General features: G+C 63.1%; 55 protein-coding genes (1 of these 55 only partly in view). 27 read left to right on the top strand and 28 right to left on the bottom strand.

The window, feature by feature from the left end; all coding sequences use genetic code 11:
- The 5 genes from lgt to L1069_RS15100 all read left to right on the top strand — a co-directional run.
- A protein-coding gene (gene lgt, locus L1069_RS15120) for a prolipoprotein diacylglyceryl transferase (RefSeq protein ID WP_237456213.1) crosses the window boundary here: on the top strand, nucleotides 1–889 show its 3' portion. The gene continues 11 nt to the left of window position 1, outside the view; 889 of the gene's 900 nt are visible here — the last part of the coding sequence; its start codon lies off the left edge, out of view; the stop codon is at nucleotides 887–889.
- Nucleotides 886–1953: an SAM-dependent methyltransferase gene (locus L1069_RS15115; protein WP_129370220.1), complete on the top strand. Its 1068-nt coding sequence runs from the start codon at nucleotides 886–888 to the stop codon at nucleotides 1951–1953. The genes lgt and L1069_RS15115 overlap by 4 nt, the downstream gene beginning before the upstream one ends.
- Nucleotides 1950–2705: a peptidoglycan editing factor PgeF gene (pgeF, locus tag L1069_RS15110; protein ID WP_129370219.1), complete on the top strand. Its 756-nt coding sequence runs from the start codon at nucleotides 1950–1952 to the stop codon at nucleotides 2703–2705. The genes L1069_RS15115 and pgeF overlap by 4 nt, the downstream gene beginning before the upstream one ends.
- A 286-nt stretch (nucleotides 2706–2991) precedes the next feature.
- Nucleotides 2992–3138, top strand: a complete 147-nt coding sequence (locus tag L1069_RS15105) for a hypothetical protein (RefSeq protein ID WP_164982704.1) — start codon at nucleotides 2992–2994, stop codon at nucleotides 3136–3138.
- 328 nt (nucleotides 3139–3466) lie between these two features.
- Nucleotides 3467–4246, top strand: coding sequence for a Hint domain-containing protein (locus tag L1069_RS15100; RefSeq protein ID WP_129370218.1), 780 nt, complete (start codon nucleotides 3467–3469; stop codon nucleotides 4244–4246).
- Nucleotides 4247–4338: 92 nt separating this feature from the next.
- Here the strand turns inward: L1069_RS15100 and L1069_RS15095 are convergent, their stop codons facing one another.
- Complete coding sequence (locus L1069_RS15095) at nucleotides 4339–4839, bottom strand: Lrp/AsnC family transcriptional regulator (RefSeq protein WP_027258143.1); 501 nt, start codon at nucleotides 4837–4839, stop codon at nucleotides 4339–4341.
- Nucleotides 4840–5079: 240 nt separating this feature from the next.
- Here L1069_RS15095 and trxB point away from each other — a divergent pair, with 240 nt between their 5' ends.
- The 5 genes from trxB to L1069_RS15070 all read left to right on the top strand — a co-directional run bounded on the left by trxB (nucleotide 5080) and on the right by L1069_RS15070 (nucleotide 11784).
- Entirely contained in the window at nucleotides 5080–6021 is a 942-nt protein-coding gene (trxB, locus tag L1069_RS15090) for a thioredoxin-disulfide reductase (RefSeq protein WP_129370217.1), read from the top strand.
- A 6-nt stretch (nucleotides 6022–6027) separates the two neighbouring features.
- Nucleotides 6028–6366: a ribonuclease E inhibitor RraB gene (locus L1069_RS15085; protein ID WP_237456212.1), complete on the top strand. Its 339-nt coding sequence runs from the start codon at nucleotides 6028–6030 to the stop codon at nucleotides 6364–6366.
- Between the two features lie 308 nt (nucleotides 6367–6674).
- Nucleotides 6675–7733: a Hint domain-containing protein gene (locus L1069_RS15080; protein WP_237456211.1), complete on the top strand. Its 1059-nt coding sequence runs from the start codon at nucleotides 6675–6677 to the stop codon at nucleotides 7731–7733.
- 75 nt (nucleotides 7734–7808) lie between these two features.
- Nucleotides 7809–9488 carry an adenylate/guanylate cyclase domain-containing protein gene (locus L1069_RS15075; protein WP_237456210.1) on the top strand — a complete coding sequence of 560 codons (1680 nt, stop codon included), beginning with the start codon at nucleotides 7809–7811 and terminating at the stop codon, nucleotides 9486–9488.
- 220 nt (nucleotides 9489–9708) lie between these two features.
- Complete coding sequence (locus tag L1069_RS15070; protein ID WP_129370213.1) at nucleotides 9709–11784, top strand: bifunctional sulfate adenylyltransferase/adenylylsulfate kinase; 2076 nt, start codon at nucleotides 9709–9711, stop codon at nucleotides 11782–11784.
- A 71-nt stretch (nucleotides 11785–11855) separates the two neighbouring features.
- Here the strand turns inward: L1069_RS15070 and L1069_RS15065 are convergent, their stop codons facing one another.
- The 5 genes from L1069_RS15065 to L1069_RS15045 form a co-directional block, all read right to left on the bottom strand.
- The gene (locus L1069_RS15065; RefSeq protein WP_237456209.1) at nucleotides 11856–13055 is read right to left on the bottom strand and encodes a 50S ribosomal protein L11 methyltransferase; all 1200 of its coding nucleotides are present in this window, start codon (nucleotides 13053–13055) and stop codon (nucleotides 11856–11858) included.
- A 215-nt stretch (nucleotides 13056–13270) separates the two neighbouring features.
- A complete protein-coding gene (locus tag L1069_RS15060; protein ID WP_129370211.1) occupies nucleotides 13271–14155 on the bottom strand; it encodes a PhzF family phenazine biosynthesis protein in 885 nt (294 codons plus the stop codon).
- On the bottom strand, nucleotides 14155–15297 hold the full coding sequence (locus L1069_RS15055) for a hypothetical protein (protein WP_237456208.1): 1143 nt from the start codon (nucleotides 15295–15297) through the stop codon (nucleotides 14155–14157). Before L1069_RS15055 ends, L1069_RS15060 begins: the two co-directional genes overlap by 1 nt.
- Nucleotides 15298–15412: 115 nt before the next feature.
- The gene (locus tag L1069_RS15050) at nucleotides 15413–15637 is read right to left on the bottom strand and encodes a DUF1150 family protein (RefSeq protein WP_129370209.1); all 225 of its coding nucleotides are present in this window, start codon (nucleotides 15635–15637) and stop codon (nucleotides 15413–15415) included.
- A 5-nt stretch (nucleotides 15638–15642) separates the two neighbouring features.
- A complete protein-coding gene (locus tag L1069_RS15045) occupies nucleotides 15643–16056 on the bottom strand; it encodes an Hsp20 family protein (RefSeq protein ID WP_205877370.1) in 414 nt (137 codons plus the stop codon).
- 181 nt (nucleotides 16057–16237) lie between these two features.
- Here L1069_RS15045 and L1069_RS15040 point away from each other — a divergent pair, with 181 nt between their 5' ends.
- Nucleotides 16238–16462: a YdcH family protein gene (locus L1069_RS15040; RefSeq protein ID WP_129370208.1), complete on the top strand. Its 225-nt coding sequence runs from the start codon at nucleotides 16238–16240 to the stop codon at nucleotides 16460–16462.
- 179 nt (nucleotides 16463–16641) lie between these two features.
- Here the strand turns inward: L1069_RS15040 and L1069_RS15035 are convergent, their stop codons facing one another.
- Entirely contained in the window at nucleotides 16642–18681 is a 2040-nt protein-coding gene (locus L1069_RS15035) for an NADH:flavin oxidoreductase (protein WP_237456207.1), read from the bottom strand.
- A gap of 237 nt (nucleotides 18682–18918) precedes the next feature.
- On the opposite strand from L1069_RS15035, the gene L1069_RS15030 reads away from it, so the two are divergent.
- Nucleotides 18919–20202, top strand: a complete 1284-nt coding sequence (locus tag L1069_RS15030; RefSeq protein ID WP_237456206.1) for a solute carrier family 23 protein — start codon at nucleotides 18919–18921, stop codon at nucleotides 20200–20202.
- A gap of 39 nt (nucleotides 20203–20241) precedes the next feature.
- Here L1069_RS15030 and L1069_RS15025 read toward each other — a convergent pair whose 3' ends face one another.
- The gene (locus L1069_RS15025; RefSeq protein WP_237456205.1) at nucleotides 20242–20556 is read right to left on the bottom strand and encodes a DUF1272 domain-containing protein; all 315 of its coding nucleotides are present in this window, start codon (nucleotides 20554–20556) and stop codon (nucleotides 20242–20244) included.
- A gap of 271 nt (nucleotides 20557–20827) precedes the next feature.
- Between L1069_RS15025 and purE the strand changes: the two genes are divergently transcribed.
- The gene (gene purE, locus L1069_RS15020) at nucleotides 20828–21316 is read left to right on the top strand and encodes a 5-(carboxyamino)imidazole ribonucleotide mutase (protein WP_237456204.1); all 489 of its coding nucleotides are present in this window, start codon (nucleotides 20828–20830) and stop codon (nucleotides 21314–21316) included.
- Complete coding sequence (locus L1069_RS15015) at nucleotides 21309–22385, top strand: 5-(carboxyamino)imidazole ribonucleotide synthase (protein WP_237456203.1); 1077 nt, start codon at nucleotides 21309–21311, stop codon at nucleotides 22383–22385. The genes purE and L1069_RS15015 overlap by 8 nt, the downstream gene beginning before the upstream one ends.
- Before the next feature lie 63 nt (nucleotides 22386–22448).
- On the opposite strand, the gene L1069_RS15010 is transcribed toward L1069_RS15015, so the two are convergent.
- From L1069_RS15010 to L1069_RS14965, 10 genes are all read right to left on the bottom strand, one after another.
- Nucleotides 22449–22949, bottom strand: coding sequence for an RNA ligase family protein (locus L1069_RS15010; protein ID WP_343328060.1), 501 nt, complete (start codon nucleotides 22947–22949; stop codon nucleotides 22449–22451).
- Between the two features lie 267 nt (nucleotides 22950–23216).
- The gene (locus L1069_RS15005) at nucleotides 23217–24365 is read right to left on the bottom strand and encodes an alpha-D-ribose 1-methylphosphonate 5-triphosphate diphosphatase (protein WP_237456202.1); all 1149 of its coding nucleotides are present in this window, start codon (nucleotides 24363–24365) and stop codon (nucleotides 23217–23219) included.
- A complete protein-coding gene (locus L1069_RS15000; RefSeq protein ID WP_237456201.1) occupies nucleotides 24362–25126 on the bottom strand; it encodes an alpha/beta hydrolase in 765 nt (254 codons plus the stop codon). The genes L1069_RS15005 and L1069_RS15000 overlap by 4 nt, the downstream gene beginning before the upstream one ends.
- A 52-nt stretch (nucleotides 25127–25178) precedes the next feature.
- Nucleotides 25179–26063: a DMT family transporter gene (locus L1069_RS14995; protein ID WP_237456200.1), complete on the bottom strand. Its 885-nt coding sequence runs from the start codon at nucleotides 26061–26063 to the stop codon at nucleotides 25179–25181.
- A 129-nt stretch (nucleotides 26064–26192) separates the two neighbouring features.
- Nucleotides 26193–26468, bottom strand: coding sequence for a hypothetical protein (locus L1069_RS14990; protein WP_237456199.1), 276 nt, complete (start codon nucleotides 26466–26468; stop codon nucleotides 26193–26195).
- 13 nt (nucleotides 26469–26481) lie between these two features.
- Nucleotides 26482–28221 (bottom strand): calcium-binding protein, encoded by a 1740-nt coding sequence (locus L1069_RS14985; RefSeq protein ID WP_237456198.1) that lies wholly within the window; start codon nucleotides 28219–28221, stop codon nucleotides 26482–26484.
- 163 nt (nucleotides 28222–28384) lie between these two features.
- Nucleotides 28385–30037, bottom strand: a complete 1653-nt coding sequence (groL, locus tag L1069_RS14980; RefSeq protein WP_129370197.1) for a chaperonin GroEL — start codon at nucleotides 30035–30037, stop codon at nucleotides 28385–28387.
- Between the two features lie 64 nt (nucleotides 30038–30101).
- A complete protein-coding gene (locus L1069_RS14975) occupies nucleotides 30102–30389 on the bottom strand; it encodes a co-chaperone GroES (RefSeq protein ID WP_027258120.1) in 288 nt (95 codons plus the stop codon).
- Between the two features lie 185 nt (nucleotides 30390–30574).
- The gene (locus L1069_RS14970; protein WP_237456197.1) at nucleotides 30575–31576 is read right to left on the bottom strand and encodes a 2-oxoglutarate and iron-dependent oxygenase domain-containing protein; all 1002 of its coding nucleotides are present in this window, start codon (nucleotides 31574–31576) and stop codon (nucleotides 30575–30577) included.
- Between the two features lie 156 nt (nucleotides 31577–31732).
- Nucleotides 31733–32425 (bottom strand): DUF2161 family putative PD-(D/E)XK-type phosphodiesterase, encoded by a 693-nt coding sequence (locus tag L1069_RS14965; RefSeq protein WP_237456225.1) that lies wholly within the window; start codon nucleotides 32423–32425, stop codon nucleotides 31733–31735.
- 148 nt (nucleotides 32426–32573) lie between these two features.
- On the opposite strand from L1069_RS14965, the gene L1069_RS14960 reads away from it, so the two are divergent.
- From L1069_RS14960 to L1069_RS14950, 3 genes are all read left to right on the top strand, one after another.
- Nucleotides 32574–33581 carry a TraB/GumN family protein gene (locus L1069_RS14960; protein ID WP_237456196.1) on the top strand — a complete coding sequence of 336 codons (1008 nt, stop codon included), beginning with the start codon at nucleotides 32574–32576 and terminating at the stop codon, nucleotides 33579–33581.
- A 41-nt stretch (nucleotides 33582–33622) separates the two neighbouring features.
- Complete coding sequence (locus L1069_RS14955) at nucleotides 33623–34603, top strand: TraB/GumN family protein (protein WP_237456195.1); 981 nt, start codon at nucleotides 33623–33625, stop codon at nucleotides 34601–34603.
- A gap of 104 nt (nucleotides 34604–34707) precedes the next feature.
- Complete coding sequence (locus L1069_RS14950; protein WP_237456194.1) at nucleotides 34708–35628, top strand: manganese-dependent inorganic pyrophosphatase; 921 nt, start codon at nucleotides 34708–34710, stop codon at nucleotides 35626–35628.
- 222 nt (nucleotides 35629–35850) lie between these two features.
- On the opposite strand, the gene L1069_RS14945 is transcribed toward L1069_RS14950, so the two are convergent.
- From L1069_RS14945 to L1069_RS14935, 3 genes are all read right to left on the bottom strand, one after another.
- Nucleotides 35851–37764 carry a methyl-accepting chemotaxis protein gene (locus L1069_RS14945; protein WP_129370192.1) on the bottom strand — a complete coding sequence of 638 codons (1914 nt, stop codon included), beginning with the start codon at nucleotides 37762–37764 and terminating at the stop codon, nucleotides 35851–35853.
- A gap of 67 nt (nucleotides 37765–37831) precedes the next feature.
- Entirely contained in the window at nucleotides 37832–38377 is a 546-nt protein-coding gene (locus L1069_RS14940) for a M48 family metalloprotease (RefSeq protein WP_237456193.1), read from the bottom strand.
- Nucleotides 38323–38505 carry a hypothetical protein gene (locus tag L1069_RS14935; RefSeq protein WP_237456192.1) on the bottom strand — a complete coding sequence of 61 codons (183 nt, stop codon included), beginning with the start codon at nucleotides 38503–38505 and terminating at the stop codon, nucleotides 38323–38325. Before L1069_RS14935 ends, L1069_RS14940 begins: the two co-directional genes overlap by 55 nt.
- A 220-nt stretch (nucleotides 38506–38725) precedes the next feature.
- Between L1069_RS14935 and L1069_RS14930 the strand changes: the two genes are divergently transcribed.
- The 5 genes from L1069_RS14930 (at nucleotide 38726) to L1069_RS14910 (ending at nucleotide 43603) form a co-directional block, all read left to right on the top strand.
- Entirely contained in the window at nucleotides 38726–39601 is an 876-nt protein-coding gene (locus tag L1069_RS14930) for a TIGR01459 family HAD-type hydrolase (protein WP_237456191.1), read from the top strand.
- A gap of 237 nt (nucleotides 39602–39838) precedes the next feature.
- On the top strand, nucleotides 39839–40282 hold the full coding sequence (locus tag L1069_RS14925; RefSeq protein ID WP_134830316.1) for a MaoC family dehydratase: 444 nt from the start codon (nucleotides 39839–39841) through the stop codon (nucleotides 40280–40282).
- An 802-nt stretch (nucleotides 40283–41084) separates the two neighbouring features.
- The gene (locus L1069_RS14920) at nucleotides 41085–42017 is read left to right on the top strand and encodes a bifunctional riboflavin kinase/FAD synthetase (RefSeq protein ID WP_237456190.1); all 933 of its coding nucleotides are present in this window, start codon (nucleotides 41085–41087) and stop codon (nucleotides 42015–42017) included.
- Entirely contained in the window at nucleotides 42014–42496 is a 483-nt protein-coding gene (locus L1069_RS14915) for a YcgN family cysteine cluster protein (protein ID WP_129370187.1), read from the top strand. Before L1069_RS14920 ends, L1069_RS14915 begins: the two co-directional genes overlap by 4 nt.
- 72 nt (nucleotides 42497–42568) lie before the next feature.
- Nucleotides 42569–43603 carry a beta-eliminating lyase-related protein gene (locus L1069_RS14910; RefSeq protein ID WP_134830318.1) on the top strand — a complete coding sequence of 345 codons (1035 nt, stop codon included), beginning with the start codon at nucleotides 42569–42571 and terminating at the stop codon, nucleotides 43601–43603.
- A gap of 24 nt (nucleotides 43604–43627) precedes the next feature.
- Here L1069_RS14910 and L1069_RS14905 read toward each other — a convergent pair whose 3' ends face one another.
- Complete coding sequence (locus L1069_RS14905; RefSeq protein WP_237456189.1) at nucleotides 43628–44458, bottom strand: LysR family transcriptional regulator; 831 nt, start codon at nucleotides 44456–44458, stop codon at nucleotides 43628–43630.
- 99 nt (nucleotides 44459–44557) lie between these two features.
- Here L1069_RS14905 and L1069_RS14900 point away from each other — a divergent pair, with 99 nt between their 5' ends.
- Entirely contained in the window at nucleotides 44558–44977 is a 420-nt protein-coding gene (locus L1069_RS14900) for a hypothetical protein (RefSeq protein WP_237456188.1), read from the top strand.
- Nucleotides 44978–45079: 102 nt separating this feature from the next.
- Here L1069_RS14900 and L1069_RS14895 read toward each other — a convergent pair whose 3' ends face one another.
- Both L1069_RS14895 and L1069_RS14890 read right to left on the bottom strand, forming a co-directional pair.
- Complete coding sequence (locus L1069_RS14895; RefSeq protein WP_237456224.1) at nucleotides 45080–45913, bottom strand: alpha/beta fold hydrolase; 834 nt, start codon at nucleotides 45911–45913, stop codon at nucleotides 45080–45082.
- 2 nt (nucleotides 45914–45915) lie between these two features.
- Entirely contained in the window at nucleotides 45916–46518 is a 603-nt protein-coding gene (locus L1069_RS14890) for a 2-hydroxychromene-2-carboxylate isomerase (RefSeq protein ID WP_237456187.1), read from the bottom strand.
- Nucleotides 46519–46625: 107 nt separating this feature from the next.
- Between L1069_RS14890 and L1069_RS14885 the strand changes: the two genes are divergently transcribed.
- Nucleotides 46626–47648 (top strand): ribose-phosphate pyrophosphokinase, encoded by a 1023-nt coding sequence (locus tag L1069_RS14885; RefSeq protein ID WP_237456186.1) that lies wholly within the window; start codon nucleotides 46626–46628, stop codon nucleotides 47646–47648.
- Nucleotides 47649–47704: 56 nt separating this feature from the next.
- On the opposite strand, the gene L1069_RS14880 is transcribed toward L1069_RS14885, so the two are convergent.
- Complete coding sequence (locus L1069_RS14880; RefSeq protein WP_237456185.1) at nucleotides 47705–48901, bottom strand: MFS transporter; 1197 nt, start codon at nucleotides 48899–48901, stop codon at nucleotides 47705–47707.
- 69 nt (nucleotides 48902–48970) lie between these two features.
- Here L1069_RS14880 and L1069_RS14875 point away from each other — a divergent pair, with 69 nt between their 5' ends.
- Nucleotides 48971–49372, top strand: coding sequence for a helix-turn-helix domain-containing protein (locus L1069_RS14875; protein WP_237456184.1), 402 nt, complete (start codon nucleotides 48971–48973; stop codon nucleotides 49370–49372).
- A gap of 9 nt (nucleotides 49373–49381) precedes the next feature.
- Here L1069_RS14875 and L1069_RS14870 read toward each other — a convergent pair whose 3' ends face one another.
- The gene (locus L1069_RS14870; protein ID WP_129370179.1) at nucleotides 49382–49732 is read right to left on the bottom strand and encodes an H-type lectin domain-containing protein; all 351 of its coding nucleotides are present in this window, start codon (nucleotides 49730–49732) and stop codon (nucleotides 49382–49384) included.
- A gap of 374 nt (nucleotides 49733–50106) precedes the next feature.
- On the opposite strand from L1069_RS14870, the gene nhaC reads away from it, so the two are divergent.
- A complete protein-coding gene (gene nhaC, locus L1069_RS14865; RefSeq protein WP_134831324.1) occupies nucleotides 50107–51537 on the top strand; it encodes a Na+/H+ antiporter NhaC in 1431 nt (476 codons plus the stop codon).
- Nucleotides 51538–51611: 74 nt separating this feature from the next.
- Nucleotides 51612–52634, top strand: a complete 1023-nt coding sequence (locus L1069_RS14860; RefSeq protein WP_237456183.1) for a GlxA family transcriptional regulator — start codon at nucleotides 51612–51614, stop codon at nucleotides 52632–52634.
- A 13-nt stretch (nucleotides 52635–52647) separates the two neighbouring features.
- Here the strand turns inward: L1069_RS14860 and L1069_RS14855 are convergent, their stop codons facing one another.
- Both L1069_RS14855 and L1069_RS14850 read right to left on the bottom strand, forming a co-directional pair.
- Entirely contained in the window at nucleotides 52648–53865 is a 1218-nt protein-coding gene (locus L1069_RS14855; protein WP_237456182.1) for a PAS domain-containing protein, read from the bottom strand.
- Between the two features lie 144 nt (nucleotides 53866–54009).
- Complete coding sequence (locus L1069_RS14850) at nucleotides 54010–55629, bottom strand: methyltransferase regulatory domain-containing protein (RefSeq protein ID WP_237456181.1); 1620 nt, start codon at nucleotides 55627–55629, stop codon at nucleotides 54010–54012.
- Nucleotides 55630–55932 lie beyond the last annotated feature (303 nt).

The raw sequence follows: 55932 nt of genomic DNA, 5'->3' as shown, positions 1-55932 counted from the left end.
GATCCAATTCCCCGACCTTTCGCCCGAGATTTTCTCGATCTCCCTCGGCTCATTTGAGTTCGCCCTGCGCTGGTATGCGCTGGCCTATATCACCGGGATCGTCATTGCCTGGCGGCTGGCTGTCGCGGCCCTGCGCCGTCCTGGGCTGTGGCCCGCGCAGCAGCCGCCGATGAAGCCGCAGCAGGTCGAGGATCTGCTGACCTGGATCATCCTCGGCGTGATCCTGGGCGGGCGCCTGGGTTTTGTGCTGTTCTACCAGCCCGCCTATTACCAGGCGCATCCGGCTGAGATCCTGAAGATCTGGCAGGGCGGCATGGCCTTTCACGGCGGCCTGCTCGGCGTGGTTCTGGCGACGCTGATCTATGCCGCGCGCCACAACATCCCGAAACTGCAGATCGCCGATCTGGTTGCCCATACCGTGGCACCGGGCCTGCTGCTGGGACGGCTGGCCAACTTCATCAATGCCGAGCTTTGGGGGCGCCCCACGGATCTGCCCTGGGGCGTCGCCTTTCCCGGCCCCGCCGCGCAGGACTGCGGCCAGGCGCTGGGTCAGCTTTGCGCCCGCCACCCTTCGCAGCTGTATGAGGCAGGGATGGAGGGGCTGATCCTCGGCGCCCTGCTCTTGTACCTCGCCTGGCGCCGCAATGCGTTTCACACCCCGGGCCGCCTGCTGGGCGTGTTCCTCGCGGGCTACGGCCTCGCCCGTTTCATAGTTGAGTTCTTCCGCCAGCCGGATGCGCAGTTCGTCTCTCCCGGCAATCCGCTGGGGTTGGCCTGGCATATCGACGGCTTCGGGATCACCCAGGGCCAGGCGCTGTCGCTGCCGATGATCGCCATCGGCCTCTGGTTCCTGCTGCGCGCCCGCCATGCCTCCCGGAGCCCGGCATGAGCCTGGCAGATCACCTTGCCGCCCGCATCCAGGCGGATGGCCCGATGTCTGTTGCCGCCTATATGGGGGAGTGCCTGCTGCACCCGCAGTATGGCTATTACACCACCCGTGACCCCTTGGGCGCCAAGGGAGACTTCACCACCGCGTCGGAAATCAGTCAGATGTACGGCGAACTGATCGGCCTCGCCCTGGCCCAATGCTGGCTTGACCAAGGCGCCCCGGCCCCCTTCACGCTTGCCGAACTGGGACCGGGCCGTGGCACCCTGATGGCGGACCTCTTGCGCGCCACCCGCGGCGTGCCGGGGTTCCATGCGGCGATGCAGATCAAACTGATCGAGGCCTCACCGAAACTGCGCAGCACCCAAGCCAGGACGCTGGAGGCATACGCCCCCGAATGGCTGAACTCTGCGGACGCCCTGCCGGACCAGCCGCTACTGCTGGTAGCCAACGAATTCTTTGACGCCCTGCCCATCCGCCAATTCATCCGCAGCGGCGATAACTGGAGCGAACGGCGCATCGGCCTGACAGACGGCAGGCTGGCCTTCGGCCTCAGCCCTGCCGCGCCGCAGCCCGCCCTGGATCACCGCCTGCAAGACACCCAGGAGGGCGATCTGGTTGAAATTTGCGACGCCGCCGCCCCCGTCACTCAGGCCATCGCATCCCGAATCGCTGCCCATGGCGGCGCGGCTCTGATCGTGGATTATGGCGACTGGCGCGCCCTTGGCGATACCCTGCAAGCCTTGCGCGCCCATAAACCCGCTGATCCGCTGCTGGCCCCCGGCGAGGCCGACCTGACCGCCCATGTGGATTTCGAGGCGCTGGCAATAGCCGCCAAAACCGCCGGTTGCGCCTATACTCGCCTCACCCCGCAGGGAGTGTTTCTGGAGCGTCTCGGCATCACTGACCGCGCCCGCGCCCTGGCCGCGCCGCTGCAGGGTGAGCCGCTGGACTCCCTGATCGCCGCACATCGGCGGTTGACGCACCCCGATGAAATGGGAAACCTGTTCAAAGTGCTCGGCCTCTATCCCTCGACGGCCGCTCCTTTGCCAGGATTGAACCCATGACGCTTGAAATTCTCACGTCCGATCTGCTTGGCCCGGTGCGGCACGGCTTTTTCACCCGCAGGGGCGGCGCCTCCTCGGGCATCTACCACGGGCTGAACTGCGGCCTGGGCTCCACCGATCAGCGCGAAGCAGTGCAGATCAACCGCGCCCGCGTGGCCGCCGCGATGGAGGTGCCGCCCGAGAACCTCAGCGCCGTGCATCAGGTCCACAGCGCCGATGTGCTGGTGGTCACAGAACCCTCGCAGGACCGCCCCCGCGCCGACGCCATGGTCACCAATATACCTGGTTTGGCGTTGTCGATACTGACCGCCGACTGCCAGCCGGTGCTGTTTTGCGACCCCGAGGCCGGCGTCATCGGCGCCGCCCATGCGGGCTGGCGCGGCACTCTGGACGGGGTGCTGGAGGCCACGCTGGAAGCAATGGAGGGCCTCGGCGCCCGGCGCGAGGACACGGCGGCAGTGATTGGCCCCGCGATCTCGCAGCGCGCCTATGAGGTCGGCCCTGAGTTCTTTGAAGATTTCGTGATGCAGGACGACGGCTACGCCCGGTTCTTTGCCAATGGCGAAGGCGGCCGCTACCTGTTCGACCTGCCGGGCCTGGGCTTGCACAAACTGCGCCAGGCCGGTGCAGGCATGGCCGAATGGACCCGTCACTGCACCTACTCCGAGCCTGAGAAATTCTACTCCTACCGCCGCGCGACCCACGCGAAAGAGGCCGACTACGGCCGCCTGATCTCCTGCATCAGGCTTTAAGGCTCCGTTAACCAGGGAAATTGTGGCGAGTTTTATTAAATTTCGCCGCATTCCTCACCTTCCGCTGCGGCATCCCCGCAGCAAGATGGTAATTTATTGTTCCTCTCCAGCACCTTAACCACAACTTCACCAGGCGGACTGATACCGTGCGCCGCTGCGGCGCACGGGTGAAATTGCCCGTATCCGGTCATATTCGCGGCGCAAAGGTTACCCATAAAAAGGTCAGAACAACACTAGCAGCAGCCCCGCATCCAGGCCGGCTGCCGGGCGAAGGACAGACCAGACCATGAAGATGAACAAGCGTTTTATTGCCTCCATCATCCGCTCCGCCAAGAGCGAGACCGTGACTCTGCCTTGGGCCGCCGCGCGCCGCCGCGATGGCCAGACTTGCAGCCAGCCCCGCAGCCGGGCCGCAAAGCAGAAACTGGGTTAACGCCGGGGACGGGTGCCCTGCCGGCGGCCTCCCCTGGCGCAAACGCGCCAGCCCGGCCAGCCGCCGTCAGGGCACCCAACCGGTCTAAGCAAACGCCGGCGGCCGCTTGACGCTTCCTTAGCCGAATCGTCTTAACTCCGCTCCGGCCTGCCGCCGGAACCCGCCCGCAACGGTGTCAGGACCGGCCTGATGTTAACCAGTTTGCTTCAGATTTTTTGACAATTAGAATTAAATCCCGCCATTTAGAGCACATACATAACGTTCAAGCACGTCTGTGTTGCCGGTGGGGGCCGATGCAAACGGGCAGTTTGAAAGGAAAGGTGGCAGCATGACCATCGCCCACTCGCTGCAGAAAGCTGCAGCCAATGCAATTGAAGCCAATGCGTTCCTGCAGGATCCGGCAGCGCTGCGCAGTGCAACCAAGCCGCAATTGCGGCGCTATGAGGTCAGCAGCCTCCTGCCCAGCGGTGCGATTTCCGAAACCCGCCACATTGCGCCTGCCCTGCCGCTGTTCGAAGACGCCTTTTGCGCATTTTCCCGCGGCTCATTGGTGGAAACCGCCAACGGCCCGGTTGCCATCGAAGACCTGTTGCCCGGCGATGACATCCTGACCAGCGGCGGCGGCAGCCAGCCGCTTGTCTGGATCGGCCACACCAGCATTCTGCCCGCACGCCCCGGAAGCCGCGGCCGCAGCCACCGCCTGACCAGTTTCATGGCCGACAGCCTGGGCCTGCAAAAACCGGCTTCCAGCCTTGTTGCCGGACCTGCGGCACGGCTGCTGCGCACCCCGCCGCACCTGCAGAGCGCGGACAGCGGACAGCTGCTGACCCCGGTTGCGGAGTTCCAGGACGGAATGAGCATCTTTGAAACCGCTCCGCCGACGCCGGTGGACATGTACCACCTCTGCCTGCCGCGTCACGCAGCAATCACCATCGGCGGGCTGGAATTTGAGACCTACCATCCGGGACCGGATGCGCTGAAACTGGCCAGTTACGCGATCAAGACACTGTTTCTGAACATGTTTGCCCATGCCGACAGCATCCGGGACTTTGGCCCGCTGGCTTATTCCAGGGCCGGCAGCAACAGATCCAGCCCGGCCGTTCTGTAAGCTGAAGGGGCGCCTGACGGCCCCGCAATACACAACAAAGCCGGGCACGCTGCTGCCCGGCTTTTCATGTCAAACCGCTGCGTGTTCGCACCTTATGCCTCGCGGGCCAGCCGCTCTTCCAGCACCTCAAAGGGCACACCCGGTTCATCCTTGGCGCCGCGGATCACCAGCGAGGTCTTGACGCTGGCCACATTCGGCGTGGTCAGCAGATCGCCGGTCAGGAAGCTTTGGAAGGTGCTGAGATCCGGTGAGACGCATTTCAGGATGAAATCCACCTCGCCGTTCAGCATGTGGCACTCGCGCACCAAGGGCCAGCTGCGGCATTTCTCCTCAAAGGCGCTCAGCTCCACCTCGGCCTGGCTTTCCAGCCCCACCATGGCAAAGACCTGCACCTCGAACCCCAGCTCGCGGGAATTCACATCGGCGTGGTAGCCGTGAATCAGACCGGCCTCCTCCAATGCGCGCACCCGGCGCAGACAGGGCGGCGCCGAAATGCCGACCCGCTTGGCCAGCTCCACATTGGTCATCCGCCCATCGGCCTGAAGCTCCGACAGAATCTTGCGATCAATCGGATCAAGGCGGGTTGTGACCATGTTCAAAGCTCCTGTGGAATTTGCGTTTCTTATAGCACCGCCGCCGGGCCGCGCAATAATGTTTCATCGTCGCGCAATATTCTTTGCACCCCAAAGGCGCAAGCCGCAATGCGCGCCTCCCCGGCAGATTTGCACCCCGCCGCATGCCAAGCCTTGGGGGTTTAAGCCCGCGGTCCCTGCCGCTATATGCAGTGTCTGACGGCGGCACGCCCGCCAGGCTGCATTACGTGGGGAACACACATGAGCGAGACGCGCCACACCAAGGTTCTGATCATCGGCTCCGGGCCTGCAGGCTATACCGCAGGGGTCTATGCCGCCCGTGCCATGCTGGAACCGGTTCTGGTTCAGGGCATTGAGCCCGGCGGCCAGCTGACCACCACCACCGAGGTCGAGAATTACCCCGGCTTCACCGAGGTGCAGGGCCCCGACCTGATGATCAAGATGCAGGAGCACGCCCAGGCGATGGGCTGCGAGGTCATCGGCGACTATATCACCTCGCTCGATACGTCCGCGCGCCCGTTTGTGGCCAAGGCCGACAGCGGCACAACCTTCACTGCCGATGCGGTGATCCTGGCGACAGGTGCCCGTGCCAAATGGCTGGGTCTGGAATCGGAAGAAAAATTCAAAGGTTTCGGCGTCTCCGCCTGCGCCACCTGCGACGGCTTTTTCTACCGCGGTCAGGAGATCGTGGTGATCGGCGGCGGCAACACCGCCGTGGAAGAGGCGCTGTTTCTGACCAATTTCGCCTCCAAGGTGACCCTGATCCACCGCCGCGACGAGCTGCGCGCAGAGAAGATCCTGATCGACCGCCTGATGAAGAACGACAAGATTGAACCGCTGTGGTTCCACACCCTGGAAGAGGTCGTGGGCACCGAAAACCCGCTGGGGGTTGAGGGCATCGTGGTCAAGAACGTGCAAACCGGCGAGTTAAAGGAAATTCCCTGCAAAGGCGTCTTTGTCGCCATCGGCCACGCCCCCGCCAATGAGCTGGTCAAGGACGTGCTGGAGCTGCACAACGGCGGCTATGTCCAGGTCAAACCCGGCTCGACCGAAACCTCGATTGCCGGCATCTTTGCCGCTGGCGACCTCACCGACCACAAGTACCGCCAGGCGGTCACTTCAGCCGGCATGGGCTGCATGGCAGCACTGGACGCCGAACGCTTCCTGGCTGAGCAGGAGTAGGCCCGGATGCCGCATGATTTCGAAACCCAGCGGGCCGGAACTGTTGCGGCGTTCAACGATCTGCGGGCCGAACACGGCCTGCCCGAGGCGGCGGACGTTGATTACTTCTTTGTCCCCGCCCGCGACGGCGCTGACTGGCAGCCCCTGGCCGAAGAACTCAGCCGCGAGGGCTACAGCTGCAGCTGGGTCAGCGCAGAGAACACCGAAGACGGCACCCCCTGCCTGATCACCACCCTGCCGGAGCAGATCATTTCCGCCACCGGCATCTGGATCGGCGAGGAAGTGGCCACCCGCGCTGCGCTGTCCCACGGGTTCGCACCGGACGGCTGGGGGCTGGAGGGCTGAGCCTGCCCGCGGAAGGCTGAAACTCAGCCAACCCGTTTAGCTTTACCTTTGGCCGGCAGTAAGGACCGCAGGCCCGGCGCGGCCATGCGGCGCGGCCGCCTGCGCCGGTTCGCCGCAGGCCATAATCAAGCAAACGAACCTCTGAAATGCATGACTAAAACAGCATTTCACACGTGACCGCACTTAGCCAAACAGGCATCGAAAAATTCATCTGCCTTTCTGCGGCGCCTTAACCCGGCATTAGACAAAACACCGCAAAACCCTCGCGAAAGCGACTGCACCTCAGATCGTTCTGCCGGGGGGCTGAAATGGCGATACGAACTTTAAGCGCGTTCAATGCGGACGCTTTTACCGTCGATGACGGCTCCCCCCATATGACGCCGGGCAGCTCGATCATCAACAATTCGGACACCCCCGTTGGCACGGTTTTCATCTATGATTCCAGCTACGCCATCGAACAGGTCACTCTCGACGACACTGCCGGCGATGCTGATACGATGGAGGATGACCAGTCAGGCGGCCATACCATCGTCGATGGCGGCTCCATGGTGGCCAGCGGCACCCCGGTCGAGGCCGAATCGCACCACTACGTGCAACAGCTTGATACCGGCGGCAATCCGTTCGGCCCGGTCATCACCATCACCGTGTTTTCCCGGAACGGCGTCACGCAGGATGTCTGGGGGTATTCCACCGATACCCCGCTGAAGGACGGCGCGCGGTACCAGAAAACCTCCGGCAGCAATACCGGCACCTCCCAATACGACAGCTTTGTGCCTTGTTTCGTGACCGGCACCGCCATCTGCACCGACCAGGGCCTGCGCCCGGTGGAACAGCTACGCCCCGGCGACCGGGTGCTGACCCGAGACAATGGTTTTCAACCGGTTCTTTGGGTTGGCATCCGCCGGATAGGGCCTGACTGGATACAGGCCTGCCCGCATCTGCAGCCGGTGCGGGTTGCGGCCGATGCCTTTGGCCCCGGCCAGCCTGCCCAGGATCTTTGGATCTCGCCGCAGCACCGGCTGCTGCTGAAAGGCGCCGCCTGCCAGATGCTGTTCGAAGAGCCGGAGGTGCTCTCTGCCGCCGCCCACCTGCAGGCGCATCCGGGCGTCGCCAGACAGCTGGTCGCCCGAACCACTTATGTGCACCTGCTGTTCGAGCGCCATCAGGCGGTGTTCTCAAACGGTCTCTGGACCGAAAGCTTCCAGCCCGGCAGCCAGCTTCTGGACGGCGGCGGTGCCGCCGCGAGGCAGGAGATCCTGGCGCTGTTCCCCGATCTCGCACTGGCCGGCGGCAGCGGCTACCCTGCCGCCCGCAGGGTTTTGAAACAAAAGGAAAGCCGCCTGCTGGCAGACCGGCCCCCGGTGTAAACGCCGTGCTGCCTTGACCGGCGCGCCTGCCCGCCGCAGTCTGCACCCCGGAAACCGCGAAACAGGAGGACCGGGGTGGCAAGCGCACTCTGGCAAGGCAATTGGATCAGCCGCACCCGGATCATCACCGGGCTGGTGCTGCTTACCTATGCCTTCTTCCATTTCATAAACATCGGCCTGGGGCTGTTGTCGCCCGAATGGATGGATGACTTCCAGGACATCCGCCAGCTGATCACCCGCAGCCGGGCAGGCGGCCTGATCCTTTATGCCTCGCTGATCCTGCACGCGGGCCTTGCCTTGTGGAACCTGGCCCGCCGCCGCAGCCTTAGGATGCACTTCGGCGAGGGGTTGCAAACCCTGCTGGGCCTGCTGATCCCGCTGCAGCTGCTCAGCCATCTGGTGTTCACCCGCTATGCGCATGAAATCTACGGCGTCAACGATGAATACCCTTATCAAATCGTGCTGATGTGGGCCTCCCCTGAGGTTTGGCAGCAAAGCGCGCTGCTGCTGGCGGTATGGATCCACGGCTGCATGGGCCTGCACTACTGGCTGCGCCTGACCCGCTGGTGGCGGCCGCTGATCCCCTGGATGGCCGGGCTGGCGGTCTTTATTCCCGGCTTTGCCCTGGCGGGTCTTCTGACCGAAGGCCGCCGCATCTATGACCTGTTTACCGAAGGCAGCCGGCGCGCCGGATTGATGGCGGATTTCAACTGGCCCAGCCGCGAGGATTTTGCCGAACTGGTCCAGGCCGACAGCCGCTGGTTCACCGGTTTCCTCATCCTTTTGGGACTGACATCGGCGGCCCATCTGCTGGCCCGGCTGCTGCGCCGCCGCCGGGCAGTGCAGATCCGCTATGCCTTCGGTCCCGAAATCCGCGCCGAACGCGGCATGACCCTGCTGCAGATGTCCCAGGCCAACGGGGTCCAGCATACCTCGCTCTGCGGCGGCAAGGGGCGCTGCACCACTTGCCGGGTAGTAGTGGACGAAGGCGGCGATCACCTGCCGCCGCCCGCCCCGCCAGAGGCCCGCAGCCTGGAACGGGTCAAAGCCCCCGCCAACATGCGGCTGGCCTGCCAGATCCGGCCAGAGGCGCCGCTGACCGTCACCCGCATGTTCCGCCCCGACGGGCAAAAGGGCCGCGCCCATGCCAGCCAGGGCAGTGAACAGCAGCTTGCCATTCTGTTTTTGGACATGCGCGGCTTTACCGCCCGCACCGCCGGCCAGCTGCCCTATGACGTGGTGTTCCTGCTCAATCGCTTCTTTGACGCCATCGTGCCCGCCGTCACCGGCGCCGGCGGCACCGTGGACAAATACCTTGGCGACGGCCTGCTGGCTTTGTTCGAGGCCCGCTCCCCCGCCCGCTCGGCCCAGGCCGCATTGGACGCCGCCACCGCCATCGGCCATGCGCTGCAGGACTTCAATGCCCAGCTGGCAGCGGATGGCGAACCCGAGATCCGCATTGGTATCGGCATCCATCTGGGCGAGCTGGTTCTGGGCGAAATCGGCAGCGCCGGCCATGCGCCGCGCACCATCATCGGCGGCAGCGTCAACACCGCCAGCCGGCTGGAGGCCAAGACCAAGGATCTGGGCGTCGAGCTTCTGATATCAGCCCGCGTGCTGGAAGCCGCCGGGTACGACTCGGATCATCTGGCGCTTGAGGCCTTTGAGCTGCGCGGCGTTGCCGAACCGCTCCAGGCCCTGCCCGTGGCCTTTGCTGCTGCCCTGCCGCGGACCCTGGCCGCAGAACAGCGTTAAGCCGGCCGCAGCCTGCGCAAAACACCTGTCCGCCGCTGCCAGACAAGCCGGACAGGCGGCCCGCATCAGCCCGCCCAAGGTGGATAACCTGCCGTCCGCCCTGCCCCGTTGCAGCAAAACAACGCAGCAGAAAATCGCCAATCCTTCGGAATTTGCACTTTGCTTTGCTGACAAACCATGCAATGCGTTCACGCGTGAACACACTTTGATCCGTTGAGCCGTGCCAGAAACCCAGACCATATCCACCCCTGACGAGGAAGATCTGCTCTTCCGGCTCCTGCGCCAGCTTGATGCGGCGCCGGATGCTTCGCAGCGGGCCACGGCTGCTGCGCTGGGGATTTCGCTAGGCGGGCTGAACACGCAATTGCGCAGTGCCGCCGAATCCGGCCTGATCACCATCAGCAGCCGTTCCGGCCCCGACAAACGCCAGCGGTTTGCCTATTCGCTGACCACCCGGGGCGCGGTGGAAAAAATGCGTCTCACCGATCAATTCCTCGCCCGCAAGCTCGCAGAATACAACGCGCTGCACGCGGAACTTACAGGCGCGGCAAGCGGCCTGCCCCCTCTCAAACACAGGACTCATCCTATGCAAAGCAACCTGGCTCCCATCCCAGAGCTCTATGTTTCCTACGAAAGCGCGCAGAAACTGAAGGTCGAAGCAGCCGGCCTGACCAGCTGGGACCTGTCCCCGCGCCAGATCTGCGACCTGGAACTTCTGATGAACGGCGGTTTTAACCCGCTCAAAGGGTTCCTGTCGGAAGACGACTATAACGGTGTTGTCGAGAACATGCGCCTGGCCGACGGCTCTCTGTGGCCGATGCCGGTCACCCTGGATGTGTCCGAAGACTTTGCCGGCAGCATCGAAATCGGCCAGGACATCGCCCTGCGCGACCAGGAAGGCGTGATCCTGGGCACCATGACCGTCACCGACCGCTGGGAGCCGAACAAATCGCGCGAAGCGGAGAAGGTGTTTGGCGCCGACGACGATGCGCACCCGGCTGTCAACTACCTGCACAACCAGGCCGGCAAGATCTACCTCGGCGGTCCGGTCACCGGCATCCAGCAGCCCGTGCATTATGACTTCCGCGGCCGCCGCGACACCCCGAACGAGCTGCGCGCCTATTTCCGCAAAGTCGGCTGGCGCAAAGTGGTTGCGTTCCAGACCCGCAACCCGCTGCACCGCGCCCACCAGGAGCTGACCTTCCGCGCCGCCAAGGAAGCCCAGGCCAACCTGCTGATCCATCCGGTTGTCGGCATGACCAAACCGGGCGATGTGGACCATTTCACCCGCGTGCGCTGCTACGAGGCGGTGCTGGACAAATATCCGGCTGCCACCACCTCGATGTCGCTGCTGAACCTGGCCATGCGCATGGCCGGCCCTCGCGAAGCTGTCTGGCACGGCCTGATCCGCGCCAACCACGGCTGCACCCACTTCATCGTTGGCCGCGACCACGCAGGCCCGGGCAAGAACTCGGCTGGCGAAGACTTCTACGGCCCCTATGATGCCCAGGAGCTGTACCGCGCCAACCAGTCCGAAATCGGCTGCGAAATGGTCGATTTCAAGCACATGGTCTATGTGCAGGAGCGCGCCCAGTACGAGCCGAACGACGAGATTGCAGATCGCGACAACGTCACCATCCTGAACATCTCCGGCACCGAACTGCGCCGCCGTCTGGCCGAAGGCCTGGAAATCCCCGAGTGGTTCTCCTTCCCCGAGGTTGTGAAGGAACTGCGCCGCACCAAGCCGCCGCGCTCCAAGCAGGGTTTCACCGTGTTCTTCACCGGCTTCTCCGGCTCCGGCAAATCCACTATTGCCAACGCGCTGATGGTCAAGCTGATGGAAATGGGCGGCCGCCCGGTGACCCTGCTGGATGGCGACATTGTACGGAAAAACCTCAGCTCCGAGCTGGGCTTCTCGAAAGAGCACCGCGACCTCAACATCCGCCGCATCGGCTACGTGGCGTCTGAGATCACCAAGAACGGCGGCATCGCAATCTGTGCCCCGATCGCGCCTTATGCCACCACCCGCCGCGCCGTGCGCGAAGACGTCGAAGCCTTCGGCGCCTTTGTCGAAGTGCATGTTGCCACCACGATCGAGGAGTGCGAACGCCGCGACCGCAAGGGCCTGTACAAGCTGGCGCGTGAAGGCAAGATCAAGGAGTTCACCGGCATTTCCGACCCCTACGACGTGCCGCAGAACCCCGAGCTGTCGGTTGAGACTGAAAACGTCGACGTCGACAACTGCGCCCACCAAGTGCTCTTGAAGCTGGAAAGCATGGGGCTGATCTCCGGCTGATCCGGACAGCCTGAAGAAACAAGAAAGCGGCCCGCCCTTTGGCGGGCCGCTTCCGTTTCCAGTCAGCCTGCTTAGTGGTAAGACTGCGCCTGATTGCCGGAACCTTTAGCAATCTGCGGAGCCTGGACCGCACTTTCCGCTGGGGTTATCCGGTCGCGGACGCGCAGAGTGTACCCGCCCTTGCGTGCCCCGGTCACCCACAGGGCAGCAGATTCCGCATCCCCGGCGCGGGGTGCCAATCCGTGCACCGACAGGCTCAGCTGCGACGCGTCATGCTGCGCGGTCACCCGCAACTGCGCGCCGGCCTCCGCAAACACCGGCTGATCCAGCAGAAACGCCGTCCGCCCCCAATGGCCGCCGGACTGCAAGCCGTTTGACACCAGAATGCCGGGGGCCAGTTCCATCTCAAAACTGACAAAGACCGCATGGATGGTGCCGGCGCCTGCACAGATGAGATCTTTGGCGGCCCGCGCCGGGTTAATGTCCGGCCGGGTGAAATCAAATTGAAACAGGTCCTTTGCCATCCCCAAAGGCCGCAGCGCACAGGTTTCCAGATCATTCGGCGTCAGCTGGGCAACGCGGGCAAAGGGGTGAAAGGCGCTCAGATCAAAGCCCTCCGCCTCCTGCGGCCGCCACAGATCCAGCAGCCCGCTGCATTCCACCGGTTGCGCTTTCAACGTTCCCCGTTCAGGCACCGCCCGCGCATCCGGTTTGGCCAGCGCGCCCATGGCATGGGTCAGTGTCGCCAGCGCCCCCTCACCCAGCAATACAGTATCGACGATCTCTGAGATCACCACATCCGCTTGCTCCGGCATATCCTCGCCTATGACAATATCGTGGGACCATTTCGGAATGACCGTGATCCGGCTGCTCAGCCCGTTATCCGCGATAACCTGCTCCGCTGCCCTGGCAATCAGCGGCTGCTGCTCGCAGGTGTAGACATGTTTTGCCCCGGCCCGTGCTGCCAGCATTGCCGTAAGACCCGCACCGCAGCCGATATCCAGCACCACATCCCCCGGCCGCACCTTGGCCGCGATGGCCTGGGCATAGGCCCGGTTGCGGGCCTTGTCCGCAAGCATCGGGAAATGCCAGCGGGGCACAAACGCCTGATGCAGCCGCTCCTGCAGCACCTGCGCTTCGTGGTGGCAGGGGTCTGCCGCCAGCGCGTCCGATAGGATATGCGATGTCCGGATGCCGCCGTCGCCCAGGGATTCGGATTTTGCCAGCCGGACCAGCCTCTCTGCTTCTTTTGTGTCCGGATGCCGGCGCAATTGAGGCGGTTGGGGCGTCTGATTTTGAAGCAATTCTTACTTTCCCTATTTTGAGGCAAATGCGGTTTTTTGAGACTATCCGCCATGCGCCTCTAAAATTCGGTAAAGGAAAAGCGCTTGCTGCCCGCCCCGCAGGGCCATGGCCGCCGCCGTGCCGTTATGGCGCCGGACCCGCAGCTGGATCCGCCAGGAAGCGCCTGCAGATCCCCTGAAACCTAAACGGTGTCCGGCAAATCCACCGTGCCGCGCATCAGCACAAAGCCTTCGCCCGCCACCTGCACGCCCTCAATCGCATCCGCAGACCCGATCCGCACCACCCGTGCCTGGCCGGGACGGCCAAGGCCATGGCCCTGCTCGGCGGTAAACTCAGACCTTTCCATCAGCCCGTGGCGCCACAGATACGACGCCATGGCGCCGGTCGCGGAGCCGGTAAAAGGGTCCTCCGGCGGGCTCGGCGGCGCCATAAGCAGGCGCGAAAACGTATCACCGGCCTCTGTCGCGCCCTCCAGCACCACCAGAAACGGCTCCATCATGTCGATGCCATCGGCACCCAGGGAATTGCCCAGCGCTGCCAGCGCCTCCAGGTTCAGCTCTGCCGCCTCCAGGGCCGCGCGGTCGCGCAGGACCGTCACGCAGAACGGCAGCCCGGTCGAAACCTTCTGCGGGCGGCCCATGATCGCCTCTACCGGCAGCGACACCGCCGCCGCCACCAGCGCGGGATCGGCAAAGGGGCCGAATTCAGGCGCCACCTGGGTCATCGAAATCAGATCATCCTCCAGCGTCACCGGCACAATCCCCGCCCCGGTTTCCAGCGTGATGCTGTCCCCGGCGATCAGCCCCCGGTCCCGCATCGCCGCCACCGTCGCAATTGTCGGATGACCGGCAAAGGGGATTTCGCGGCTGGCCAGGAAATACCGCACCTTCACATCCGCCGCGTCGGACGGGCCAGTGAACGTGCATTCCACCAGCGAGGTCTCCCGCACGAAAGCGGTGCAGACAGACTCGGGCAGATGTGCCGCCCCATGCACCACCGCGCAGCCATTGCCGCCAAAAGCGCGGCCCGAGAAGGCATCCACCCAGTCAAAATTGAAGTCCGTCATCACGCGTTCCTCCGCCGCATTTGCGCAATATAGGCCTTTGCAGCCCCCGGTGTCTTGCGCAGTTCCATGACCTGCGCCTCGAATGCGCTCAAGCCGGTGCCGAATGTATCCTGAAATGCCTGATCCCAGCTCTTGCCGGTGCTAAGCTGCCTCCAGAACCCAAACAGGGCATCCTCGCCATGTATCCGGGTCAGAATATGCACTGCAAAATGCGAAAAGTCATAGTCGCCTTCGGTACGGACCGTCCTAGGTGCCCGCATTGCCTTTAGGTTTTGCGTCGATTTCAGGGACGCATCCTGCAGCTCGGACAGACCCGGCGCGCGCAGGCGCAAGGCCTTCTTGCCAAATCGCGCCGCCACCAGCTCGGCGCTGCCCTCCACCAGCCAGGAGGGCCCCATCCGGCGCCGCACCGCCGCACCGTTGAACCCTTCTGCACGGCCACCGCCCAGTTCCGCCTGCACCAGATGCATGTATTCATGCGCCATCATTGCCCCCAGCCATTTGCGCGAGCGCTTAAGCCAGGCCTTGTCCGCCTGATGCGGATTGTCCCAGCAGATATACATGAATTTCAGATAGGCCGCCCCCGCGACGCCAAAGGGTTTGTTGCAATGGGCGGCAATAGATGCATCCGGGTTGAACCGGGCGCTGGACATCTGGCTGAGCAGACGGCGCACATAGGTTTGAACCGTCTTGGTATTTCCTGCAGCGGCGATGCCGATATTGCCGGCTAGTACGATACCGTATTCCCTGTCCATGAACCGCAGGGTCCGTTTATAGGCCTGCCGGACGCCTTTTTCCGCGTTTGGCGAATCTGCCAGAACCCGGACCTGCGCCGCTGACGGCAGGTGCTTTTCCAACCCGGATTTCAGCGCCGGCAGCTCCCTGCACCAATGGATCGCGGTTTTCTGCGTCAGCGCAGGCAGGCCCGCCAGATGCCCGGCCTTTGCCGCGGCGGGTATCTGCCGCAGGGACGTCCAGGCGCGCAGTGTGGCCTGCGACAGCACCCCGTCACGGCGGCCGGGATCATATCCCAGATCCGCCAGCTGCCCCTGCACGCATTTGACAAACGGATCGGCAGCAGCGGGAGCGGCCAGCAGGGCAAATCCCAATGCAGCTGCGATCGGGCGGATTGTTCGGAACATCAAATGCGCCTTCCTTGAACCTGGTGTCTTCAAAACAATTCAGGCCCCCAAAATGGGAGCCTGCTGTTGGGAAAATCAAGCGCTTTCGGGCGGATGCGCCCCGGCTACCCGGACGTCAATGCACCGAAACCGGTGTCATGTCGTTCTGCCGGGCCAGCACATAGGCCAGATGGCGGTCGGCCACCAGCGCCAGCTGGCCGCCTTCCGCGTCATGCACCGCATAAAGCTGCGCATGGCCGCCCGCGCTGTCCTGCACGTCTTTGGGAAGATCTGCCACCGCAACCGCCTTTACATAGACGGTCCGGTCTGCGCCCTGGCTGAAATCAAACGGTGTATGCATTGCTCTTACCCCTTTTTGATGTTGATTGTCTGAACCACGGTTTCGGGCCGGGCACGGGTCAGATCCACATGCAGCAACCCGTTTTCCATCACCGCCTCGCCCACTTCGACGCCATCGGCCAGCACGTACATGCGCTGAAACTGGCGCGCCGCAATGCCGCGGTGCAGGAACACCCGCCCCTCGCTGTCGTCGCGCTGGCGGCCGCGGATCACCAGCTGGCGGTCCTCGACGGTGATCGCCAGGTCCTCTTCGGCGAACCCGGCCACGGCCAGGGTGATGCGGTAGGAATGGTCGGAAGTCTGTTCGATATTATAGGGAGGATAGCCTTCGTTGCCCGATTTCGCCGAGCGTTCCAGCAGGCGTTCCAGCTGCTCGAACCCCAGCATATGCGGGTAAGAGCCCAAGGTAAGTTTCGACACGGTGTTCGTCCTTTATGCCAAAGCGACGGATGCGCGCGGCCCCGTAACAGGCGGCCGCTTCCAGAAGAATATGGGAAGTTCTTGCTGGTTTCACAAGAGCATGTGCCCATAGGTCTAGCGGAAAAGCAGTTAAGGAAGTATCTTCAGCCTCACTTCATTCCTAAGCTTTACTGAGTCGCCAATGAACGCACCCACAGATGTGTCGATGAAGACAGATGAGGTCCTCAAGGTTGAGCTGGAGGTTTTCCGCAGGCAGCACCGTGATTTGGACGAAGCAATCGGCGCGCTGGAAGAGCGCCCGACCAGCGACCAGCTGACAATCCGCCGCCTGAAGAAACAAAAGCTCATCCTCAAGGACAAGATCGCCTTGATCGAAGACCGGCTGACCCCGGATATTATCGCCTGACAGTGCCACAGGCACCAGGCAGGCCCGCGCCCAAACCGCCGGGCCATAACTGCAGAACGCAGTGCCTTAACAGTTTCGACAGGGCCTCCCGCCCCCTTTTCCGCGCAGCCGGCTGCACCGGAAGGTGTTGGGCGTGGCAGCGCGCCTGACGGCGCGCTGCGGTTCCGCTTGATTGCAGATTACAGATCCTTGCAGAGTCTCAGCGCATCATAGATGGCGGCGTGCATATTGCGCCCTGACACCGCATCACCGGCCCGCGCCAGCCAGAAGCTGCCCTGCGGATTGATGGCGGCAAAAGGGCTGGTTCCGGCAATCATTGCCTGGTGGTCCAACTGACCCAGGTTGCGCGACTGCGGCTTCAGCGCATGGTAAAGATCATCCGCCGGAGTGATACCATGTTCGCTGACCACATGATCCGCCACCCGCTCGGTCACTTCCCCGGTCAGGACATGGCGCAGGGTGATACGTTTGCGGCGCCCGTCTGCGGCCACGGAAACCACCTCAAGAAAGCACTCCAGCGCCACCCCCTGCCGCGCCAGATCACGCAGCACCACCGCCGAATTGGTTGGCCCCAAGTCATGCGCCGCCACCCGGTCCGGCGTCACCAGCGTGACCGAACAGCCCGCCCGTGCCATCACATCCGCCGCAACCAGCGCGGCGTGATCGCCGCATTCATCCAGCAGCAGAACCGCGCCCGATACCCTTGCCTCGCCGCCCAGCACCTCCCAGCTGGAAGTGATCAAATCACCGCCGGGGATCTCCAGTGGCTCCGGCCAGCCGCCGGTCGCCACGATCACTGCGTCCGGGTTTTCGGCCAGCACGTCGTCTGCCTCGGCGTAAGTGTTCAGCCGCATCTCCACGCCCAGCCGCTCCGCTTCCGAGATCAGCCAGTCCGCTACACCCCAAATCTGGCGCCGGGTCGTGCCTTTGGCCGCCAAGACGATTTGCCCGCCAAGCCGCCCGCTCGCCTCAAGCAGCACCACCCTGTGGCCGCGCTCCGCCGCAACCCGTGCCGCCTCCAGCCCCGCCGGGCCGCCGCCGGCCACCACCACCTTGCGCCGCTCCCGCGCAGGCGGGAGCACATGCGGCATCACAGCCTCGCGCCCGGTTGCGGCGTTATGGCCGCAGACCGCGGGCTTGCCCTGGTTCACCCGGTCGACGCAATAACCCAGTGCCACGCAGGGACGGATCTGCTCCTCCGCGCCGCGCTGCAGCTTTGCCACCAGATGGGGGTCGGCCATATGCGCCCGCGTCATGCCGATCATATCGGCCTGGCCTTCGCGGAGGGCATGGCGGGCAGTGGCAATATCGGCCACGCCGCCGGCATGGAACACCGGCAGATCCACCGCCGCGCGGATCGCCCCCGCCACATTCAGATCCGGCGCCGCGGGCATCCCCATCGGCGCCACCCAGCCGGCCAGCCCCAGATCATCATAAGGCGCGCCCGCAAGCACGTTCAGGAAATCCACAGCACCCGCCGCAGCAATTTTCTGCGCCGCAGCAAAACATTCACCCGCGCTGAGGCCCCCTTCCGACAGCTCATCGCCGGTGACCCGCATCCCCAGGATCAGATCCGGCCCCACCGCCGCGCGCACCGCCTCCAAGACCTGCAGCGTCAGCCGCAGCCGGTTGTCCAGCGAGCCGCCGTAATCATCCTCGCGCGTGTTCACCAGCGGCGACAGGAACTGCCCCAGCAGATGCGAATGCGACAGCAGCTCAATCCCATCGAACCCGCCTTCCCGGCAGCGCAGTGCCGCGGTGGCAAAATCGTTGATTATACGGGAGATATCCTCCTGCTCCATCACCTTTGGAAAAGCCCGGTGCGCCCGCTCCCGCCGCCCCGACGGCCCCAGCACCGGCAGCCAGTGCCCGTCATCCCAGGCGGTGCGCCGTCCCATATGGGTGATCTGGCACATCACCGCCGCGCCATGCTTGCGCACCCCATCGGTCAGTTTCTTGAACCACGGAATGATGCTGTCATCGCCCGCATAGAGCTGCCCGAAGACAGATGGGCTGTCCGGCGCGATATTGGTCGAGCCGCCGATCATCGTCAGCGCAATGCCGCCCCGCGCCTTTTCCTCATGATACAGCCGGTAGCGGTCGCGCGGATGGCCGCCCTCCTGGAACGACGGAGCATGGGCTGTGCTCATGATCCTGTTGCGCAGGCTCAGATGCCGGATTTGCAGCGGCTGCAGGAGAGGGTCATTGTCCAAGGTCATAGGTCGCGGTCCATTAAATGCAGCCAAGTGCAGCAGGCCCGGTCTGACCGTTATCCGGCTTGCAGAAAACCGGCAATTTCCCGGCCCCGTTGCGACACCTTGCCCGCGATTGGCGGAATCTTCGTCTGACCGGATGGTCAAAGCCGGGTTTTCCGTTTACCAGCAGCCGGATTTTGTGCCCGGCCTCCACTCCGGAGCCTCCCGCGCAAGCGGCTGAACCAATGAACGAGCATCACCATGACCGCCACCAGCGACCGCACTCCGGTGTCTGAAGCCCAGGACGCCGACTACAAATTCTCCCCGAAACAGGCGCTGACCGGCGCCCAGATGCTGTTTGTCGCCTTCGGCGCGCTGGTGCTGGTGCCGCTCTTGACCGGGCTCGACCCCAGCGTCGCCCTGTTCACCGCAGGACTTGGAACGCTGATCTTCCAGGTCGTCACCCGCGGCCAGGTGCCGGTGTTTCTGGCGTCGTCTTTTGCCTTCATCGCGCCGATCATCTACGGCGTGCAGACCTGGGGCATGGCGGCGACCACCGGCGGGCTGGCAGCGGCGGGCCTTCTGTATGTGGCGCTCAGCTTTGCCATCCGCGCCTTTGGCGCGGGCTTCATGCACCGGCTGCTGCCGCCCGTGGTGGTCGGCCCGGTGATCATGGTGATCGGCCTGTCGCTGGCGCCGGTGGCGGTCAACATGGCCACCGGCCTGGCCGGCGACACCCAGGTGATGCCGAAAAACACCGCCCTTCTGCTTGCAGCTGTTGCCCTCGGCACCACCATGCTGACCGCTATTCTGGGCCGTGGGATCATGCGCGTGGTGCCGATCCTGGCCGGCGTCGCTGCCGGCTATGGTGCCGCGCTGATCCTCGGCGCCGTCACCGGGCAATCCCTGGTGGATACCGCTCCGCTGGCCAGCGCCGCCTGGTTCGCGGTCCCGGATTTCGTCGCGCCCGAGTTCAATCTGGCCGCCATCCTGTTCATTCTGCCCGTCGCCATTGCGCCCGCGATTGAACATTTCGGCGACATCATGGCGATCTCCAATGTGACCAAGCGCGACTACATGGAGAAACCCGGCATCCAGAACACCATGCTGGGCGACGGTCTGGCCACTGCCGCCGCGGGCATCTTAGGCGGCCCGCCCAATACCACCTATTCCGAGGTCACCGGCGCCGTCACCCTGACCCGTGCCTTCAACCCGGCAATCATGACCTGGGCGGCGATCTTCGCTATCGCGCTGTCATTTGCGGGCAAGCTGTCAGGTGCGCTTGCCACCATCCCGATGCCGGTGATGGGCGGCATCATGATCCTGCTTTTCGGCATGGTCACCGTGGTCGGCCTCAGCGTGCTGGCCAAGCTGGGCGACGCCCTCACTGATGCGCGCAACATGGTGATCATCTCCACCGTGCTGATCATCGGCCTCGGCGGGCTGACGCTGCAATTCGGCGAAGGCTTCACTCTCGCGGGCATCGGCCTCTCCGGCGTTGCCGGCCTCGCGCTGAACCTGATCCTGCCGAAACAGCGGGACTGATCCCGAAAGCAACCGGAGCCGCCTGCCCGGCGGCTCCGCTCACCGCTCTTCCGGTTTCATATCCCGGATCCTTGCCACATGCGTGGCAATATCCTCGCGGGTGAACTTCGTATGCACCCGTTCCGTCGAGGCCGGATGGTTCCCCAGCCCCAGCTTCAGCTCTGCCCGCCAGGCCTTCCCGGGCCGGATCGGCCGCGGCGCAAAGCCGCCGCCGCAAGTGGGGCAAACATTGTCCAGCACCTGCTCCACGCAAACCGCGCAATAGGTGCACTCATAACTGCAAATCCGCGCGTCCGGTGCATCCGGTGGCAGATCCTTGTCACATAGCTCGCAATTGGGGCGTAGCTCCAGCATCGCATCCTCCCTGTTCCAGCCGCCACCCTGCCCCCGGTTCCGGCCCTGCACAAGCCTCCCGCGCCGCGCCGCCGCGCGGCGCCACGCCCAACCGCAAGGCGGTGCAGCTTGCCTGCATTCGCGCGCGGGCGGGAGCTTGCCGCCTGCGGCATAGCGCCAGAGCCGCTGAAACAAAGCAAATCCGCCCGTTTTCCGCGACAAGCCGGATTGCGCCAATTCCCAGTTTCCCTATAGTGCGCGCTCCACAAGCCGCGACAGGAGCCACCAAGCCATGGCCGACATCAAAGTAGGCATCATCATGGGCAGCCAATCCGACTGGCCCACCATGAAGGAAGCCGCCACTATCCTGGATGAACTGGGTGTTGAGTATGAGGCCAAAATCGTCTCCGCCCACCGCACCCCGGACCGGCTGTGGAGCTACGGAAAATCCGCCGCGGACCGCGGCTTGCAGGTGATCATCGCAGGTGCCGGCGGTGCGGCCCATCTGCCCGGCATGGTCGCCTCCAAAACCCGCGTCCCCGTTGTGGGCGTGCCGGTGCAGACCCGCGCCCTCTCAGGCGTCGACTCGCTGTATTCCATCGTGCAGATGCCCAAGGGTTTCCCGGTTGCCACCATGGCCATCGGTGCCGCCGGTGCTGCCAATGCAGGCCTGATGGCCGCAGGTATCCTGGCGCTGCAAGACGCGGATCTTGCCCAGCGCCTGGACGATTGGCGCCAAGCCCTGTCTGCTTCCATCCCCGAGGAGCCCTCCGATGACTGAAGCCCTGCAGCCCGGCGCCACTATCGGCATTCTCGGCGGCGGCCAGCTCGGCCGGATGCTCTCGGTCGCGGCCTCCCGCCTTGGCTTCAGGACCCATATCTTTGAACCAGGGCTTAACCCGCCCGCAGGCCATGTCGCCGATCAGGTGACCACCGCCGGATACGAGGACGCCGCCGCCCTGGCCGCCTTTGCCGCTTGCGTCGATGTGATCACCTATGAGTTCGAGAACATCCCCACCTCCGCGCTCGACATTCTGGAATCGCACAAACCGATCCGCCCGGGCCGTGAAGCCTTGCGTATCAGCCAGGACCGGCTGACCGAGAAAAACTTCCTGCAGGACCTCGGCCTCCAGACCGCGCCATTTGCCGACATCAGTGATCAGGCCAGCCTCGACGCCGCCCTGGCAGAGACCGGCGCCCCCGCGATCCTGAAGACCCGCCGTTTCGGCTATGACGGCAAGGGCCAGGCCCGCATCAAGGCACCGGAAGACGCTGCCGAAGCTCTCGCTGCCATGGCAGGTGCGCCGTCGGTCCTAGAAGGGTTTGTTACTTTTACCCACGAGGTCTCGGTCATCGCCGCCCGCGGCATCAGCGGTGAGATCGCCTGTTTCGATCCCGGCGAAAACGTCCACCGCGACGGCATCCTGCACAGCACCACCGTGCCTGCGCGCCTCAGCAAAAGCCAGCGTATGGACGCGGTGCTAATGGCGGGCAAGATTCTGAATGCGCTCGATTATGTCGGCGTTCTGGGGGTGGAACTGTTCGTCACGCCCAAAGGCCTGATCGTCAATGAGATCGCCCCGCGCGTCCACAATTCCGGCCACTGGACCCAGAACGGCTGCACCGTCGACCAGTTCGAACAGCACATCCGCGCCGTCGCGGGCTGGCCGCTGGGCGACGGCCAGCGGCATTCCGACGTGGTGATGGAAAACCTGATCGGAGATGATGTGGACCGCATACCCGAGCTCGCGAAAGAACCCGATTGCGCCCTCCATCTCTACGGCAAGCTTGAGGCCAAGCCAGGCCGCAAGATGGGTCATGTGAACCGGGTGGTGAACGCGCAGGACTGAAGGATTGGGGCGCTGCCCCAAACCCCGGGAGTACTTAAGACCAGAAAGAAGCAGGCGGCGGTCTCAGATGAGACCGTTTCTGATGATTTCCGCGTTCATCCAATGCACATCAGTCTGCACATGATCCGCGCGAACGTATTTGGCCAGCAGCCTCTGCATTTCCGCCTCGGAAAAACCTCTGGCTGTTCGGATCACACAGCCTTCCTGCCTCTCCAGATCCAACCCTGAAATGGTCTCGTGCAGCACCTGCGCGGATGGCGGTCCGCGGTACAGCACCGGCACGCTCGTAATCCCCAGCTCTGCGAACCGGACCAGGGTTTGTTGCCAGGGCTGGATAACGCCGTCCAAGATCCAGGCGAACCCCAGAAAATAGCTGGGCAGTGCCTCGTAGGCGATGGCATGGCGTGCATAAAGATACTCCCCGACAATCCGTTCCCTTTGCGCCAAGCCCGGCGAGACGCCCGCGGCAAAGGCCTTCATCCAGTCCCGTGACGGGTGATACCGCGCATCCGGGCTGCGCGGATGGCAGCCGCCGCTGTGGATCGTGGTGTTTTCCCCATCCATCTTCTCGGGATGATCACCTCCGGTTCGGCCAGCAGGGCAGAAGTATCCAGCATGATCTTGTCATCACTGGCGGCGCCGGGCGATTGCGGCAGATGAAAGGTGCGTCCGTATTTCCGGGTCATGCCAGCAGAAATCCACAAAAGGAAATGTCTTCCGGTGCACCCTATCCGGGGCATCCGACGGCAGCAAGGCAGGCCGGTGAAATCGGCCCCGCCGGTTTCACGCGCCGCAAAGAGGGCCATCCGGCCTGATGCGCGGCGCTCCCCCTCAGGCCAGGAAGCGGGCGGCAACATCCCCCGACATATAGCTGACCCGTCCACCCGACAGTGTCGCCGCCACCCGCTGCGTTTCCTTGTTCAGCACCACTATGTCAGCCCTCTTGCCCGTCTCCAGCCGCCCGCGGTCGGTCAGTCCCAGCACCTGTGCAGGCCCGTCCGATACCAGCCGCCAGGCACCGCTCAAATCCATCAGGCCCGAGCGTTCCAACATCAGCGCCGCCCGGCGCGGGCTGGGATAGTGGTAGTCGGAAGCCAGCGCATCGCACAGCCCCATGGCGATCAGCTCAACGGCGGAGGCATTGCCCTTGTGGGAGCCGCCGCGCACCACATTGGGCGAGCCGAGGATCACCGGATCCCCTGCATCCCGTGCTGCTTCGGCTGCCTCAAGCGTTTCCGGAAACTCGGCAATCCGGGCGCCGCGGCCGCGCCAGACAGCGCGGTCTTCGGCGGTTTGGTCGTCATGGCTGCCAAGGCGTACGTCCAGCACCGTCAGTTCGCGGCACAGCGCATCCAGCCTGCCCGGCACCTCAGCCCGGCGCGCGTGCATGTCCTTCAGCATCTGCCAGTGAACATCCGGGTTGCGCCCCGCCTTCAGCGCCTGGCCGGTGAGGCGCGGCGGTTTTTTGCCCTGCGCCAGCCGCTCATGCGGCAGGTGATCGTTGAGCACCACATACGGCACCTGCCACTCCGCCACTTTGGCGGCGAGCCCGGCGTAATCCTCCAGCATGTGGATCTCAAACCGCAGCTGAGGCAGCAAATCGGTCACCACAGAACTGCGCACCGTTTTGATACCCTCAAACACCTGACCGGCAAACTCCGGGCCGCGCAGGCCGCCTTCCCAGGAATAGAACTGCGCCAGCACCGCGGTGGTGATGCCATTGGCCGCCAGCTCTGCCTCGGCGGCCACAACCCCTTCGGCCATCTGCTTCATCGCGCCCCGGCGCGGCGCCAAATGGCGCTCAAACCCGTCGCCGTGCAGATCCACGATCCCCGGCAGCACCAGATAGCCTGTCAGGTCCGCGGCGCGCCCCGAAGCTGTCTCCGATACCAGGCCGCCTGCGATGGCAATTTCGCCGCCGCGCTCCAACCCGCCAGGGCGCAGCACATCGCCGCCTTGCAGCGTCAGTTCCAATGTCATTTCTCTGCCTCTGCGCAACCGCCATTCAGCTGGCAAGCCTCAGCGATGATCTCTTCCACCGCCGCTAGCCAGGTCAGCGACGGTTCAAACCGCCCTTCCTCCAGGAAATGCAGCGTCTGCGCCATAACCTGCGGGCTGTTCATCATATAAGTATGGGTGACCGGCAGCGTCAGATGCGCCGCCATGCCATCCGCCTTGGTGCTGGCGACCGAGACCTTGCCGTCATCCGCCCCCGGTATAAGGGCGGAGAACAGCGGGTTCAGCGTCTCGCTGCCCGCAATCACCCCCAGTTGAAAATCAACCGGCGGCAGTTGTTTCGGCAAACTCTCTGCCCCGGTTCCCAGCTGCAGGCCCGCAGGGCCGTTCAGCAGGCCGAAAACCTCCCAATCGCCCAGCTCATCCACCAGTTCGCTGCCCTGGTTCGGCGGGCCCATCATCACCACACGGCCCAGGTTCTGCGGATGGTTGCCCTGCAGCAAGTAGCGCAACAGGATACCGCCCATCGAGTGGGTCACCACATGGGCTGTCTCTTCGCCGCAGGCAGAAAAGGCCTGCGGCAAGGTCTCCTCCGCCAGCACCTGGATGGTCTCCTCGGTGGAGGCATAGCCGGGCCGCACAACGCTGTAGCCGCGCGACTGCAAGACCTCCTCGAGCACCACAAAAGACGCCTCGCTGCGGGCCAGCCCGTGCAGCAGGATCACACAATCAGCCGCAGCGGGCAGCGGCAGCAGCGCCGCAGCAGCGGCTATCAGGGATTTCATCGCAATACGCATGGGGATCAGATAAGCGCAAATGGCGGGTGGTGAAAGCCCCTCAGCCGGCCTTGCCCGGCTCCTGCCGCGCAGCCTGCCCCGGTCCGCCCCGCACCACCAGCGCAATCCCCCCCAGCACCGCAACCGACCCGAACACCAGCCGCAGCCCGACGCTCTCGCCCAGCAGCACCGCCCCCGCAAGGATTGCAATCACCGGCACGCTCAGCTGCACGGTGGCCGCCACCGCTGGCAGCAGTTGCGGCAGCACCCGGTACCACAGCGCATACCCAAGCCCCGAGGTCACCGCACCGGACAAAACGGCCAGAAACACCCCGTGCAGGCTCACCACCGTGCCGCCGCCCGCCAGCAGCAGAACCGGCAGCATCATCACACTGGACCAGGCGAAATTCACCGCCGTGGACACTAACGGCGCCTGCACACCGCGCCCCAGCAGACTATAGATGCCCCAGCCCAGCCCGCTCGCGGCCATCAGCAATGAAGCGGTTAATGGCACTCCAGCGCCTTGTGCAGGCCAGACCACATAGGCCAGCCCTAGAAGGGCCGCCACAGCCCCGGCGGCCTGGGCCGGCCCTGGCCGGCTGCCGCGCACAGCCCCCCATAGGAACATGGATATCTGCACCACCCCGAACAGCACCAGCGCCCCCAATCCTGCATCAAGATCCTGATACGCCAGGGTAAATCCCGCCATATACAACGTCAGCGCCGCTCCGCCCCACAGGCTGGAAGAACGCAGGATGCGCTCCCGGCTCCAGGTCTCCAGCCCCCGGATCCAGCACAAAGCCGCCAGGGTCAGCGCCCCGGACACCAGCCGCCACAGGCCGAAACCCGTGGCATCCATATAGCCGCCGCCAACCGCGGCCCGGCCCAGGATCGAATTTGCGGCAAAGGCCAGCATGGTGAGAGAGACAAGCAGAAACAATCGCATAAGATGCCAGCTACAATGGAGCCGCCTGCCAGGCCAGTGACTTTTCCGTGTCAGCAGCAGTCCGGCGGCAGACACGCTTCTTTCTGGGCCAAAATACTCCCGCCGGAGGCAGGCCCGCCCTGCGGGTCTTCAGCGGCGGTCCTGAACATAGTCCAGATCCAGATCCGGCAACCGCTCCAGCGGGTAATCCGGATGCAGGGTCCAGATATTGTCGTGATCCAGCTCCAGCGGCCGCAGCGTGCCGCCCGGAAACGCCCGCGTGCGCAGCGCCAGCGCAATGTCCGACATCGCGCCGGGATTGTCGCGGAAATAGGAATGGCCCGCGCCCCCTGCCCCTTCCACCCGGATGAAATGCACCAGCCCCACCTTCTTCAGCGCGGCCAGTTCACCGGGGGCGGATTCCAACGCATCCGGCCAATCAGGTGAAAATAATATCATCAGCCAGGGAGGAAAGATCGCTCACACCGCGGATCTTGAGAATATCCCCGCCGCCAAAATCCAGAATTGCCAGGTTATCACCGGCCATACGCCCATGGGTTTCCAGAATTTCTGCAGCGTTCAGCTGCTCAATTCCCAGCGCAAACTTGTCCAGAACCAACGTGTCTGTGCCGTCGTTGAATTTTGCAATTTTATCCTTGCCGGTGGAAAAGACAAAATGATCCGCGCCTGCGCCGCCCTTCAGCAGGTCATCGCCGCGGCCTCCATCCAGCGTGTCATTACCCCTGCCCCCGATCAGAACATCCTGACCCTTGCCACCTGCGAGCCGGTCATCGCCGCCGTCACCTTCCAGCCGGTCATTCCCGTTCTGCCCGCGCAGATTGTCCCGGCCTCTGCCACCGTGGATGTTATCATCTCCGGACGAGCCAGACAGCCGGTCATTGCCGCCGCGGCCGCTGATGTTGTCGTCCGCGGCAGATCCTCGCAATATGTCCCGCCCGGTGGTTCCGACCAGGTGCGGTTCGAACATCCGGATATAAACCCCTGAACTCCCGTCTCCCGGAAAGCCTTCCCAGACCGAGACTATCTGGCCGCCTTCAAGAACAGTGATATCAGAGTCAAATTGAAATTGTCCCGGCGCGGAAATCTCGCTGACCCGAACCGGAGCACCGGCCTTTTTGCCGTCTGCATCATAGCGCTGGATATAGGTGTCTTCCTGCCCGCCATCGTCTGCATAACCCGGGATTGTATCCACTGTGTAAGTCAGAACAAATCCGCCATCTGCCGTGGCGGCAAGCCTGGGCTCATAAACATCCAGCCCGGAAACTTTTGTATAGACCGGCTCAGAAATTGTTTCAAATCTGTATGGGCCATTCTCGTAAACCTGAACCACAACTTGGTTCACACCGTCAACTACCGTCCAGCCAGCCACGACAAATCTGTCATCTTCCAGCGCCTCCACAGAAAAGATACCGCTGAAATCTTCTCCTAAAAGGAGAGCGGAAGAATGACCTTCAAAGTAGACCTCTTTCGTAAGAACCAGCCCCTCGTTTCGCGAGGAAGTCCGGTTTCCGTTACTGTCGTATTCAGGATACTGCCACACGACCAGAATTTCACCGTTTTCCAAGGTCGTAACCTGCGGGAAGCGCGAGTTATACATAGAGTACAGAAGCGACTTGTCGGTCTCGACTTCCTCGCCCGAACTGTCAAATTCCCTTGAACGAATTTCTAGGGTTTCATAGTCCACACCATTAGCTGTCCAAACGTGGAAGCTGTCCCAAACCACGATGAAGCCGCCGTCCTCCGTCGCGGAAACGTCGGGCCAATCCTGGTCTCCATAGGTGAACTCGTTGACCGTAAATTCCTCTGCCCGCGGAACGCCATCCGCTCGGATCATGCGGGCCTTCACTTCCTGAACATTGTCCTCTCGGTCATATTCCCCCCAGACAACAACCCACGAGCCATCGCTCAGAACTTCGACAACCGGGTTGTAATTGGTATAGGACCTGTCCGTATTCAACCGGACATTTCTGCCTACAGGAGTCCCATCCGCATCATAAACCTGCTGATAGATATCATTCCTGTCGCCCTTGGCATTCAGGGATTCCCAAACAACAACAAAACCGCCATTGGGCAGGGCCGCAATGCGGGCGTCATCCTGTTCGTTTTTGGTGATTGAATTGACCTGAATATCATCGGTGGCTGGCACAAGGTAAGACATCAAGTATCCCGCAAAAATTGAATGAATTGTCAATGAATCATCCCCTGCACACTAAATGCAACCGTTTCACCCAGACAACAAAAAAGGCCGCCAGTCCGGCGGCCTTTCCTGAATTTCTGACGCTCAATGAGCAACCGGTTTTCCAGATGAAAAACCGTGCGGTTTACATCATGCCGCCCATGCCGCCCATGCCGCCCATGTCGGGCATGCCGCCGCCGGCAGCTGCGCCTTCTTTGGCGGGCTTGTCGGCAACCATGGCTTCGGTGGTGATCAGCAGACCGGCAACCGATGCTGCGTCTTCCAGAGCGGTACGCGCCACTTTGGCCGGGTCGATCACACCGAAGGCGAACATGTCGCCGTATTCTTCGGTCTGAGCGTTGAAGCCAAAGGAGCTGTCGGAGCTTTCGCGGACCTTGCCGGCCACAACAGCACCGTCAACACCGGCGTTTTCGGCGATCTGGCGCAGCGGCGCTTCAATCGCTTTGCGCACGATCACGATACCGGCGTTCTGGTCAGCATTGGCGCCTTCCAGGCCTTCCAGTGCTTTACCGGCCTGAACCAGAGCAACACCGCCGCCGACGATCACGCCTTCCTGCACAGCTGCGCGGGTCGCGTTCAGAGCATCGTCCACACGGTCTTTGCGCTCTTTCACTTCCACTTCGGTCATGCCGCCGACGCGGATCACGGCAACACCGCCTGCCAGTTTGGCAACGCGTTCCTGCAGTTTCTCACGGTCGTAGTCAGAGGTGGTTTCTTCGATCTGAGCGCGGATCTGGCCAACGCGGGCTTCGATCTCGGCTTTCTCGCCTGCACCGTCGACGATGGTGGTCTCGTCTTTGGTGATTTCGATCTTCTTGGCCGAACCCAGCATGTCCATGGTCACGGACTCAAGCTTCATGCCCAGATCTTCGGAGATCACTTGGCCGCCGGTCAGGATTGCGATGTCCTGCAGCATGGCCTTGCGGCGGTCGCCGAAGCCCGGTGCCTTGACAGCAGCAATTTTCAGGCCGCCGCGCAGCTTGTTGACAACCAGGGTTGCCAGCGCTTCGCCTTCAACGTCCTCAGCAATGATCAGCAGCGGCTTTTGCGACTGGATCACCTGCTCCAGCAGCGGCACCATGGCCTGCAGCGAGGAGAGTTTCTTTTCGTGCAGCAGGATCATGCAGTCTTCGAGATCTGCAATCATCTTGTCGGCGTTGGTCACGAAATAGGGCGACAGGTAGCCGCGGTCGAACTGCATGCCTTCGACAACAGTGGTCTCGGTTTCCAGACCCTTGTTTTCCTCGACGGTGATCACGCCTTCGTTGCCGACTTTCTGCATCGCGTCAGCAATCTGCTGGCCGATTTCAGCTTCGCCGTTGGCAGAGATAGTGCCGACCTGGGCAACTTCAGCGGAGTCTTTGACTTCGCGGGCCATCTCTTTGATGCCGGCAACAACGGTCGAGGTCGCCAGATCGATGCCGCGCTTCAGGTCCATCGGGTTCAGGCCCGCTGCAACCTGCTTCAGGCCTTCTTTGACGATGGCCTGGGCCAGCACGGTGGCGGTGGTGGTGCCGTCGCCGGCTTCGTCGTTGGTGCGGGAAGCAACTTCCTTCACCATCTGGGCGCCCATGTTCTCGAACTTGTCTTCCAGTTCGATTTCCTTGGCAACCGACACACCGTCTTTGGTGATGCGCGGCGCGCCAAAGGATTTGTCCAGAACCACGTTGCGGCCTTTGGGGCCCAGGGTCACTTTCACGGCGTCAGCCAGAATGTTGACACCGTTCAGCATGCGGTTGCGTGCGTCGGTTGCGAATTTGACGTCCTTAGCAGACATATTTCATTCTCCTCGAGAATTTCTGTTTGGCAGCGATAATAGGGGGTCAGAGAAGCCGGGCGGCTTACTCGATGATCCCCATGATGTCGCTTTCTTTCATCATCAGCAGTTCTTCGCCGTCGACGGTGACCTCGGTGCCGGACCACTTGCCGAACAGGATCTTGTCGCCAGCCGAAACAGCCATCGCAATCAGCTCGCCGCTGTCCTTGCGTGCGCCTTCGCCGGTCGAGACGACTTGGCCTTCGCTCGGCTTTTCTTTTGCGCTTTCGGGGATGATCAGACCGCCCGCGGTTTTTTCTTCGCTTTCGGTGCGACGCACCAGTACGCGGTCATGAAGCGGTTTCAATGCCATCTTTGCAGCTCCTTAAAGGCTCAAAGGTTGTTATCCTTTGCCCCGCTCCCTGGCAGGGCAGTTATCACTCACATCTGCTGAGTGCTAACGAGGGGAAGCTAGGAATGCCCCCCTTCCTTGTCAACACGGAATCGGCAAAAAAATGAGGGCGCCGGCGCGCCCTCTGCTGTCTTCGGAATTTCCGCTTATGCCGCCTTGTCTTTCAGGTGTGCAAAGCTGTCCTTGAAGCGGCTGAACTTATGCGCGCCGCAGGCCACCGGCTGATACCGCGCCGGGTTTTCCGCGCTGACGCAGCTGTCCAGCGGCTGCACCACAGCCGCCGCGTCCGCATCAATAAAAAACGGGATCGAATAGCGCTCGCGCCCCGAGGCATTCACCACCCGGTGCAGGTTGGCCAAGTAAAGATCATTGGTCAGCCGCTGGATCAGATCGCCGATGTTGATCACAAAAGTCCCGGCAATCGGCGGCCCTTCGACCCAATCCCCATCGCGGTTCATCACCTGCAACCCGCCCACGTCATCCTGCGCCAGGATGGTCAGGCTACCGTAATCCGTATGGGCGCCGATGCCCATCACGCTCTCATCAATCTGCCCCTCTTGCGGCGGGTAATGCAGCAAGCGCTGGATGGTGATCGGGTCCTGCATCCTGGGCGCAAAGAAATCCGCCTCCAGATCCAGGCTGACCGCAATCGCCCGCATCAACCGCTGCGCCAGGCCTTTCATCTCCTGATGATAGCCATAGACCGCGCGCTGAAACTCCGGCCGTGCCGCAGGCCACAGATTGGCGCCGAAAAACGGCGCGGCACCGCCGGGGCATTCCGGCCCGATGTCAAAACACTCCTTCAGATCCTTGGTCTTTTTGGGGTCGGTGTTTTCCCCGAAAACCTCGATATAGCCGCGCAAGGCCATCCCGGATTTGGAGATGTGCAGATCCATCTTGTCCTGCAGCGGCAGATCGAAGAACGCCCGTGTCTCATCAAAGGCGCCGTTCACCACCGCTTCCGGCACCCCGTGGTTCCTGACGTAAAAGAACCCGGCGTTGGTCAGCGCCCAGCGGATTTCCTTGGCGACCTGAAACAGGCTGCCGCCGTTGTTCAGCGCGCTGATGTCGATCACCGGGATCTTGTCGAATGAGACCCGCTGCGCGCGCAGGCGGTCCTGCAGCCGGTCGATGTCCTGATGTGCCATTGCTGTCTCCCCTCATGCAAAGCTGCCCACCTCATCGGCCCAGAGGCGCGCAGGCTCAACAGGGAAAAATCGCAACTGAGTTGACTTAAAATCATCTGAACCTCGTAATGCGCGATGAGATAAAGGCAATTGAAGAATCAGATGCACGGATCAAATTCACCCGGACACCTCATCCGGCGCTTCATCTTCCCAGCTGCCTGCCCAATGCACCAGCCCCGCACGGCCCGCATCCGTCAGCTGATAGATGCCGGTCGCCACCCGCTCGAACCAGCCGTAATGATTGCTGGCCATCAATTGCGTGGCGCGCGCAACACCGGTGACTTTGGCAACAACGGCCCCCTTGCAGGCGCCCGCAACGGCCAGATGCGCCGCACAGGCCAGCGCATCCTGGCGGTAGGCCGTAACAATGCCATGCCGGGTGGCGCCGCCCGCATTGGGATCGCCGCGCAGGGTCTGAAACTCGCGCAAAAGCCGTGCCTGCTTCTTCTTTGACTTTCGCGGAGCATAAGGCCCGGGGTCGCAATGCACCTCTGCCCGGCCGTCCGCCAGCACCGTGATCAGCCCCAGTCCCAGCCGCCGGCACAGGGCCAGATTGTCCTTCATCATCCGCCGCGCCTGCCGCCCTCCGGGCCGCGGCACCGCGATATAGACAAGGTCGGTGACCGCCAGCCGGGCCACTGCCTGGTGAAACAGCGACAGCGAAAACTTCAGCTTCAGCTCGACAATCACCATTGGTTCGGCGCCGCGGACACCCACCACATCGGCGGCCCCCACCTCGCCCTTCACCTCATAGCCCTGCCCTTCCAGCAGCGCCTTCACCGGCGCATACAGCTGATCCTCGCGTTCCATCGCCCATGACTGGCAGGTCGCACCGCCGTTGGCAATCCGCGGCACGGATTTGCGGCCCAGACGCAGGGTTTTGCATTGCCGCCCCCGGCGCCGCACCCTAGGGTCATACATCCAGGCTGCTGTTCCGGAACCGGTGAGAGGGCTTAGAATGAAACCGATAGCACTTGCACGCGCCCTGGTACTTGGGCTGGCACTTGGCCTGGCCCTGCAGGCCCCTGCCGCCATGGCCGCCTGCCGCGGCATCGACTACCGCGACCATCTGCCCGCCGCCACCGAAGCACGGCTGGAGCGCGAGATGGCCGCCACCCCGTATTCGCGCGGCAACCACTGGGTCGCCACCAAGGGGAACCGCACCATTCACGTGATCGGCACCATGCATGGCGGCGATGCCCGCATGGCCAAGGTGATGCGCACCCTGCGCCCGGTGCTGGCACAAGCAGACGCTATTTATCTGGAAACCTCCGACTCCGATCTGGAACGCCTGGACCGGATGCCTGATGAACTGGCCCGCAGTTTCCTGCTGCCCAAGGGCCAGGAATTGCGGCACCTGCTGCCCCGCGACGCCTGGGAGCGGTTCCAGCTGACGGCCCAGGTGACCGGCGTCAATCCGGAGACCATGAACCGGATGCAGCCCTGGGCGATTTCAATGTTTGTGGTGCAAAGTGGCTGCCGCCCCTACGGCTTTGGCCTGCGGCGCGGACTGGATGACCGGATATCCGATTTCGCCCGGCGCAAACGGATCCCGCTGGGGGCGCTGGAAACCCCGGAACAGGCGCTGGCGGCCATTGCCAGCCTGCCGCTCAGCGATCAGGCCCGGATGCTGGCGCTGGAGTTGGAACTGGTGCAATCCGGCAAACCCGAGGATGCCACCCCGGTTGAGGCTTATTTCGACCAAAGCGTCTGGACCTCCTTTGTCCTCGCCCCCTGGATCAGTGCCCAGTACAGCAGCTTCTCCGGCGCCGAAACCACGCGGCTGTGGCGGCAGTACAACCGCCGCCTGCTGGATCAGCGCAACCAGCGCTGGATAACACCCATCCTGGCCGCCCGGCACGACCGGATTGCCGTCGCGGTCGGGGCTGCCCATCTGCCCGGCAAAAACGGTGTTCTGAACCTGCTGAAAGCCAAGGGTTTCAGCCTCGCCCCGGCCGCGTGGTAAGGCAGCCCCCGCCGGCACTCAGATCTCAGGACCCTCCCGTTATGCGGCTTTTCCTTTCCTTGTTTTTCCTCTTGCTGCCCGCCTCGCTGTGGGCGGCCTGCACCGGCACCGACCTGCGCACCGCCCTCGCCGCACCAGACCGCGCCCGCATCGAGGCCCGCACCGCCGCTGCGCCCTTTGCCAAAGGCAACCACTGGATCGCCCGGCGCGGCGACCGCACGCTGCATGTGATCGGCACCCTGCACATCAACGATCCGCGGATGGAGGCCATCACCGCCCGGCTGGCCCCCTTGGTGCGCCAGGCAGACCTTCTGCTGATGGAGGCCAGCCCCGCCGACAAGGCGGCGTTCGAGGCCGAACTGGGCCGCACGCCCTCGCTGATGCTGATCACCGATGGCCCCAGTCTGATCGACCGCCTGCCCGCGGCTGAGTGGGAGGCCCTGGCCACCAAGGTCCGCAGCCATGGCATGGCCCCCTGGATGGCAGCCAAGATGCGGCCCTGGTTCCTGGCGATGACAATGTCATTCCCGCCCTGCCTGCGCCAGGACAAGGACATCAAACGAGGCCTTGATGTGCGGCTGAGCAAACTGGCTGAAGAAGCCGGTGTTGCCCTGCAGTCGCTCGAAGATCCGATGAGCGTTATCCGGATGATGGACGCCGACCCGCTGGAAGAGCAGGTCCGCCAGCTGCGCGCCTTTACCGCCATGATGGGCGGCGGCCGGGACAGTTTCGTCACCACGGTTGAGGCCTATTTCGACCAACAAGCGCTGAGCGCGCTTTACCTGAGCGAGCGGGACTTCCTGCAAAGCGGCGCCCTGACCAGGGTAGAGCGCGAAACCCTGTGGGCAGAGGCGATGGACGCGCTGCTCGACCAGCGCAACCGAAACTGGATCCCGGTGATCGAAGCGGCCAGGGGCGACCGCATCGTGGTGGCTGCCGGCGCCTTGCATCTGCCAGGCAGGGCCGGCCTGCTGAACCTTCTGCGGCAAGAGGGCTACAGGCTGGAACGCGCCCCGTTCTAGGCACAACGCCGCATTGCAGCGGCTGCGGGGTGACAAGCCTGCGCGCCAGCCCTATAAGGCGCGCAAATCTCCCTTCGGACCTCTTGAGTGAACAGGACTGCCCCATGACCATCCAAGTTTTCGGCCATAAATCCCCCGACACCGATTCCACCGGCTCCCCGATCATCTGGGCCTGGTATCTGAACGAGGTAAAGGGTGCCGCTGCCGAGCCCAAACTGCTGGGCGAACCGAACACCGAAGCAGCCTTCATGCTGCAGCGCTGGGGTTTCGAGAAGCCCGCGATCATCGCCGACGTGGCCGATGACGCGGCGGTTGTCATCGTCGACACCAACAACCCGGCAGAGCTGCCCGCCAACATCAACGGCGCCGATGTGCAGGCTATCATCGACCACCACAAGCTGGTCGGCGGCCTGGAAACCAAAGGCCCGATCGACATCACCATCCGTCCGCTGGCCTGCACCGCCACCATCATGCACGACCTGATGGGCGATGACGCCGCCAAGATGCCGGACGCAATCAAGGGTGCAGCGCTGACCTGCATCCTGTCCGACACGCTGGAATTCCGCTCGCCGACCACCACCGCGCACGACAAAGCCGTGGCCGAGAAGCTGGCCGGTGAGCTGGGCATCAATATCGCCGATTACGCGGCTGAGATGTTTGCCGCCAAATCCGACGTCTCTTCTTTCTCGGATGCGGAACTGCTGCGTATGGACTCCAAGGAATACGCCGTCGAGGGCACCAAATTCCGCGTCTCCGTGCTGGAAACCACCGCGCCGGGCGTGGTGCTGGACCGCAAGGCCTCGCTGATGGAAACCATGACCTCCGTCGCGGCTGAGGATGGTGTTGACCAGGTGCTGCTGTTCGTCGTGGACATCCTGAACGAGGAAGCCACCCTCCTGGTGCCGAACGATCTGGTGAAAACCGTGGCCGCCAAGAGCTTTGGCGCCGATGCGGCCGGCGACACCGTGGTGCTGCCGGGCATCATGTCGCGCAAAAAGCAGATCATTCCGAACCTGAAAGTCTAAGCGCCGCTGCCGGCCCGGACTGCAAAAGGCGCCCCGCAGGGCGTCTTTTTTTTGCGGCAGGACCCTCTCCGGCTGCGGTGCCCCGTCGAAACGGCGCTGCTACAACTCACTCCTTCCTGCGCACCTGCAGGAAACAGCGGCCTGTCCTTCAACAGCGGCCCGGGCGGGTGCTCAATATATGGCGCCGGCGGCCCAAAGGCAGCGGCGGCGGCTGGACCGGGTTCAGGCAGATTGCGCCTGAGGCGCGTCCCCGGCCGGGGGCCAGGCTTCGCTGCCATCATTGAAATCCTCCCAGCGGGTGCCGTCACCCCAGGCGTCATCGGCAACCGGCACTGGCTGCGGCGGATCCGCTGGCGCCCGTCCTGCGGCAGCAGGCTGATCCGCCGGACGAGCCGGTTGCGCCGGCGGCGGGCCGTCGCGCAGGACAAACTGGCCGACCACCTGATTCAGTCCCACGGTCTCATTGTTCATGGCGCGGATCGCGGATCCGGATTCCTCAACCATGGAGGCATTCTGCTGGGTCACCGAATCCAGCTGGGAAACGCCGATGTTGATTTCGTTCAACCCCTGCGCCTGTTCGGCGGACTCGCTGGAGATACCAGACACCAGATCGGCAATATTGGTCACCTGGCCAACAACGGTCGTCAGCGCCTTGCCCGCGCCGTCCACCTTTTGCACCCCGTCCTTCACATGCGCCGTGCTGGCACTGATCAGCGTCTTGATTTCATTGGCCGCATCCGAGGACCGCTGCGCCAGCGCCCGCACTTCGGAGGCAACAACAGCAAAGCCGCGCCCGACCTCGCCTGCCCGCGCGGCCTCAACCCCTGCATTCAGCGCCAGCAGATTGGTCTGGAAGGCAATGTCATCAATCACACCGATGATCTGCGAGATCTGGTTCGAAGAGTTTTCAATCTCATTCATTGCGGCAATTGCGCCTTCGACGACCCGGCCGCTGTTTTCGACATCCGCGCGCGCAGTTTCCACCGCAGACTGCACCTCCTGCGCGTTGCGTGCCGATGAATTGACACTCGCGGTCATTTCTTCAAGTGCTGCGGCGGTTTCTTCCAGCGTGGCAGCCTGGCTTTCGGTGCGGCCCGAAAGCTCTTCAGAGGCAGTTTGGATTTCATCGGACTGCCGCTGAATGCGGGCGCCTGCCTGAACCACGTCGGCCATCAGCTCATTCAGCTTATCGACGGTCTCATTAAAGTTCACCCGCAGCGGATCGTAATCGGCGCTGAATTGTTCAGTGATCCGGTCGCTGAGATCGCCGTCGGACAGCCGTTTGAGACCGCTGCGCAACCGGTCGATTACCTGTTCGCTTTCCTCACGCAGGGCGTTCTGCTCATCCAGTGCGGAAATAACCCGGCCTGATACCGCATCGATGTCCTTGGCAATTTCACCGAAGTCATCGGCGCGCATCCGGTCGGCAACCTTAAGCCCCAGATCACCCTCAGCCACTTCCCGCAAGGCAGAGCGCAGCCGCGCGATCGGACGCACAATCGTCAGCGTCACCTGCCGCGCGTTGCGGGCAATCACCAGCAGCGCCGCTACAGAAAACCCGATCAGCAGGTAAAGCAGCTGCATGTCATGGTCCCGCGCGCTTTGCGCAGTTTTCTGGGCAAACGATTTGATGTCCTTGCCCAGAGGCGCCAGCAGCTGGTTGAGAGCCTCATATTGTTCTTGCAGCTTGGGCAGCGCCGCCGCAGCAGCGGCAGCATCCGTATAGGCCAGCCCTTCAACGGCTTTGGCCGCCTGAATGAAAGTCTCTGCCGCCGGAGCAAGCTCTGCCACTTGCTGGCGGATTGCTTCGGACATTTCGACCTTTTGCAAGGCCGCAACCGCATCCCGGAGGCTTTGAATGTCGCGCGCAAGCTTGGCCTGAAAACGCTCTTTCTTGGCGGCCGGCCCGTCCGGTCCCACCAGCAGGGCGTGGACCGCGCCGGCCTCAATCGCATCGTGCATCTTGTCGGCCATCAGCTCATGGCGGATGACCGCCGTGGCATTGATTTGCCGTTCCAGTTCAAGCTCGCTTTGCCACAGGCTATAGACGGACATCGCCGCAAGCACCAGGACAGAAACAGTGGAAACCACGCCGGAAAGGACCAGCCGTGTTTTTATCGGAAGATTACGAAACATCGCTAACACACCATTGAGTTGCTTTCCATTCACCCTATGGGGGAGTCGTTAAAAAAGCCTTGGACACTCAGTAGCGCGGCCTCAACGGGTGGCACCAAAAATGGATCCGGGACCCCTTGCGCAGCAGATGCGGCGGCGCCGGTGCGGGGCGGACCGGAATGAAATCGCCCCGCAGGCCGCCGCCCTGCGGCAGGCGCCCAAAATGACCTAGATTACTGGATCTACTGTTTTTTTGAAGGTCGGCTTTGGCGTCGATCTGCTCCATCGTGGCCAGAACCGTTGCCAGACGCTTGGCATCAGGCGGATGTGTGCCCCAGAAGGACAGCCTGCCTGCTTTGGTGCGCGCAGCTTCTGGCCGGGCAAAGAATCTGGCGTCCTCGACCGGGTCATAGCCGGATGCATGGGCAATTCTTGTGCCCAGAGTATCCCTCTCCAATTCATAGGTTTGGGAATATGCAGTAGAGTCGGCCGCTGCGCCGACATCCATGCTAGTGGTGACCAGCGAAGGATCATAATAGCCGGAGTCCGCCGTGGCGGCAGCTGTTATCACCCCAAGGATCAGCGCTCCGGCCAGCGCCTGTTGCTTTTGTTTCTCGATATGGCGGCCCAGCAAGTGGCCGTCTTCATGGCGAGGGTAAAGGCCGCCTCGTCATCGCTGGCAGAATCCCGCAGCATCGGCATCGAGATGCGGATGACCGGCTTGTCTTCGCGATAGGTGAAATAGGCGTTGCGCTGCTTCATCTTGCGGTCAATCGAAGTTGCCGCGCTCGGCGGTCAGGGTTTCGCAGTATTTCCGCCCCGCCGGGCTGATCCGGGCCGCGACCCGCTTGAACCGGCGTTCTGCTGACGCCGGGTTGTTTCCACCCGTTACGCAGGCGCCGCCCGTTGCGCCGCTGGCCATTTCCTGCGGCCTCTGCCATAGCTGGTCCGGCAAAATATCCACGCGCGAGAAGGCCCGGCCATGACCCAGATCATCCCCTCCCTTTCCGAAGTCTCAAGCCGTTACAAGGCGCTGTTTGTTGATCTCTGGGGCTGCGTGCACAACGGAATCACCGCATTTCCCGAGGCAGTGGCAGCGCTGCAGACCTATCGGAAACAGGGCGGCATAGTGGTGCTGGTGACCAATTCGCCGAAACCCCGTGCAGGTGTGGCGGCGCAGCTGGGACAGTTCAACGTGCCGGATGATGCCTATGACACCATCTCGACAAGCGGTGACAGCGCGCGGGCCGCGATGTTCACCGGTGCTGTGGGAAACAAGGTCTATTTCATGGGGGAATGGGAACGTGATGCAGGGTTTTTCGAGCCGCTGCATGTGATCCATGAACCGGTGGAGATCACAAGGGTGCCGCTGCGCGAGGCCGAGGGCATTGTCTGCTGCGGCCCGTTTGACACCATGGCGGATCCGGAGGTGAACCGGGCAGACTTCCTGTATGCCAAGCAGATGGGCATGAAGCTGCTCTGCGCCAACCCGGATATCGTGGTCGATCGCGGCGAGAAACGGGAGTGGTGCGCCGGGGCGCTGGCGCGGCTTTATAAGGAAATGGGCGGTGAGAGCCTGTATTTCGGCAAGCCGCATCCGCCGATTTATGATCTGGCGCGGCGGCGCCTGACCGAACTGGGCCATGACTTTGCCGATTCCGAGATCCTGGCGATCGGCGACGGGCCGCATACGGATATTGCCGGCGCCATGGGCGAAAGCATCGATTCCCTGTTCATCACCGGCGGGCTTGCGGCCAGAGAGACAAAGACATCGGTCCAGCCGGACGCGGACGCGCTTGAGGCCTATCTGGCGCAGGAACAGTCCGCGCCCAGCTATGCCATTGGTTTTTTGCGGTAAAACTGCCTTCGCCAGCACCGTGCCTAGCACGGACCACCCTGTGTTTTGAACAAACCCCGCCCAAACCGGCGGGGTTTTGTTATGTCAGAAATGTCTTGATTTTCTGCAGTTGCAAAGTAATAAAGTTGCGCAAGCGGCCAATCCGGCGCGCAAAAGTTACAACGCCAGACGGTCAAGCCACGCGATCAGAATAGATGATCAGGCCAGAAGATCAGGACCAGGCGAACGGAGGATGAGATGTTGGACAACCTGCCGCGCGGAACCATCTGCATTGAAGACATCGAAATGGGGATGGTGCGTTACCTGCGCAAGGTCATCACCGATGAGGACATCGAGAAGTTCGCCGAGGTCTCGACCGACCGCAACCCGGTGCATCTGGATGACGATTACGCCCAGGACACCATTTTCGAGGGCCGGATTGCCCATGGGATGCTGACCGCCGGGCTGATCTCAGCCGTGATCGGCGAGCAGCTGCCCGGCCATGGCACCATCTATATGAGCCAGTCGCTGAAATTCCTGGCTCCGGTGCGCCCCGGCGACATGGTGCTGGCCGAGGTCGAGGTGACCGACATCGTGATCGACAAACGCCGGGTCAAGCTGGAGTGCCGCTGCATCGTCGACGGCAAGAAGGTACTGGTCGGCGAGGCCATGGTGATGGCGCCGTCGCGCAAATTCGACTGAGACCGCAAGCTACGGCAGGCAAGCTGGCGCCGCGGACTCAGACGGGTCCGCAATAGATGGGGGCGTTTCCCCTTCGGCCCTTGCCGGGCTGGGCTTCGCCCGTTCGGGTCTGAAATGATCCCCCGGATCATTTCCGGGACGACCCTCACCCCCAGGGTATTTCAGACCAGAAAGAAGCGCATTGGCAGCCGATTGGACCTTGGGCGCAGCAGGCAAAGCCGCTTGGACCGTTTGTCCTTGGCGGTTTTGTCTTGCCGGTTGGTTCCGTAATCTTCCGTTTAGCGCGGGCCTTGTGCAAGGTGGCGGCGCCGCCGGGCAGAGGTGGACAGACCCCGCCGGGGCTTGCTCGGACAAGCTTGCTTGGACGACCCCCTTTTTATCAGAGCCGGTTATCGGGGCTGGCCTCCGGGGGAAACGCGGGCAGCCACACAGATGCCTGCGCCTTGTATCATGGCCCTTGCTCGGGGTCATGGCGGGTGATCTCGATCACTTGGCAGTCTGGCCTCGCCGCGTGAGGATCACGTGAAGGGAGCGTGCGGCGGCGATGCATCACCCTGTGGCTGGGCGCTATCCCGCCCGCAAACAAGGCGCGCAGCGCCGCCGGGCAAGCGCCTGCCTGTCCTGGCGGACCGGCGCTTTGGGTCTGGCACAATCCCTCGCAACTGGGAATATGCTTTGCCGGAACAAACCGGCAGGCACCGGCCTGTTGTTGCACGCCCCACGGGCAGGCGTTCAACCAGCCGGTTCCCTCCGCCGCCACTGGCCGCTTGAACCGCCCGGCGCATGGCGCTACGGATGCGCCATGCGTATCGTCAGAGATTATGAATTCGTCGAAGACCAGGACCGGGGCGCCACTGTCGCCATCGGCAATTTCGACGGCGTGCATCTGGGCCATCAGTCGGTGATCGAACTGGCCCGCAAGGCAGCTCCCGAGGCGCCCTTGGGGGTGATGACATTTGAGCCGCACCCGCGCGAGTATTTTGCGCCCGATGCGCCGCCCTTCCGGCTGATGCGGGCCGAAACCCGCGCCCACCGGCTGGAGAAGCTGGGGGTTACGCGGCTGTATGAGCTGAACTTCAACACCGCGCTGTCCAGCCTGACGCCGGAAGAGTTTGCCCGTGACGTGATTGCCGGCGGGCTAGGGCTGGCACATGTGGTGGTGGGCGCCGATTTCTGCTTTGGCAAGGGCCGTGCGGGCAATGCGGATGACCTGCAGCGGTTCGGCGCGCTGCACGGCTTTGGCGTAACTATTGCGCCTTTGATGGAATATTCTGAACACGCGGTGTCTTCGACCGCGATCCGCAACGCGCTCAGCGAGGGCAGACCGGCGGATGCCAAGGAAATGCTGGGCCACTGGCACCGCATCGAGGGCGTGGTGATCGGCGGCGAGCAGCGCGGGCGGGAGCTGGGTTTTCCAACCGCGAACATGTCGATTGAGGGGCTGCACCAGCCGCGGTTCGGTGTCTATGCGGTGCTGGTGGATGTGCTGGACGGGCCGCATGCGGGCAGCTATCTGGGCGCGGCCTCGATCGGGGTGCGGCCAATGTTTGACGGCGTGGTGCCGAATATCGAAACCTTCCTGTTTGACTTCTCGGGCGATCTTTATGGCGCGACGCTGTCGGTTGCGCTGGTGGCCTTTTTGCGGCCCGAGCTGAAGTTTGACGGGCTGGAGGCGCTGATTGAACAGATGGACGCGGATTGCTCCACGTCCCGCGAAATCCTGGTGGCGCTATGAAACCTGAAAAAGACGTGATTGACCGTTCGGGCCTGGGTAAGCGTTTCTGGGAGAAGAAACCGCTTGCGAAGCTGAACCAAAAGGAATGGGAAGCGCTGTGCGACGGCTGCGGCAAATGCTGCCTGAACAAGCTGGAAGACGAGGAGAGCGGCGAGGTCGCCCTGACCCGTGTCGCCTGCCGCTTGCTGGATGATGCCAGCTGCCGCTGCGCCCAGTATCCGATCCGCCATCAGTTTGTGCCGGAGTGCATCGTGCTGAAGCCGGAAAACCTGGATACCCACGCCTATTGGATGCCGGAAACCTGCGCCTACCGGCTGTTGTGGCAGGGCAAGCCTTTGCCGGAATGGCACCCGCTGCTGACCGGCACCCCCGGCAGCGTGCATGAGGCCGGCGTTTCGGTGCGCGGCTGGACGGTATCCGAGTTCGAAATTTCCGAAGAAGAATGGGAAGACCACATCATCGAAGAGCCGCTGGGCTGACGGCAGCCTGGGGTGCCCCGCAGGCCGGGCAGGAATTGCACGGCCTGCACCGCAGAAAGAAGGATCCCGCTTATGCACTTTGCCTCTGACAATTCCGGCCCGGCGCCGCAGCAGATCCTGGATGCCCTGGCCAAGGCCAACCAGGGCTATGCCATGGGTTATGGCGCGGATGCGGAAATGGCCGAAGTGACAGCAAAGATCCGCGCGGTTTTCGAGGCGCCGGAGGCATCGGTGTATCTGGTCGCCACCGGCACGGCAGCCAACGTGCTGGCGCTGTCGACCCTGGCGCAGCCCTGGCAGACCGTGTTCTGCACCCGCCCGGCGCATATCCTGCAGGATGAGTGCAACGGACCGGAATTCTATACCGGCGGCGCCAAGCTGACGCCGGTGACGGATGCGGACAAGATGACACCGGAAACTTTACGTGCCGCGATTGAGGGCGAGGAAGTCCGTGGTGTCCACGGGCCGCAGCGGGGACCGGTGTCGCTGTCGCAGGTCACTGAATTCGGCACGGTCTATTCAGTTGCGGAAATTGAAGCACTGGGTGCGGTGGCCCGCGAATACGCGCTGCCGGTGCATATGGACGGCGCCCGGTTCACCAATGCGCTGATCCCGCTGGGCTGCACGCCTGCCGAGATGACCTGGAAGGCAGGGGTCACTGCGCTGTCCTTTGGCGGCACCAAAAACGGCTGCCTGGGAGTGGAAGCGGTGATCTTCTTTGATCCCGGCCACGCGCAGGAGTTCGAGTACCGCCGCAAACGCGGCGCGCATCTGTTTTCCAAGCACCGCTATCTGTCGGCGCAGATGCTGGCCTATCTGACCAATGACCTGTGGCTGGACAACGCCCGCACAGCCAACTCAAATTGCGCGATGCTGGCCGAAGGGCTGCAGGCCGCGGGCGCCCGGTTCACCCATCCTGCCCAGGCCAACATGATCTTTGCCGCCCTGCCCCGCAGCACCCATCAGCGGCTGTTTGCGGCGGGCGCGATTTACCATCTGTGGGACGGGCTGCTGCAGGGGCCGGAGAATGAGCTGGTCACCGCCCGGTTTGTTTGCGACTGGTCCTTAACCGAAGAGCAGATCAGCGCGTTCCTCAACCTGCTGTAAAGGGCGGCAGTGCAACGGGCTTTGTTATGGGGCCGGATCCTGCCAGGAGGCGCATAGGCTTTTGGCGATGGCGGCCGCAAACTGGGTCTTGCGATGGGCCACCCCGACCTGGCGCTGCACGGGGGTGTCCGTGCTGAGCGGCCGCACCGTGATCCCCTGTTGCGCGCGGGCATGGCCGAGCGGCACCAGCGCCACGCCCAGCCCCGCGGCCACCAGATCCAGCAGCTGGGCGTCATGTGCAGCTTCGGCGACGATGGCGGAAAGCGCCTGCACCTGCAGCAGCAATTGATCCGCTCCGGGGCAATAGGGCCGTGCGATCAGCGGCTCGCCTGCCAGATCGGCCAGGGTCAGCGCCGCCTGCGCGGCCAGGGGGTGATCGCGGGGCAATGCGGCGCCATAGGTTTCCTGCCATAACACCTGAAAGGCGCAGCCCCGCGGCACGCAGCCATCGGAGCAGAACAGAATATCCGCATCCTCGCGGCTGTTGGTGAACTGGAACGTCAGCGCCGCATTGTCCCGCCGCAGGCCGGACAGCGCCGCCTGGAAGGAAGCCACCAGGATGTCCGGCTGGCAATGCACCCGGACCGCCTGCGGTGCCCGCCCGGTCAGCCGCTGCTCCAGCAGGTTGAGCTGCGCCAGCACGGCGCCCGACTGGCGGTACAGCTCGTGCCCCAGCGCAGTTGGCGCAAGCCCGTCACGGCGGCGCAGGAACAGGGCGCCGCCATAGTGGTCTTCAAGTTTTGAGACCGCCGCCGAGACCGACGGCTGGCTCACCCCGTTCATCCGGGCCGAGGCGCTGAAGGTGCCGGTGTCATAGGCGGATTGAAAATAGCGTAGCGGGGCAAGATCTATCATAGTCAAAGACTATGCCATCAATAGGCATCAAAGCAATTAACTTTGATCCTTCTGCGTGGCTAGCTGTCTGCGAAAACAGCAGCACAGAAGGACAACACCATGAAGGACGCGGGCATTACGCAAGAGGCCGGGACCACGGGCCCCGTCATCGCCCAGGTACTGAAACATTTCGAAGCCGGGGATCCGGCGATCATGGGGCTGATTGCTGCGGATATCGATTTCCGCATTGATCACTACAAGGATGACGCCGATATCGCCTGGCAAAGCGCCACGGATATCGAAGGTTTTGCCCAGGTGCTGACCCGGCTGGGCCAGGAAGTGTTTACGAAGGGCACGCAGATCCTTGCGGCGGACACGCAGGACCTTGGCAATGGCTGGTTTCTGACCCGGTTCGAGCAGCGGTTCTTCTATGCCCGGAGTGCAGCAATGGCAGAGAGCGTCACTTTTATCACCACCCATCAGGAAAACGGGAAGATGGATTTTTTCCGCGAGGTGGTGACAACAGTGACGGAAATCTGACCTCCCGGCGGCGCATCAGACCGGCGGCGCAAGCGAAACGCAACTGGACCGCACAAGGCCTGCCGCAGGTCAAGAGCGGGCCGGTCGCGGGTCCGGGGCCTGTCAGTTGCGGGCCTGCCAGAACTGCCGCAGCAGTTGCACCGTTTGCTGCGGGTGCGTGACCGGCAGCATATGGCCCGCGCCCGGCACGGATCCGGCACGGGCATTGGCCAGCCGGCGGCTGAACCCCCGGACAATTTCCCCGATCACGCCCGGGCTTTCACTGCCGTGAAGCAGCAGCACAGGCATGGCAACAGGATCCATAGCGCCGGGGGCAAGGGTGCCGTTTTCATCGTCAAAAAGCGTCGGGTGGCAGGCCGGCACCACAGGGATTGCGCGTATCATTGCAGCACGGGCCTGTTGGGGCAGGTCGGCCCACTTTGGCTCTCCCGGCCCCCACATCCGATTGAACAGCCGCGCCATCAATGCAAGATCCCCGGCTGCCCAGGCCGCATCGATTGGCCGGCTGGCGGCTTCGAGGGTGGCGAATGCCGCCGGGGCGTCGGATTTGGCCACGGCAAACAGCACCGGTTCGATCAGCGTCAGGCTGCGCACCAGATGCGGCCGGGCCATTGCCATGCGCAGGGCCACGGTGGCGCCGAAGGAGTGCCCGATCAGATCCGCCGGTTCGCTCAGCAAGGCAAGGCCTGCGTCAACGTTCAGCAACTGATAGTTGCCGGTGCCGTCCCAATCCGGGCTGCGCCCATGGCTGAGCATATCGAAAGCGGTAAGGGTGATGTCCCCGGCCATCTCCCCGGCCAGACGGCGCCAGGCGCCGGAATGGGCCAGCGAGCAATGCACCGCCAGCACATTGCGCGGGCCCTGGCCGAAGCTGCGCGAAAAGATCCCCTCGGGCCGGGCCGCCGCGCGGTGCGGCTGGCCGCCTGTCACGCGGATTGTCACGCGGCCTGCCCCGCCAGATGCGCGTCCAGGTCTTCCAGCCGGTCCTGTCCCCAGAACTTTGCCCCGTCTGCGGTCACCCAGAACGGCACCCCGAACACACCGGCATTGACTGCGTCCTCGAGGTTCTGCGCATAGGTCTCAGCGCCGGCCAGAAGACCGCTGTCAGCCAGCGCCGGGTCGAAGCCGGCGCCTTGGAGGCAGTCGCGGATCACCGTATCCTCGGCGATGTTCTTCTCCTCGGCCCAGCAGGCGCGCAGGATCGAATGCACCAGTTGCCCCATATCGCCGCCGCCTGCGGTTTGCGCGGCGGTAATGGCGTATGAGGACGGCGCGGCATTGACCGGCCAAAACGCCGGTTTCAGATTGACGGGCATGCCCAGCCTGGCCGCCTGCCGCTCCAGCTCAACCAGGCGGTATTCCTGGCGTGCGGGATGGCGCTCGCCCGGAGGTGTGCCGCCGGTGCGGGCAAACAGCGCCAGGATGTCCAATGGCTTGCAAATCACCTCGGCGCCGTGGCGCGCGGCAATCTCCCACGGCCTTGTGCCGGCCAGATAGGCAAAGGGCGACAAGGTTGAGAAGTAGAAATCGAACGCTGCCATAGGCTGTATCTCCCGCTTAGAACTTTGCGCGAGGGTAAGTGCATGATAAGCGGGGTTCAATATCACGAATCTGACACATTGCCATTGCTGCCTGGGGATATCAGCCAATGCCGACTTTGAACGAACCCAAGCTTATCGCTGGGAACGCCAACCTCCCTCTTGCCCAAGCCATCACCCGCCGGATGAGCATGCACCGCGGTGTCGACCAGGAGCTGGTGGACGCCCGCGTCGAGCGGTTCAATGACGGCGAGATTTTCGTCGAAGTCTATGAGAACGTCCGCGGCGAGGACATGTTCATCATCCAGCCGACCTCAAACCCGGCCAATGACAACCTGATGGAGCTGTTGATCATTTCTGATGCGCTGCGCCGGTCATCGGCCCAGCGGATTACTGCAGTGATCCCCTATTTCGGCTACGCCCGCCAGGACCGCCGCACCAAAGCACGCACGCCGATCTCGGCTAAGCTGGTGGCGAATATGCTGACCGGCGCCGGCATCGAGCGGGTTCTGACCATGGACCTGCACGCCGCGCAGATCCAGGGCTTCTTTGATATCCCGGTGGACAACCTTTATGCCTCGCCGATCTTTGCGCTGGATGTGAAGAACCAGTTCAAGGACAACATGGACGAGCTGATGGTGGTGTCTCCGGATGTGGGCGGTGTGGCCCGTGCACGGGAGCTGGCCAAGCGCATCAATGCACCGCTGTCGATCGTTGACAAGCGCCGCGAGAAGGCCGGTGAAGTGGCCGAAATGACCGTGATCGGCGATGTGAAAGACAAGATCTGCCTGATCATCGACGACATGTGCGACACCGCCGGCACGCTGTGCAAGGCAGCCCAGGTGCTGCTGGACAACGGCGCCAAGGAAGTCCACGCCTATATCACCCACGGCGTGATGAGCGGCCCGGCGGTGGAGCGCGTCACCAATTCGGTGATGAAGTCGCTGGTGCTGACTGACTCGATCCAGCCGACCGAGGCCGTCGCCGCCGCACCCAATATCCGCATCCTGCCGACCGCGCCCCTGTTCACCCAGGCGATCCTGAACATCTGGCACGGCACATCGGTTTCGTCGCTGTTCGAGGACAAGACCCTGGTGCCGATCTACGAGAGCCTGACCTCAAACGGCAGCTGAACCCGCTGTTTTCCGCAAGTTGAAAAGCCCCGCCACCCGGCGGGGCTTTTGCCTTTTTACAGGGCGGCACGGCGGCGGCGCGCTGTGTGCAGAGCCGTCACCAGCGCCATGCAAGCCATCAGCGCCAGACCTGCCGCGGCGGCGCCGAAGGCCCCGCCATAGCCCCATATGCTGATGGCAGGCGTGCTGGCAAAGGGCGACAGAAACTGGCCGCAGAACACCGATGCGGTCAGGATTGCACCCGCCGTACCGCGCCGCCCGGACGGGGCCAGCGCGAGCGTGATGGCGACAAAGCCGGGCGAGACCGTGGCATAGCCAATGCCAACCGCCATGGCGCCCGCAAGCGACACCGCCGCACTGCCCTCTTGCGCCAGAACCGCAAAGCCAAGCGCCAGCGCGCCGTAGCCCAAGGCAAAAATGGCAGCATGCGGCAGCGCGCCCCTGAAGCGCGCATACAGCAGCGCAGTGATCCCGCCGCAAAGCGACAGCAGCCCCAGCCCCGCCCCGGTCATCAGCGCACTGTTGAGGCCCTGGGACGCAAAGAAGAACGGCAGCTGGGTCGGCATCATGAAGAACAGCCCGTTGGTCAGCATCTGCAAGGCTGAGACTGCGATTACCAGCATCAGCCAGGCCGGGTGCCCTGCCCCCTCAGCTTGGGCTTGCCCCGCTTGGGGCCGGGCCGGTTCTGGCGCATGGCGCCAGACGGCGTACAGGCACAGGACTGCCAGCCCGTAGATCAGAAACGGCAGCCGCGGTGACAGGGTGGCGGCCAGCCCGGCCATTCCGATAAAGACCAGCCCGCCGAAATTGCGCGCCGAAATTTGCAGCCCGGTCAGCGCCTGTCGCCGCGCGCCGGTGAAATAGTCGCCGATCAGGGCGGTTTGCGCGGTCATGATCAGCGCCACAGCGATCCCCAGGCCAAAGCGGCTGACAAGCATCAGATGCAAATCCGGCAGGTAGAAACCGGCCGTGCCGCACAGCATGAACAGCCAGACCCCCGCAAGCAGCACGCCGCGCCGCCCGGCGCGGTCTGTCAGCCAGCCTGCCAGCGGCGCGGTAAGCATCACCCCCAGCGACGGCGCGGTGACCAGCAGCCGTACCAGAAAACCTCCATCGGGCACGCCTGAGAATTCCTGTTCCAGCCCGGCCAGCGCCGGGCTGATGGTTGCATTTGCCATCACTGTGAGACTGGCGGCCATCAACAGCGCGATGGCCCTTGGCTCCTGCCAGAGGGGTGTTTTTTCCGTGTTCATCCGGGAATTTCCTTGTTCCAACTGTTCCGGACTGGCAGCCTGCCAATTCAAGTCAACTTGAGGTCAAGAATGAAACTTCTGGATATTGGCGACGTCGCCGACCGCTCGGGCGTCGCCGCCTCGGCCCTGCGGTATTACGAAGAAATCGGGCTGATCACCTCAGCCGGGCGCAAGGGGCTGCGGCGGCAGTTCGGGCGGGGGGTTTTGCTGCAGCTGTCGCTGATCACGCTGGGCAAGGCGGCCGGGTTTTCGCTGCAGGAGATTGCCGGCATGTTCGGCAAGGACGGCCAGCCGGATCTGCCGCGCAGCCAATTGCACGCCCGCGCCGATGCGCTGGAGGCGCAGATCCGGGAACTGACCACGCTGAAGGACGCGCTGCGGCATGTGGCGGACTGCCCGGCGCCCAGCCATCTGGAATGCCCCAAATTTCAAAAGCTGCTGCGTGCCGGGACCTTGACTGCCAAGGTCTAGCGCTGCGGCTTAATCAACATCCCAATCGTCGGCATGTGGCAGCTCGCCGATGGCCAGCCAGCCCGCACGCAGGCGGGCGGCGCGGCTGTCGGCCCAGGTGCGGAAGACGATCTCGAACCCTTCGCAGGTGATGTTTTCCGCCACCAGTTCGGCCCGGATCGCGGCAGAGGTATCCATATCCCAAAGAGACACCGACACTTGCACCGATGGCGGGCTGGCAAATGCCGCGCTGAAGCTGACCGCCTGGCGCCGCTCGCGCGGGCCGGAGCCGGTCCACATCTCACCGTTGTCCTCGAAATCCGAAAAGACTTCGATATCCCCCTGATCGACCCCTGTGCGGGGGTTGCGCAGTCTTTTCATTCCGGTTCCCAAGCGGTTAGTCAGCTTTGAGATTAAGCCATACAGCAGGATTATCCAGAAACCAGCCATAAAGACCCGGCGGCTGTTGCCTTTAGGCAAGGCAGCGCTGGCTTGGCAAGCTGCCATTTCCAATGGCCTGGCAGGCGTGCGCGGCCTTCACGAGCGGGGAGAAATCCCTCGAACACCCAATCTTTCCCCGATCAGGGATATTTCCCCGATTGTCGCAAACGCTGTGCATTCCGGCGCGGCTGGGACGAGTCCCGGGGGCCGATTTCTGGTGTGTATCCGCATCCGCCTTTGACAGGCGATTTGACCCTAGGGAGGAAATACCCGTGTCACCAAATGATCCGAATATCGTAAAGCCTGGCCTGGCGATGGCGCTTTTGCCCATCGTTCTGACGCTGGCTGTTCTGGGCGTTCAGCTGTTTTATTTCGGGGATTTCACCCCGCATATTCCGCTGGCGATCGGCATCGCCATCACTGCGCTGGTGGGGCTGAAGCTGGGCCACAAGTGGGACAACATCGAGGAAGGCGTGTTTCACGTCATCAACATCTCGCTGCCATCGGTGTCGATCCTGATCACTGTCGGCATGATTGTCGGCATCTGGATTGCCAGCGGCACCGTGCCGACGCTGATCTATTACGGGTTGAAAATCCTGTCGCCCGAGTTGTTCCTGGCCGCGGGCATGGTGTTGTGTTCCATCGTGTCGGTGTCGCTGGGCACCTCCTGGGGCACTGTGGGCACTGTCGGCCTGGCACTGATGGGGATCGGCGCGGGCTTTGGCATTCCGATGTACTGGACCGCAGGCGCCGTGGTTTCCGGCGCGTTTTTCGGCGACAAGATCTCGCCCCTGTCAGACACCACCAACCTGGCCCCTGCGGTGACCGGCACCAACCTGTTCGACCACATCCGCAACATGCTGCCGACGACCGTGCCGTCGATGCTGATCGCGCTGGTGATCTATCTGGTTGTGGGTTTCACCCTGATCGATACCTCGCAGGTGTCGTTTGAGCGGATCGACGCGATCACCGAGGCGCTGGATGGCGCGTTCTGGATTTCGCCGCTGATGCTGCTGCCCGCGCTGCTGGTCATCGCGCTGGCGGTAAAGAAACAGCCGCCGATCCCGTCGCTGTTTGCCGGTGCTGTCGTCGGCGGTATCATGGCGATGCTGTGCCAGGGTGCGGGCCTGCATGAGACCTTCACCTTTGCCAACAGCGGCTATGCGATTGAAACCGGCGTGCCGGAGATTGACCCGCTGCTGAACCGCGGCGGCATCCAGTCGATGATGTGGACGATTTCGCTGGTGCTGCTGGCGCTGGGGTTCGGCGGCGCACTGGAACGGACCGGGTGTTTGCAGGCGATCATCGAGGTGATCATTGCGCGGGTGAAGAGCTTTGCCGGCATCCAGACCTCGGCGATCCTGACCTCGATTGCGACCAATACCGTGGCGGGCGATCCCTATCTTTCCATCGCCCTGCCCGGCCGGATGTATGCGCCTGTCTATCGCGGCATGAAGTATTCGCCGCTGAACCTGTCGCGCGCGATTGAGGAAGGCGGCACGCTGGTCTCGCCGCTGATCCCCTGGAATGCGGGCGGTGCCTTTGTGATCTCGGCGCTGGCGCTGGGAATATCGGATGGCAATTTCGAGAACCTGCTGTACATCCCGCTGGCCTTTGCCTGCTGGCTGTCGCCGCTCATTGGCATCTTCTATGCGATGACCGGGCTGTTCTCGCCCAAGGCCAGCGAAGACGAAATCGCCGCCTGGGAAGACAGCGGCGAGCCGGTGGCCAAGCTGACAGCCTGAGAAAACAGCGCGCCGCGGGCGAAGGCTTGCGGCGCGCATTTTGCAGTAAACATCCCATCTGTTAGGGTAAGAACATGAATCTCCGCAGCTTTGTCCCCAAGGGTGCGGCCAGTTTCCGGGTTGATTACGACGGGCCGCCCAAAGACATCTATTTTGTGCTTCTGCCGAAGCTGACCATGCTGGCCTTCAGCGCGGCGGTGGAACCCTTGCGGGTTGCCAATCAGGTCACCGGCAAGGAGCTGTACCGCTGGTTCCTGATGAGCGAGGACGGCGCGCCGGTGCCGTGCTCGAACGGAATCGAAATCAATACCGACCTGCCGCTGGAGGATCTGCCCCGCGGCAGCTTTGCCTTTGTCTGTTCCGGCATTGAACCCTCGGCCAGCGCCAGTCCCCGCACCCTCGCCTGGATCCGGCGCCAGAATGCCCATGGCGGCCGGTTCGGCGGCATCTGCACAGGTGCCTTTGCGCTGGCCCAGACCGGCATTCTGCAGGGGCAGCGTTTTACCCTGCATTGGGAGAACCAGCCCTCGTTTTCCGAATGTTTTCCGGGGTTGGAGCCCAGTGCCAACCTATATGAGATCGACAACGGGCTGATGACCTGCGGCGGCGGCAATGCGGCCACCGACATGATGCTGGAGATGATCGAGACCGACCATGGCAAGGATCTGGCGGTCATCGTGTCCGACATGTGCATCCACTTCCGCTCCAACAACCGAGAAGCGCTGCAGAAATCAGCCTATTCCGTTGCGCTGAGCAGCCGCAATCAGCATCTGATCAACGCCATGCAGTTCATGCATGACACCATCGAGGAGCCGGTGGAAATCGGCGTGCTGGCAGACCGTGCGCAGATCTCGCGGCGCCAGCTGGAACGGCTGTTCCAGCGCTATGTCGGCACCTCGCCGGTGCAGTTTTACATTGAACTGCGGGTGGGCCGGGCGTTGGCCCTGCTGAACGAGACCAATATGACGGTGGCAGAGATTTCCGCCGCCACCGGTTTCAGCAGTGCCACGCAGCTGTCGATCCGTTTCAAGAAACGCTATGGCCAGTCGCCTGCGTCTTTCCGCAAAAGCTGGACCGAGACGGCGGCAAAGGAATAGGCCGGAACACGGGTTACTTTCCTTCGGATGCAAGTGCTTTGCTGAGTTCCGTGATCTTTTCCAGACGGACGGAAATCCGGTCCTGGAACTGGCCCAGCTCATCAATGATCGAATTCAGCGATTCCCCGGTACTCCCCAGCCGGGCGCATTCGATCTTGCACAGCACCCGGGTTGTGGTCAGCGCCATGAAGTGGCGGTGCAGGGTCAGGCAGGCCTTGAGGATGCGGCCGGCCTCGAACCGGACGTCCTGCAGGCTGGCCCTGGCCTTGGTGAACTGATCCTCGGTCAACTGCGTCAGGATCGCCTGTTCGCGATTGATATCAATGGCCGCTGCGCCGTCTTCCTGATTAAGCTGATGGCCGCATTCAGTGAGGATGCGGGCCAGCCCTTCGACAAAAATGGCTGCTGTCACGGTGCCCTTGATGGCGCGGAAATTGCTGTTCTTGCCCCAGACATGGGCCTCGAACCAATTGGACATATCGCGCGACATGGCGTTGTAGTTTTCGGACAGAACGGTGACCGGCCCGCCCGCCGGTTCGATCCGCGAGGCGATGACGCGCAGGTTATGCGGGATGGTGCGCATGGATTCGAATTCCTGCACCAGCGCCTCGGTCTCCTGCACCAAATCCCCGGCTGCGGAATGCATCGCCCGGCGTTCCGCCAGACGGGCATCCGCGGGGCGTTTCATGCCTGCATCACGTGCCATCAGCTCTTCTGCCAGGGCGTGGCCGGCAAAATCGTTGTAGGTGGCAAAGCCAAGCCCTTGCAGACGTGTCAGCAGCAACGCAGCGCTGGCTTCGGGGTCTAGCCCTTCGTCGCGTTCGGCCTGGCGCAGCAGGGCGTATTCCTGCTCGACCGTCTTGCGCAGCGGGCTGGTCGGTTTGATCCGCGCCGAAAGATAACCGCCGTCGCAGGGCGTGACGACTGCAAAAACCCAGTAGTAGCTGCCATCGCTGGCCCGGTTCTTGACATAGGCGCCTACGGTGCCGCCGCCCTTGATCGTATCCCAGAACAGCTGGAACACCGCGCGCGGCATGTCCGGGTGGCGGATCACCTTGTGCGGTGCCCCCAGCAGGTCTTCCATCGCGTATTTTGCGACACGGCTGAACACAGCATTGCCGGCCTGGATCACACCGCGGGAGTCGGTGCGGGAAAAGAACACTTCGTCCAGGGCAAAGGGAGCTTCTCTGCCCCTGGATGGAGCGGTCAGCGTGCGGTCTTCAAAGGACACGTGTGAGTTCCTGTCAGTGAGGGTAAGGGGCCGCTTTCTGTTTAAGCGGCACAGCTTTTCAAATTGCTAATGCGGCGGCACATGAGAGCGGTTTTCCAAGCTGCCGGCGCGTCCCGGCCGCCCGCCCCGCCGAATGCGGCGGGATCACGCCGCAGTGCCCTGTGCCAAGGCCCCCGTCTGGTCCTTCCCGGAGCCCGTCCCGGTGTCCTGCCCGGCGTCCTCCAGCGTCACGCCCAGGCTTTCGAACAGCGGCAGGCGGCGGGCCGCGAAATTGCCTGCCCTGGCTCCTAGAAGGGCGAGGTTCTCCTCCTCGGTTTCCAGCACCCGGCCCTCGTGCTGCAGCCGCTGCCCCTGCGGCGCCAGGATGCGCCAGGCAAGGGCTGCCCAGCCAGCGGGTGTCTCATGGCCTTCTCTGCGGGCCAGCAGGAACAGCTGTTCGAACCGGTCCGCCTCCACCCCGCCGCCGGTGACAGGCGAGGCCAGGAAGCGCAGGGTATCGCTGTCCTCGGCCCGTTTGCAGACCGCCAGATTGAAGGCACGGCAAGCAGCAGCCCGTTGTGCCAGCCCCTCCTGCGGCAGACAGGGGGTGATGCAGCCGGTGCCGGCAAGTGTCGTCAGCATCCGGGCGATGCTGCCCCAGTCCATGGCGCCGAACACCCCGTGATCCAGCAGGCTGCGCACTGTTGCTGGCCCCTCGGCCAGAGCTTTCAGCACAGGCGCGTACTGCTCCTGCTCCAGAGGCACCTCCCTGCCCCGGTGGTGGAATTTCAAGGTTCCGCCGCTATAGGGACGGGTCAGAGCAAAAGGGGTCGCAAACCAGGCGCCGATTTCGCCGCGCGGGGTATGGGACAGCTTGCCCTTCACAAAAATATCGGTGCGGAAATGCTCGTTCAGCAGGACATCGCGAAGGCCTTCGCGGCGGCCGGGGTCCCCCTCGCTGTTCAGCAGGGCCTGCTGCTGCGGCGTGAAGCGGATGCAGTCCAGATTGTCCAGCGGATGCACGGAGCCTGCAAAATCCAGCTTGGCCCCGGCCAGTTCGCCTGCCAGATCCTCGAAATAAAACGGGGTCCAGTCCTTGTTGAAATACTCATGCGCCAGATAGTTGGCCGGCATCGATTTCATATGATCCAGACGTTTGGCCGCTGCCGGGTTCTTGCCGAAATACGCCGCACCCGCTGCATCCAGCTGATGCGCAAAGGCCATTGCATCGCCGATCCGGTCTGCCAGCGGCCCGCTGCCCTGCTCTGCCCGGCCGGCAAGAAGGCGGCGCAGCGGCATGGCCGCAGCCCAGCCGGGCTGGGCATTATAGCTGACATAGACCAGGCCGCCCGGCCGCAGCCACTGCGAAATGAACCGAGTGATATGCTGGCGGTTCTCCGCGGAGACCCAGCTGAAGACACCGTGCAGGGCGATGATGTCAAACACCTCGGGCAGGCCCGGCGCGGTGTCGAAATCCTCAAAGGAGCGTTCGTGGAAATGCATGTTGTCCAGAACCGCTTCCTGCGCCAGCTCTCTGGCGCCGGCGATATGCGACGGGCTGAAGTCCATCGCGTGGAATTCAATATGCGGATTGGCCGCCGCCAGCAGATTAGCGGAAAATCCCTGGCCGCAGCCGAGTTCGCAATAGGTGATGCCGTCGCCGTCCAGAGCGTGCCGGTGGCCCTGGCTCATCGCGCCAAAGCCCAGCAAGGCGGGCGTCAGCTGGCTGTGGAAATCATGGGTATAGTCGATGCCGGCCACATAGCCGGAGGTCCAATCGGTCACGGGGAATCCTGCTGGTTAGGAAAATGTCATACAGGGCAATTTCGGGGAATTTGATGAGAATTGAGTTAATGGGACGCAGATCCGGGGTAACTCACGGGAAGGTGAAAGCCTGCTCTGCTCAAAGAGTGCCCCGGCAGCGCGGCCCGTGTTGAGGCCCACAGTGTTCACCGCGGTTTGGGTAAAGGCCGCTTCTTTTATTGGGTGTTTGTGTCAAGTATTGGACGATTAGATCATGCCGTGCCCTCCACCGGTTCCCGACGGAATTCAGCGCAGTCTGTCCACATGCGGTGCAGCAAGACGGTG

The organism is Leisingera sp. MMG026 (assembly GCF_021654205.1).
GTDB lineage: Bacteria > Pseudomonadota > Alphaproteobacteria > Rhodobacterales > Rhodobacteraceae > Leisingera.
The sequence above is the reverse complement of the archived record's forward strand: the minus strand, read 5'-3'. Positions and strand labels throughout refer to the sequence as shown.

What these genes read in the sequence shown, in the direction of transcription:
- pgeF (WP_129370219.1), top strand. Translation starts at nt 1,950, where the DNA reads ATGACGCTTGAAATTCTCACGTCCGATCTGCTTGGCCCGGTGCGGCAC.
- L1069_RS14960 (WP_237456196.1), top strand. Translation starts at nt 32,574, where the DNA reads ATGAAACCGATAGCACTTGCACGCGCCCTGGTACTTGGGCTGGCACTT.
- L1069_RS14945 (WP_129370192.1), bottom strand. Translation starts at nt 37,764, where the DNA reads ATGTTTCGTAATCTTCCGATAAAAACACGGCTGGTCCTTTCCGGCGTG.
- L1069_RS15060 (WP_129370211.1), bottom strand. Translation starts at nt 14,155, where the DNA reads ATGACGGACTTCAATTTTGACTGGGTGGATGCCTTCTCGGGCCGCGCT.
- L1069_RS14875 (WP_237456184.1), top strand. Translation starts at nt 48,971, where the DNA reads ATGAAACTTCTGGATATTGGCGACGTCGCCGACCGCTCGGGCGTCGCC.
- L1069_RS14900 (WP_237456188.1), top strand. Translation starts at nt 44,558, where the DNA reads ATGAAGGACGCGGGCATTACGCAAGAGGCCGGGACCACGGGCCCCGTC.
- L1069_RS14880 (WP_237456185.1), bottom strand. Translation starts at nt 48,901, where the DNA reads ATGAACACGGAAAAAACACCCCTCTGGCAGGAGCCAAGGGCCATCGCG.
- L1069_RS14930 (WP_237456191.1), top strand. Translation starts at nt 38,726, where the DNA reads ATGACCCAGATCATCCCCTCCCTTTCCGAAGTCTCAAGCCGTTACAAG.
- L1069_RS14925 (WP_134830316.1), top strand. Translation starts at nt 39,839, where the DNA reads ATGTTGGACAACCTGCCGCGCGGAACCATCTGCATTGAAGACATCGAA.
- L1069_RS14950 (WP_237456194.1), top strand. Translation starts at nt 34,708, where the DNA reads ATGACCATCCAAGTTTTCGGCCATAAATCCCCCGACACCGATTCCACC.
- L1069_RS14965 (WP_237456225.1), bottom strand. Translation starts at nt 32,425, where the DNA reads ATGGAACGCGAGGATCAGCTGTATGCGCCGGTGAAGGCGCTGCTGGAA.
- L1069_RS14910 (WP_134830318.1), top strand. Translation starts at nt 42,569, where the DNA reads ATGCACTTTGCCTCTGACAATTCCGGCCCGGCGCCGCAGCAGATCCTG.
- L1069_RS14935 (WP_237456192.1), bottom strand. Translation starts at nt 38,505, where the DNA reads ATGAAGCAGCGCAACGCCTATTTCACCTATCGCGAAGACAAGCCGGTC.
- L1069_RS15115 (WP_129370220.1), top strand. Translation starts at nt 886, where the DNA reads ATGAGCCTGGCAGATCACCTTGCCGCCCGCATCCAGGCGGATGGCCCG.
- L1069_RS14885 (WP_237456186.1), top strand. Translation starts at nt 46,626, where the DNA reads ATGCCGACTTTGAACGAACCCAAGCTTATCGCTGGGAACGCCAACCTC.
- L1069_RS15050 (WP_129370209.1), bottom strand. Translation starts at nt 15,637, where the DNA reads ATGCATACACCGTTTGATTTCAGCCAGGGCGCAGACCGGACCGTCTAT.
- L1069_RS15015 (WP_237456203.1), top strand. Translation starts at nt 21,309, where the DNA reads ATGACTGAAGCCCTGCAGCCCGGCGCCACTATCGGCATTCTCGGCGGC.
- L1069_RS15080 (WP_237456211.1), top strand. Translation starts at nt 6,675, where the DNA reads ATGGCGATACGAACTTTAAGCGCGTTCAATGCGGACGCTTTTACCGTC.
- L1069_RS15055 (WP_237456208.1), bottom strand. Translation starts at nt 15,297, where the DNA reads ATGTTCCGAACAATCCGCCCGATCGCAGCTGCATTGGGATTTGCCCTG.
- L1069_RS15085 (WP_237456212.1), top strand. Translation starts at nt 6,028, where the DNA reads ATGCCGCATGATTTCGAAACCCAGCGGGCCGGAACTGTTGCGGCGTTC.
- L1069_RS15040 (WP_129370208.1), top strand. Translation starts at nt 16,238, where the DNA reads ATGAACGCACCCACAGATGTGTCGATGAAGACAGATGAGGTCCTCAAG.
- L1069_RS15100 (WP_129370218.1), top strand. Translation starts at nt 3,467, where the DNA reads ATGACCATCGCCCACTCGCTGCAGAAAGCTGCAGCCAATGCAATTGAA.
- L1069_RS15010 (WP_343328060.1), bottom strand. Translation starts at nt 22,949, where the DNA reads ATGGATGGGGAAAACACCACGATCCACAGCGGCGGCTGCCATCCGCGC.
- L1069_RS15035 (WP_237456207.1), bottom strand. Translation starts at nt 18,681, where the DNA reads ATGACCTTGGACAATGACCCTCTCCTGCAGCCGCTGCAAATCCGGCAT.
- trxB (WP_129370217.1), top strand. Translation starts at nt 5,080, where the DNA reads ATGAGCGAGACGCGCCACACCAAGGTTCTGATCATCGGCTCCGGGCCT.
- L1069_RS15030 (WP_237456206.1), top strand. Translation starts at nt 18,919, where the DNA reads ATGACCGCCACCAGCGACCGCACTCCGGTGTCTGAAGCCCAGGACGCC.
- L1069_RS14970 (WP_237456197.1), bottom strand. Translation starts at nt 31,576, where the DNA reads ATGGCACATCAGGACATCGACCGGCTGCAGGACCGCCTGCGCGCGCAG.
- L1069_RS15105 (WP_164982704.1), top strand. Translation starts at nt 2,992, where the DNA reads ATGAAGATGAACAAGCGTTTTATTGCCTCCATCATCCGCTCCGCCAAG.
- L1069_RS14860 (WP_237456183.1), top strand. Translation starts at nt 51,612, where the DNA reads ATGAATCTCCGCAGCTTTGTCCCCAAGGGTGCGGCCAGTTTCCGGGTT.
- L1069_RS14905 (WP_237456189.1), bottom strand. Translation starts at nt 44,458, where the DNA reads ATGATAGATCTTGCCCCGCTACGCTATTTTCAATCCGCCTATGACACC.
- L1069_RS15005 (WP_237456202.1), bottom strand. Translation starts at nt 24,365, where the DNA reads ATGACATTGGAACTGACGCTGCAAGGCGGCGATGTGCTGCGCCCTGGC.
- L1069_RS14955 (WP_237456195.1), top strand. Translation starts at nt 33,623, where the DNA reads ATGCGGCTTTTCCTTTCCTTGTTTTTCCTCTTGCTGCCCGCCTCGCTG.
- L1069_RS14975 (WP_027258120.1), bottom strand. Translation starts at nt 30,389, where the DNA reads ATGGCATTGAAACCGCTTCATGACCGCGTACTGGTGCGTCGCACCGAA.
- L1069_RS15000 (WP_237456201.1), bottom strand. Translation starts at nt 25,126, where the DNA reads ATGAAATCCCTGATAGCCGCTGCTGCGGCGCTGCTGCCGCTGCCCGCT.
- L1069_RS14985 (WP_237456198.1), bottom strand. Translation starts at nt 28,221, where the DNA reads ATGTCTTACCTTGTGCCAGCCACCGATGATATTCAGGTCAATTCAATC.
- L1069_RS14995 (WP_237456200.1), bottom strand. Translation starts at nt 26,063, where the DNA reads ATGCGATTGTTTCTGCTTGTCTCTCTCACCATGCTGGCCTTTGCCGCA.
- groL (WP_129370197.1), bottom strand. Translation starts at nt 30,037, where the DNA reads ATGTCTGCTAAGGACGTCAAATTCGCAACCGACGCACGCAACCGCATG.
- purE (WP_237456204.1), top strand. Translation starts at nt 20,828, where the DNA reads ATGGCCGACATCAAAGTAGGCATCATCATGGGCAGCCAATCCGACTGG.
- L1069_RS14920 (WP_237456190.1), top strand. Translation starts at nt 41,085, where the DNA reads ATGCGTATCGTCAGAGATTATGAATTCGTCGAAGACCAGGACCGGGGC.
- L1069_RS14915 (WP_129370187.1), top strand. Translation starts at nt 42,014, where the DNA reads ATGAAACCTGAAAAAGACGTGATTGACCGTTCGGGCCTGGGTAAGCGT.
- nhaC (WP_134831324.1), top strand. Translation starts at nt 50,107, where the DNA reads ATGGCGCTTTTGCCCATCGTTCTGACGCTGGCTGTTCTGGGCGTTCAG.
- L1069_RS15025 (WP_237456205.1), bottom strand. Translation starts at nt 20,556, where the DNA reads ATGCTGGAGCTACGCCCCAATTGCGAGCTATGTGACAAGGATCTGCCA.
- L1069_RS14870 (WP_129370179.1), bottom strand. Translation starts at nt 49,732, where the DNA reads ATGAAAAGACTGCGCAACCCCCGCACAGGGGTCGATCAGGGGGATATC.
- L1069_RS15095 (WP_027258143.1), bottom strand. Translation starts at nt 4,839, where the DNA reads ATGGTCACAACCCGCCTTGATCCGATTGATCGCAAGATTCTGTCGGAG.
- L1069_RS14890 (WP_237456187.1), bottom strand. Translation starts at nt 46,518, where the DNA reads ATGGCAGCGTTCGATTTCTACTTCTCAACCTTGTCGCCCTTTGCCTAT.